Here is a 57,671-nt window from a genome sequence, read left to right as displayed (position 1 = left end):
AGCGTATAGCAGTAAATTTCGAAATGACCTCAGCTTATGGGGATTATTGGTACGAAGTAGTTGCTTACCCGTATGATGAGGGAATCTGCTGCTTATTAAAAAACATAACCGAAAAAAAGAAATATGAGAAGGAATTGAAAAGATTATCAAACCTAGACTTAATAGGTCAGATGGCAGCAGGTATTAGTCATGAGATTAGAAATCCCATGACAACAGTACGAGGATTTTTGCAGCTTTTAAAAAAAGAGAGCGAATTTGAAAAACATAATGGTTACTTTAATGTAATGATCGAAGAACTTGACCGTGCCAATTCTATTATTACTGAATTTCTTTCTATAGGTAATACAAAGACATCCGATTTACAGATGTTAGATTTAAATTCTATTATTCGAGATATTACTCCTTTAATAAAGATAGATACATTTAATCAAAACAAATTTATTCAATTTAATCTGAGAGACATTCCAGAATTACTATTAAATCGTAACGAAATACGACAATTGATAATAAATCTATACCGTAATGGCTTAGAAGCAATGAGCACAGGTAAGGTTCTATCCATCAGTACCTACAAGGGAGACGAAAATTGTGTAGTTCTTGCAGTACGAGATCAAGGAGAAGGTATCAATCCTGCGATACTAGAGAAATTGGGTACTCCATTTTACACGACCAAAGATAATGGCACTGGCTTAGGACTGGGTATATGCTATGCCATTGCTGCCCGTCATAACGCAAAAATTGAAATTCAAACAGGATCTGAAGGAACTACTTTTTTTATAAAATTTACTTGTATATGAAAAAGTGAAACTTTGCTTTAGTGTTGAATATATTAGCAAGATATGCAAACTTTTTTACTTGCATATCTTTTTTGATAGCGTAAAAAATCGGTATTCTCTAAGGATATCTGATAATGGTATCGGGGTGCTTAATTCTGATCTTCCTTTCGTTTTTGAAAAAGGATTTACAGGAGATAATCCTAACAGAAAACAGTCTACTGGGATAGGATTGTATCTTGTAAAGAAATTATGCGATGAATTGCAGATTGAATTGAAGTTGAGTCTAAATATGGGAAGGAATTTGTAATTCAATTTCTATTTTCGAAAATTGAGGATCAAAAGACATTTTGAAAAATGAATGATATTTAAAACTATTATCTGTGGATGCTATGACCCATTGTTTTTTGGGAGCAATGAATGAAGTAGCCCTTTGGATAGCAGAAAACTCAGATGGTGAAAACTCCTTAGAAGAAGCAAGTGAGACGATAACAAACCTATTGGAAGGGCTGAAAAAATAAGCAAAAAAGGACCAAATCTGGTTCTTTTTTGCTTATTATAAGGATTCAAATCACCTTTTTGTACATATATAGAAATCCTAAGTATAGGCTGGTAATAGATATGTTAATTTAATATTGTTACCTTTAATTGTTTTACTCCAAAATTGATTGCATCCTGTTGAGAAGGAATAAAGACATCAATTCGATTTCCTTTAATGGCTCCGCCAGTATCCCGTGCGATCGCTTCACCATAGCCTTCTACATAAACTTTACTACCAAGTGGAATAATAGTTGGGTCAACTGAGATGACCTTTGCATTTGGGTTTGTTTTAAGGTTAATTAAATTTTATATTTTCTTATCAACTCTTTAGCGATTACCTCTTTTCATACAAATACCCTGACCTGTTTTATGATTAGTGAGACATCGATGCATTAAACATAAGTGCCTGTCCTGTCACCACCAGCATTATGTCGAATCCTTCGAAATAAATATATCTTATATTTTGGAAGTCTATGCTGATAGACAGTTCATATATGGGACTAGGAACATAGAGGGACATATAAAAGGTATATCGTTTAATATATTATATTAATAACAAAAAATAAACAATTGTTTAAGATATAAACAATTGTTTATTTTTTTATTGACGATACTTTAAATTGTTGCTATGATAAATGTAAATTAATGTAGAATTCTGTCGTATAATATTGGGGATATGGCCCAAAAGTTTCTACCAAGCTGCCGTAAAGGGCTTGACTACGAGGTAAGTGTTAAATGAAAGAGGGAGTCTCTTTCTTATTTACTTACGCCCTAGTCAAACGCTCCGGTAGATATCGGAGCGTTTTTTTATCGTTTAAGCAATATTTAATTCTAGATTTTATTATGCAAAGTGACATACCAAGAAAGCTTTGTTCGCTCTTAATGTGTAATAAAGTGTGATCCATTCCAGCGCTGAGAAAACAGTTGGATCAATTCGTAAGCAATAAATAAATTCAATGTGAAGGATTGAGAAAGAATGAAAAAGAAAATTTACTTTAATCATGATGGCGGTGTGGATGATCTAGTTTCTCTATTTTTATTACTACAAATGGATACCGTTGAACTAACTGGTGTTTCCGTCATTCCAGCTGATTGTTATTTAGAACCTGCTATGTTTGCAAGCCGAAAAATCATTGATCGCTTTGGAAAAGGCAGTTTAGATGTAGCGGAGTCAAATTCTCGCGGAAAAAATCCTTTTCCTAAAGATTGGCGTTTGCACGCTTTCACTGTGGATGCCTTGCCAATATTAAATGAATCCGGAAAGATTGTGACACCAGTAGCGGAGAAACCAGCACATCTTCATATGATAGATGCAATTCACGCTTCAGATGAAAAAACTACTCTTTTATTCACCGGTCCACTTACGGATCTTGCTCGTGCACTTGATGAAGACCCTTCTATTGAAGAAAAAATCGATCGACTCGTATGGATGGGCGGCACATTTCGTGATGTAGGAAATGTAGAAGAGCCCGAACATGATGGGACAGCGGAATGGAATGTGTTTTGGGACCCTGAAGCAGCTGGTCGAGTATGGAAGAGTAGTATAGAAATTGATTTAGTAGCGCTTGAAAGCACTAGCCAGGTACCTCTTACAGTAGATATACGTAATCGTTGGGCATCTGAACGCAAACACCTCGGTGTTGATTTTATTGGCCAATGTTATGCGATGTGCCCGCCGTTGGTTCATTTTACAACAAACTCAACATATTTTTTATGGGATGTCTTAACAACAGCGTTTGTTGGTAATAGTGATCTTGTAAAAGTGAAGAGAATTAATAGTATCGTGCATACAGATGGGCCGAGTCAAGGGCGTACAGAAGAAAAAGACAATGGTCGCCCAGTAAACGTGGTTTATGATGTAAATTCTAGTGATTTCTTCGATTATATTACTGAATTATCTAAAAAAGCTTAAAGAACATTCGTGTTTGTGAACAATTGATCGTAGTACATTTAGAGAGAAGTTCTTAATGTATTACGATCAATATAATTGATAGTATTTTTTATAGAAAAAATTATAGTGTGAGTAAGTCAAATACTAATATTATAGATGTAATTAACAGAATTTTCAGATAATTGAAGCGGAGCACTAAATTAATATCAAGATTTTAAAAAAGAGTTTAGAAAATTTAGTTTCATCACAAAAAGCATTGTTGGAGGAAAAAATGACTATAAAATCACGACTTAAAATTATGATGTCTCTTCAGTTTTTTATTTGGGGATGTTGGCTTGTTACACTTGGCTCATATATGTTCAATACTTTGCATTTTTCCGGCACACAAGTTGGAGGTGTTTATAGCACAATAGGACTTGCTTCTCTTCTAATGCCAACTCTTGTAGGGATTATTGCAGATCGTTGGATAAAGGCAAATAGATTATATGGAATTTGCCATTTCCTTGGAGCGATTTTTTTATTTTCAGCTGCCGGGATTTCGGAACCTAATCTTATGTTTTGGGCTATGCTTTTAAACGCAATGGTTTACATGCCGACGATTTCTTTATCTTATACGATTTCATATTTTTGCTTAGAAAAAGAAGGGCTTGATACAACGAAAGACTTCCCTTCTGTTCGTGTTTTTGGAACAATTAGTTTTATTCTTGCAATGTGGGTAATTAGTCTTGGTGGACTTGAGTTAAGTAATATCCAGCTTTACATGGCTGCGGGGGCCTCCTTCTTACTTGCACTTTATTCATTTACACTGCCAGATAATCCAACATCAAATGTCAAAAAGGATAAGTCGTTAGTAAGTCTTTTAGGTCTAGATGCTTTCGTATTATTTAAGCAAAAGAGAATGGCTATCTTTTTCAGTTTTGCTATGCTGCTAGGTGCTGCGTTGCAAATTAACCTTGTATTTGCTGATCCATTTTTACATGATTTTGCGTCAATCGCTAACTATAAAGACAGTCTTGTTGTTAAATATCCAGCCATTTTATTATCAATGGGACAAATTGCTGAAGTGTTCTTTATTCTTGCCATTCCTTTTTTCTTACGTAAATTTGGAATTAAGACGGTAATGTTGTTGAGTATGGTGGCGTGGACATTACGCTTTATTCTTTTCGCCTATGGCAATCCATCTAATGTTGGTGTCATCTTATTGCTATTATCAATGATTGTATATGGCGCTGCATTTGATTTCTTTAATATTTCCGGATCTATGTTTGTTGAAAGGGAAGTGGATCGTCGAATTCGTGGAAGTGCACAAGGCTTATTCATGACAATGGTCAACGGAATCGGTGCCTATGTAGGCGCTGTTCTTAGTGGGAGACTGGTGGATTATTTTACAATTAACGGAGTGAGGGATTGGCAAAATATCTGGTTAGTTTTTGCGGTATATACATTCGTCCTTGCAATCGTTTTTGCTGTAAGTTTTAAATACAAGAATGACCGTGATGCAATTAAGAATGTAAATAATGTTGCTTAATAGATATTCTTTATCATGTTTGTTTCTGCTTTGAAACGATATTTGGTTAGGAATGTAATAAAAAATATTAGTGGAAATTGTATTAGTAACAAAACCATTAGTACGCACATAGTCAGTTTTTTTTATAGAGGTATCAAGAACTACTAAATGTTCTTGATACTTCTTTTTTTCAATTTTATATAAAGGGATAACTGTAATCTCATTAATTATGCTATAGGAAGATTTTTGTTCTTTTGGGGATACAATAGGAAGCATGCCAAGCTTATGTTCCTTCCCTTTTCTGCTGATTTCTTTTAAACGATTTTCTTAAATGGAAATCGTGTATTTCTGCTTTTTTATAAATCTTTGTCCCAGTAAATACTGTAAAACTTAATCCATAATATTGTCTGATTAATATCATATTATGTGAATAGAATGATATCAACTTAAAAGAGGGATAATATGACGATAGTACCTAAGTTAGCTTCGAAGTTACAACGTCGTGATGAAGAACCAAATATTGAACTAGCACAGGAGTTAGTTAACAATCATAATCTTGAAGGTATAAAAGAAGTTATACAAAACTTATCTAATAAGGATAAAAAGAAGCATTTTTAACTTTGTTAAAGCGAAGAGAAAATGAACTTACAGCACCTCAATTAAAAAGAATTAAAAAAAATTATAAAGTACTAGGGCAGAATGGATAAAATGTGGAGGAACTATGATGAAAGAATATAAAAAATGCCAAAGCTGTTCCATGCCAATTAAGAAATCAGAAGATAGAGGTACTGAAAGAAATTCTGAAAAAAGCTCATCGTATTGTAAGCATTGTTATCAGGAAGGAGAGTTTACTCAAAAAAATATATCCGTAGAAGAGATGAAGGAGTTTGTAAAAGGAAAGTGTATGGAAATGGGTTTCCCAAAATTTTTGCAGGCATGTTCGTTAGAAATTTAAATAAGCTGGAAAGATGGAAATAGAAATAGAAATAGAAATAGAAATAGAAATAGAAATAGATATTGAGTAAATTGTATTAGTTAAGAAAAAGAATTTCTGAAACCGTCATAAGATAACCTCATATTGTTTTATAACGGGGAACAGTACATAAGGAATGTTAAGACATGTACTCAAAATAACGGGGACGTTTCTGAAATAAGCGGAAACGCTTTTCACTACCAAGTAGAATGTATTTATAGGCATCATAGTTTGTCACCTTACTAATGGATATATATTGGTAGAAAATTGATATTTTTCTATTCTTATCTTTTTGAGCGTTTGAAAAAAGTCGCTAGTATCCATGTTGAGGTGAACCATATCATAAGTAAGTGCGGTTTTTAAAATCAAAGTGAACGGAATACATTAGACGTTCACTTTGACAATTAAGCATTGTGCTTCATGAAATTATGCTATGTTGGTAAGAAAACTGTAAAACCAAGTTTATAACTCATGAACAGCAGCTAATTTTGTTCTAAAGTATATTTATCCATAAAAAACTACACCTCCAATTGATAGATGTGTCTAAAAATGGGGTGCAGTTCATTTATTAGAGGAAAAATGTCTGTTTTTTTATGTTATCTTATGCCCTATTTTATTTAAAAATCAAAGTTGTCAGGGTCTGGTCCTACTCGATGATTTTGATTTAGCTCATCAATTCGCTGCATCTCTTCTTTTGTTAGTTCGAAGTCAAATACAGTTGGGTTCTCAACAATTCGATATTCCTTCGTGGATTTTGGAATGGTTACAACACCATTTTGTAAATCCCATCGTAAAATAATTTGGGCAATGGTCTTGTTATACTTATTTGCAATTTCTTGTAATACTAGATTATCTAATAATTGACCTTGCATTAATGGTGACCAAGCTTCTAACTGAATTCCATGTTCTTGACAAAAGGCTTGAATTTCTTTCTGAGTTAAACGTGGATGGTATTCTACCTGGTTGACCATCGGTTTAATTTCAGCATCGTTCATTAAGTCCTCCAGATGGTGGACTTGGAAGTTACTTACTCCAATAGCCTTTACTCTTCCTTCTTTATAAAGAGTCTCTAATGCACGCCAAGCTTCCTTAAATTTACCTTCTACTGGCCAGTGAATAAGGTATAAATCTAAATACTCAAGATCAAGTTTCTTTAGGCTTGTTTCATAAGCTAATAAAGTTGATTCGTAACCTAAGTCAGAATTCCAAACTTTCGATGTTATAAATAGTTCTTCTCTTGGGATACCAGCTTCATTTATCCCTTCTCGAATAGCTTGTCCAACTCCTTCTTCATTTTCATAAATAGCTGCTGTATCAACACTACGATACCCATGTTTAATTGCAAATTTAACGGCATTAACCAGTTCAGGGCCCTCTTCTACTTTAAAAACCCCAATTCCAAACCAAGGCATTTTTACACCATTATGCAAAGTAGTTGTATCTTGTATGTTTTTAATCATTATAAATAAACCTCCAAATTTTTATTATGAGAAATGAGATCGTTCTATATTTGGTAATTTCACACATTTACTACTTAGGAAACAACCTCCTTCAATTTATCCCCTTTTTGGTCTTTTCTTTCAAGGGATGCACTCCAACCTGCAAGGATGGCAGCTATCAGTACCATAAGTGCTCCTACCCAAGAGGTGTGAATCAGTCCAATAGAGTCTGTGACAATACCACCTAAGTAGGATCCAATTGCAATTCCAGCGTTAAATGCAGCAATATTGATGGCCGACGCCATATCTACTCCAGTAGGTACAAATCGTTCTGCTAACATGACTACATACACTTGTAATCCCGGCACATTCATAAAAGCTAGAACCCCCATTAAGAAAATGGTAATCAATCCTGCTATTTTAAATGGTGCCGTAAACATCAGGATAAATAGTATCACCGCTTGTACAATAAACATGTAAAATAATGCTCTAATCGGATTGTGATTAGAAAGCTTTCCACCTACCATGTTGCCAATAGCGATCGCAATACCATATACAAGAAGAATCACAGCAACTGTTCCTTCTTTATATCCTGTTATTTCCTGTAGCATCGGTGATAGATAAGTAAAGACAACGAATGTTCCTCCATAACCTAAGGCAGTAATCATAAATAAAAGTAATAAGCGACCATTTGTCACTAATTTGAACTGATCACGAAACGTTGTACGAGTACCTTTTCGTAAACTAGATGGAATCAGGATACTATTCGCGATTAAGGCTGTAACTCCGATGACAATGATGATGATAAAGGCCATTCTCCAACCAAATTGTTGTCCAATAAATGTTCCCAATGGTACACCTGTTACAGTGGCTACCGTGAGTCCTGAAAACATAATGGATATGGCACTAGCTCTTCGATTTTCCGGTACTAAATCTGCAGCGATGGTAGAGCCAATGGACATAAAGACTCCATGTGAAAAGGCAGAAATAACACGAGCAACAAGTAACACACCAGTGCTTGTCGCACTTGCAGCAATACTATTACCTATAATAAAAATAACCATAATCCAAAGTAGTAATGACTTTCGTGACATACTAGAGGTAATGGATGTTAGAATCGGTGCCCCAAATGTTACTCCTAATGCATATAAGGAAACTGTTAAGCCTGCTGTCGTAACAGAAATTTGTAAATCATTCGCTATTAATGGTAATAGGCCTACACTGATAAATTCTGTTGTTCCTATTGCAAATGCACTAATAGCTAAGGCAAACAGTGCTAATGTACTTTGTTTTTTATCTAAAGACATTTTTCTCCTCCTTAATAATTTGGTAATGTATGAACGATCTTGTTTTAAGTAAACTAAAAATAATTACATTAAAACTCAACCGATAAATGCTATTATGATACATATGAAATAAATAGAGAAGTACGCACTTAAAAGTACTATAGGTACTTTTAAGTTCCTATACATGAGGAGGAAATATATATGAAGAAAAAGAAATACAATATTTCAGTAGAAGCGACGCTAGAGGTGATAGGAGGAAAGTGGAAATGTGTGATTCTATGCCATTTAACACACGGGAAGAAACGAACAAGTGAATTGAAACGTCTTATGCCAGATATTACACAGAAGATGTTAACCCAACAATTACGCGAATTAGAGGAAGATGGAGTCATTAATAGAATTGTTTATAATCAAATTCCACCAAAAGTGGAGTATGAGCTAAGTGAATATGGATGGAGCTTACAAGGTATCTTAAATTCGCTATGTACATGGGGAGAAAAGCATATTATCAAAGTGTATGGCGATACATTTGATATCTTGGAAGAGAACGTTCTAAATGAACATCTAAAATAATGAACTAGGGAATTTGAAAAAATTTCTTTCCTATTCTGTATATAACAACCTATCAGAGGCTGCTGTATCAGAATTGTTACTTGCTTTGCTATCCTTCTATGGTTCAGAAGTGTTCCTGATAAAACTATGTTTCGAAAAAATTGTGCTACTAATAGGAAAAACGTTTAGGGTTTAAAAAAAAGGCTGTTTTCTAAATGATTGTTGTTTTTGGATGGGGTAGAAGCCTGAATCATGGAAAAAGAGCAAAAGCGGCAACTTTAAAGGGTTTAAGTGACCGATTTCTGAAATGGAGACGAACCGGTCACTGTTAATTTATACATAAAGTATATTAAAAATTATTATTTCATTAGGAAAATTTCTTAAATGAATAAGAAAAACCTCACTTAGATACACCACGGGGAACCTTATCATAAGTAAGTGTATTTTTATAAGAAGTAGTCAAAGAAAAGTGAAGTGTAGGAGTGAAATTAGATGGAAAGTCGAGATTTATTTGAGTTAGAAAATGATAAAACCTTTCAGCAACTCAATCAGCAAGTGAACTCGTTCAATGCATTAAAAATCTTAAAATTAGAAAACTATGAAATCCGTCATTCGAATATTTTGGCGTGGCTGCTAGACCCGAAAGAAAATCATGGCTTACGTGATTATTTCTTACGTAAAATGCTTGAACACCTGATCTTAATAGATGAAAATGGCGATAAATTACAATATGAAGCAGTAGGTGAAATTCTTAATCATTCATTAATAGAAAGTCATGTATATCGTGAAGTTAAAACCGATAATAATCGATTTATCGATTTACTTATAGTAAATCAACAATTGAAATCTGTATTTCTGATTGAAAATAAATTTTATTCTACAGAATCGAAAAATCAGTTAGATGATTATTTAATTTATATACAAAATATTTTTAAAGATTTTACAATCATTCCGATTTATTTAACACTTGATGGAGAAGAGCCTTCTAATCAACAATATTTTATTCTTACTTATGAACGTATTGAATCGATTTTACATATAGTTCTTATGTTATATAGGGATCAATTAAGCGATAATGTTTATACATTTATTGAAGATTATAATCAAATGTTAAGAGAAAAATTTTATCCAAATCAAGATCAAATAATGCAAGCAATAGAGATATATAGTAATCATAGACCAACAATTCAAACGCTATTTGAAAAAACATCTATTTTTAATAAACAATTGCAATTTGATTTAGGATATCAATTTGAGTTTATGGCGAAGTATAAAAATACTATTAACTATATTTTCAACCACGGTAAAAATATCCTATCCTATAGCTTTGAACATTTTATTCGTCAACAGTTTAAGGAAGATGTTCTTTATAATGCACATCCAACTATTCCAAATTTACTTCCACCTGAATGGGATTCTATTGGACAAATTCCATTAAGAGAACCAAATTATTGGTTAAGAAAAGGAATAATCGTTTGGTTTGATCGAACAAATGATAATCGCTTGTGTCTTATTGCAGAAATAGGACCAATGGAATTTGGTGGGCGTCTTTCACTACTTGAAAAACTAGAAAAAGTCGGGTTGTCGATTAAAGAAAGTTCAAAATTAGAAAAATCTCGTTATACACGATTTTTCACACAAAAGATGGATGTAAACAAATGGGATGATATGATTGAACTTACACAGGTAATGGTAGATTTATATAATAGTTCAGAATTTACATTGTTGCGTAAGCAAGTAGCTACAGTGTTAAATAGTCAAAGTCTGATAAAAGAAGAAATAGTTCCTCCTGTGATGGAAAACCCTTCATTAGATGAACAAAAGATACAAGTTAAAAATGCATTTAAAAAATGGATGGTATCTAAAAACATCCCTGAAAATCATTATCGAGTATCAGCACGAAATCTATCATTTAAAATTCCTTTGTTTGACGCGTTTAAAGAAAACTTAGGAGAAACAAGAGAAAAATGGTGGTGGGATAATGGACCATTTCTATTTTGGATGGATATTCATTTAGGTTCGCTGTACTTTACGTTAGAAATAGGTCCAATTGAAGCAGATAAACGTGTTCTATTGATGGAGAATATTAAAGAAAAGGGCATTAATTTTAACAAAAAAGGACTTAAACAAGAAGCCAAATATACTCGTATTCACACTGAAACTATATCAATTGAAGAATTAAATGAATCGGAAATATTAAATGCCCTCGGAGCTTTATATAGCAACAAGGATTTACAAATGATTTTAGACAAACTTCAAATTGTATATGATGAAATGATTAGTAAAGTAGATTGAAGTATATATTTTACAGAAAACCTCACTTAGATGCACCACGGAGAACCGTATCATAAGTAATCACATAGTTTGTTTTTTTTATAGAAGTATCAAAGAACAGAACAATGTCTTTGATACTTCTTTCTTTAGGGGAAGAGCCTTTGAGCTCCATAATGTTAGTAAATCGAGAGGGCTGATGCCTTAAGCACAGCAGAAATCTACATTTTATCCATCGTTAAAGGCAAGAAGGATAAAACCTCTCCGGAGTCAGAGACCTTGGCACGTCACACATTGATATGATACGGCAACTCGGGAGACCCTACCGGTCTTTTCTTCTTATAGAAGAGTATGGTGTACAAGCGATAATAAGCAAGGAAACCAAATGCCGTTGTAGGGAGTCGGATAGCAGCGTAGTATCAATGAAGTTGGGTAATGCCGATGGAGGAAAGGCTGCTACCAAGTTATCACCCTTAATAGGGACACATTTACTACACACAGAGATTGGTTGATTTTGAATAAACCATAATTTATTTCATAGGCAAATAAAAATTCACATAAAAATAAGCTAGGAAATGTATCTCCAAGCTTATTGTATTTTCCTATCCGTTTCCTTAACGAAGAATGGTATTGACAAATCCCTTACTATTAATTGTCCCACTAAAAAAACAACTGCAACAAAGATTACTGCAACATCTCTACCTACTGGCTTAAACCAACCACCGTCGTTAGGAATAAAATACATAGCCAAAAACATTGATAATAACCCCGTTATAACATTAACCAAAATAACGTAACGAATTCTCATTTGACCCGATAAAAGCCCAATTATAATAACAAATATTACAGAACCTAAAAATAGAAAAGATGCTTCTTCACGCTTAACGTGTTGACCATATTCATAAAAGTGAAACAAGAATGGAGCAGGTATTAAAGTAAGTATTAACCACAAGGTCTTCATGTCGTCCTCCTTTGGATATATATAATTAATTGAACCTTTACTTGTAATAATTTCATATTGTGATTTTCAGGAAAACTATTCAACTCTACTTCTGCGTTAGTTAAAATGGGTTCCTTCACAATCTTTTACTTAAATCAACCTTTTCCTTTAACATAGCCTTAAATTTTAAGTTGATGGAGATGGAGTCCCGCCCACATTTTAACGAAAATATTCGCTATGCAAATTTCGATATAAAATGAGTCGAATTTTCCTGCTCTAAGAAAGATTCGGCTCTAATTTTTTAGACTACTAAATCCATAATTATTTTTCCCACCCATTTTGATTGAATAGGAAATTTGCTGCTAAAAATACTGAAGGTAAGTTAATTACAATGGCAACAATATTTAAAAAGTGAGTTGTCGGCATAAATACAATAATCAATGATGTTGCTGCGACAAATAATGGAATTATCTTATTTGTGCTTGTGACTAGTTGTTGCTTGTGAAAATGTCTTAGTATGAAATAAATACCTATTAAGATTGGTGCAGTAAGGAATACTCCTAAATATCCCCATGCATCTTCAATAAACCAAGGGAAAAAGCGCATACGTGAAGTAAAGATAAAAAGATTTAGTATGATAGTTCCTACTAATAGTATGTTTAATATAACGACTTTCTTGTTTTTCTCCATTTTAATTACTCATTAGTTAATTCGTGAAAACGATTCATGATTTCTTCCTCTTCAAACGTGCTATACCACCTATAATCACTACCATCTAAAATACGATAATGTTGGCTGATCACATTTTGTTGTACTCGAAATTTTCCTTTTTTCGCAATCTCATTCCAAAACATTTTTCCTCCTAATGTTTTTACTTTTGGAGTATTCATACCATCGTGAGCTAGTGTTTCAATTACTTCAAAAGGTTCTTCTCCTAAAATGTGTTCTAGGATTTGACTATCCTTAAATAAGGCACAAACTACGACTGCATTCGTCCAACCAATTGATGTTCTTTCTTTTTCAACTTGAACCAGTGTCTTTTTGGAAATTCCTAGAACAGTAGCCATTTTTTCTTGAGAATATCCTTTTTCAACACGAATTAGTCGAACATTCTTAGAAATCAAATCAATTACAGCTTCTTTATTCAAATAACATCACTCCATATAATAGTGTTAAATTCTACTAATGGTGTAATATTACACTGTTGTTTACCTTTTGTAAATAGCGCATAATATATTAAAGGTTGTTTTCTTAAGCATGCAATTGTTGCTTTTGATAACAACCTTCTTTTAGTTGTACAATGTGTGGAGCAGATATAATCATTGGCTACAAAATTAATAGTATAGAAAAGGTCAGCTATTACCATAAAGTTTTAGGCTGTTATGGTAATAGCTGACCTTTTTATGTCATATTAAATTGGTTAAAAGAAAATATTTATATTGTTGTGCATTTTTCTAATATGAGTTAATTTCATAAATAGTACTTTGCCATTAAAATACCAACATTTATCACTTGTTCACCCCGTGGAGAGCGTCCACCTATAGCGGGAATCAATTATGAAATTGACTCAACTATTTAAAAACAGAAACTTTTTTCAACATAACACAAACTGGAATGGCTATAATGATCCCCACAACATTTTGAACTATGTTTCCAGGTATAGAAGCCACTGGTATAATCCAACTACCATATAGAACCCGTTCACAAATGTAATAAACAGCTAACATAAAGGGAATCGAAACGATGGTAGCTACTAAATTGAAAGCAATACTGTTTCCTTTGTGGCCCATCGACCAAGCAATTTTTCCAACTAAATATCCTTGCAAGCCACGTGCCACAATGGTGAAAGGTGCCCACAATGTCCAACCAGATACTAAGTCAAATAAACCCATACCAATAGCACCAGCGAGTGCTCCTTTTTTAGGACCAAAAAGAATAGATGCGATAAATAGCATGGCTGTTCCAAGATGAACCAATCCGCCATTTGCAGCGATAGGTAGTTTGATATTTAAAGTGAGAGTTGCAACGAATACGAGTGAAATTAACATTGCTGTTAGGATCAAATCAAAAGTATGTGATTTTGAGTAACCTGTTGTTGTTTTCATAGTCATAAACCATCCTTTATTTTTTTCTGTATAGGCATCAAGGAATATAGTTACGCAAGGTTGCCTTTTCCAATGAAATCCTTAGTTTGTAAATCAGTTTTTGAATTTACTGATTATCTTAGCAAAGGGTTGGTATTTTTAAAAGTGTCAATTTAGCAAAAAACTTAGGTGTCAGTTTGTAGAAGAATCGGAAATTAGCTTAACAATACTCGGAAGTGTAAAATTACAAGGAATAGGGCAGAAATGCGCAGAGATGTGTGTTTAGGACGTTAGAAATTGATAAAAGTGGGTAAGTACCTGAGGAAGGAAATAAAAATGAGCTTTGTGTTAAGTGAAACAAAGATTAAACAATTGTGTGGAGACATAGCTTTTAAAAAAGGGAAATCATATCATCAAGCTGGAAAAGTAAATATCCAGAATTATAGAGAGAACGAGTCTATTGTAGAAGCTAGTGTCAAGGGTGGGAGTATCTTTCATGTTCGTGTAAAACATGGTATGGATGGAGAAGTCCTAGCAGAATGTAATTGCCCACCTTTAGTCTCTATTCAAACTTATTGTCAACATGTCGCTGCAGTTCTTCTATATATCCAAGAATTAGAACGTCAAGAGAGTAAGAAGGAAAGTCAGTTAGCGAAACAAGTGCTTGGCTTATTTAACAGTGAAAAAAAACGTCCCAGTGAAAATCAAACCCTTTTTGATACAAGAAAAATTCTTACCGTTAAATTTATTTGCAAACCAATTTATACAAAAAGTGAGGGCTATTTAATTGGAGTTCAGTTAAAAGCAGGTCTTCAAGAACTATACAACATCTCATCATTAAAAGAATTCTTAGAAAAAATGGATAGTGGAGAAGTATATAATAGCTTTACTGGTTTTAGTTATAACCCTCTTATTCACAGCTTTCAGCAGACTACCAATATAGTACTAAAAGAATTAAGGGAAATTGTTGAAGATAATCATTCGGTAGAAAAAGATACTGTAATAATAACACCGTATAACTGGAAGTATCTTATGCCAACTCTTTTAGCTTGTCCATTCGTCTATGTTGAACAAGCTGGTGTTACTTATAAAGGTCTGCAAGTATCAAATGAAATATTACCTTTAGATTTTAAGTTAGAGGAAACAAAATCAGGACATTTCCAATTAGGAGTAAAAGGTCTCCAGCATATATTGATATTAAATGCATATGGATATGTTCTGTATAAAGGGGAAATGATTAAACTATCAGCAAAGGATTGTAAAAGGTTAGCAGATCTAAGTGATATGTTGAATCAATCAGGAACGCATCAGCTACTTATTCCAGTGGGGCAGCTAAATCAATTTATGGATACAGTTATACCTGGATTAATGAAGTTAGGACACGTTCAGATTGCAGAGGAAATATCAGAAAGGTTTGTGAAAACACCCCTTAGAGTTAAATTATTTTTGGACCGAGTAAAAAATCGTCTGCTTGCTGGATTAGAGTTTCAGTATGGCAACCTAGTGATAAATCCTTTTGAAGAAATGGATAAACAGTTTCTATACAACCCTACCGTAATAAGAGAAAGTGAAAAAGAGCAGCTCATTATGAAGATAATGAACGATAGCTTGTTTACTCAAACAGAGGGTGGCTTTTATATGCACGATGAAGAAGCCGAGTATCATTTCTTACGTAACGTTGTCCCAACATTTGAAAAATGGGTAGAAATCTATGCAACTTCCGCTGTAAAATTGAGAATCCATAAAGGTTACATGGGTCCTAAGATCAAGGTAAATATAGATGAGCGAACGGATTGGTTAGCATTTACCTTTGATATGCAAGGTATACCTGAATCAGAAATCAAAAAAATACTGGTAGCGTTAGAAGAAAAACGAAAATTTTATAAATGGAGGAATGGGACTTTATTATCTTTAGAAACGAAAGAGTTTCAAAACCTCCTTCGATTTATACAAGAATTAAACATTTCCATGGAAGATATTAATAGAGGAGAAACCCAACTACCTTTAATAAGTGGATTACAATGGATAGATACACTTCAAGAAGGGAATATAGTTACAAAGGGGAAGGCAATACAAAAACTAGTGGAGAATTTAAAAAGTCCTCATAATCTAGACTTTGTAATACCAGACAGTATAAGTCACGTACTTCGAGATTATCAGAAGGTTGGATTTCGATGGTTTAAAATGCTTGCTCAGTACAAATTCGGAGGTATACTTGCAGATGATATGGGACTAGGGAAAACTCTGCAAAGTATAGCTTATATTGTATCCGTTCTTCCAGAAATAAGAGACCGTACCAAACCAATATTAATTGTTTCTCCATCCTCTCTTGTCTACAACTGGATGAATGAATTTAAAAAATTTGCACCTGAAATACAAGCATGCATAATTGATGGTAGCAAAGAAAAAAGAAGTTCCATTCTAAAGGACTTGTCGGATTTCGATGTAATCATTACTTCATATCCATCGTTACGTGTCGATGCTACTTTATACATGAAGCATTCTTTTCATACACTATTCTTAGACGAGGCGCAGACATTTAAAAACCCTGCTACACTGACTGCAAAAGCAGTTAAAAAAATTAAAGCAAATCACCACTTTGCCCTAACTGGAACTCCAATAGAAAATTCCTTAGACGAACTATGGTCCATTTTTCATGTGGTCTTTCCAAAGTTATTGCCAGGTAGAAAAGACTTTAGCGAATTAACTAGAGCGCAAGTAGCTAAACGAGTACGACCTTTTATCTTACGACGTTTAAAAAAAGATGTACTTAAGGAACTGCCAGAGAAAATTGAAATAATTCAATCATCAGATTTAAATTTGGAACAGAAAAAATTATATACAGCTTATCTAGCAGAACTAAAACAGGATACTTTGAAGCATTTAAAAAAAGGTGATTTCCAAAAAAATCGTATAAAAATTTTAGCTGGTTTAACCAGGCTGCGACAATTATGTTGTCATCCAGTTCTATTTGTTGAGGGGTATAAGGGTCGCTCAGCAAAGTTTGATCAACTAATGAATATTATAGAGGAATGTCGAATTGCTGGAAGGCGCGTATTAATCTTTTCACAATTCACTATGATGTTAGATATTATCGGAAGAAACTTGGGCTTTCATGGAATACCTTATTTCTATTTAGACGGTCAAACGCCTATTTCTGAACGGGTAGATTTATGCAATAGGTTTAATGATGGAGAAGGAAACTTGTTTCTGATCTCTTTAAAGGCTGGTGGGACTGGACTAAATTTGACTGGAGCAGATACTGTCATTTTATATGATTTATGGTGGAATCCTGCCGTAGAGCAGCAAGCAGCAGATCGTGCATATCGAATGGGCCAGAAAAATGACGTACAAGTAATAAAACTTGTTGCACGTGGAACTATTGAAGAAAAAATGAATGACCTTCAAGAAAAAAAGAAAAACCTAATTGGAGAGATACTTCAAGATGGAGAAGAAAGCTTATCTTCTATAACGGAACAGGATATCAGAGAGATTTTACTAATTGATTAACTCTATTAAAAGATAATGTTGTTACCTTCTGAAAATCCGCTCGCTTTACACGGACGAACTACCAAGCCTCCTTGGATCAACAGGATGTTGGTCACGAATCCGTTGCCACATGGATGTGGAGAATTTAGGATTTGTTCCTATTCTCGTATTGTATTTTCTTGCGGTTGAAACTTATGAATGAATGTAAAAATGTTATATAGGAGAATTCCATGTTTTCTATAAATAAGGTTGTACGTCAAAATATATTCAAAAAAAATGGGTTGGCTCTAGTATTAACTGTTTTTCTAACAGTCATAGCAAGTGAGTTAAAAGTAGTTCCCTTTAATGGAGAAGCCTTTCGGTTTGGATTAGGAAGTATTGCTTTCTTTCTACTAATTTTAACTTTTCCTCCTGCTTCTCTCCTTTTAACTGGCTGCATAACGGGCATAGCGGTTGTTAGTGTACGAATTGCAGGAGATCTCCTCTTTCATCTAGATCCTTTTTGGACAAGTGTAACCAATCATGTTCCCGCATTTTTGTTTTATTTTTTGTTTGCACTTGGATTTAGTATTGTAAAAATAGAAAGGTATAAAACTCTTCCTTTTGTCCTTGGGGCTTGGGCTATTGGATTTGAATTTATCGCAAATAGCGTCGAACATTTTATACGATACTGGTTTCTAAATCATGAGATTATAGGGCTTCGAGATTGGGCATTATTAATAGGGGTGGCCATATTTCGAAGTTATTTTGTAGTTGGCTTGTATAGCTCCATTACCATAACAGAACAAAAGAAACGCGTGGAGGAAATGCTTGGCGTTGGTGCTGAACTATATTCAGAAACCCTTTATTTACAAAAGTCGATGAATCATATAGAGCAAATTACAGCTTCCAGTCATGATTTGTATCGCCAATTAAAAAAGAATGAATTGCATTTGTTAAGTGTTCAGGCATTACATATCGCACAGGAAATTCATGAAGTAAAAAAGGATTCTCAGCGAATTTTAGCTGGATTACAAAAAATTACTGAAATAAAAAAAGAAACACCTCTTTTGCTTTCAGATGTACTGCAGCTCGTTATACATGCGAATGAAAAATATAGTGAACTATTGAAGAAAGATATTTCCTTTCAACTTTCTATATCTGTAGATTTTGAAACAGATCAACAAATCCCACTTTTAGCTTTATTGAATAATATAACTGCCAATGCGGTAGAAGCTATTATACAAAAAGGGAAAATTGAAGTCGATGTTTATGAGGAATCGCTCAATACGTTGTTCATCATTAAAGATTCTGGAATAGGTATTAAGAAAGAAGATATATCGATTGTTTTTGAACCAGGCTATACGACAAAATTTAATGAAAAAGGAGTAGCTGCAACTGGCATTGGCCTCTCCCATGTAAAAGAGATCATTCATACGTTAGCAGGAAAAATAGAAATTGAACCTTGTAAGCAAGGAACAGTTTTTCGTATTCATATTCCAACCAACCATATAAGAAAGTGAGTGGAAAAATACTGCGTTATTTTATTGTAGATGATGATACAGCGAGTAGAACGATGCTGAAAAGGATAATAGAAGAAGGAGAGCTCGGTTTAGTAATAGGGGAAGCAGAAAGTGGAGTAAAGAGTATTACGCCTATCCTTACAATGAACCCAGATGTTGTCTTAATAGATTTGTTAATGCCGGAGCTAGATGGTATGGAAACGATAGAAGAGTTAATTAAACAAAGATATCAGGGTAAATTTATTATGATATCACAAATTGTAAATAAAGAAATGGTCGGGGAAGCTTATGAAAAAGGCATTGAATTTTTTATACATAAGCCAATTAATCGGGTTGAAGTTCAAAGTATTTTAAAAAAAACAACGGAACAAATAAGACTAAAGGATTCTTTACTAGCAATTAGAGAGTCCTTAGCAAAGATTGATCCTGCTAAAACACCTTCTAGAAAACAAAGCATAAAAGAGATTGTTCAACCCATATTAAGTGATATGGGAATTATAGGTGAAGTGGGAAGTAATGATATTATTGCTATTATCCAATATTTGATCAATCAAGATGAACATATTACTCAATTGCCACCATTAAAAGATTTATACAGAGCAATTGCAAAAAAATCTGCCTTCAGTGAAGCAGATATAAAAAAAGAAAGTAAAGCAATAGAGCAACGATTACGTCGAACGATCTCACTGGCAGTCAATAATATAGCTTCCTTAGGTGCCATTGATTACACAAACCCTGAGTTTGAACATTATGGTCCAAGATATTTTGATTTTCAAGAATTAAGAACTCAAATGTTTCATATTCAAGCAGGTCAAAAGAAGCTTTTAAAAGTAAAGATTAACATTAAGAAATTTCTGCAAGTACTGTATTTAGAGGTTTTAGAAAAATATAAACAAAACTAAATAATTCGAAATTGTAAAATGATTAATTTAATAAAATGTCGGATTTTGTCGGATTTTGTAATTCCCCTTTAAAGTGTTATAAAAGCTCTTTTGGATGTTAGAAAGCGTTTTCAATATAAAAAAAGGGGTGACTTATTGATGAAGAAAAAATTTAAATTTTCATTGGCCTATCAAATTCTAGTCGGGTTAGTACTAGGGGTTGCTGTGGGAGCAATCTTTTTCGGAAATCCTGCAGTGGAAACCTATTTACAACCGATAGGTACAATTTTTATAAATATGATCAAAATGATTGTAGTCCCAATTATAGTTTCTACTTTGATTTTAGGAGTTGCAGGGACTGGCGATATAAAGCAGCTAGGTAAACTGGGTGGAAAAACTCTTTTATACTTTGAAATTGTTACTACTATTGCTATTCTTGTCGGGTTACTAGCGGCGAATATCTTCCAACCTGGGGTAGGTGTAGACATGTCTACCCTTTCTAAAACGGATATTCATCAATATGTAGAAACGTCTGAAGAAGTTCAAAGCCATGGTTTTGCAGATGTAATTGTAAATGCTGTTCCAAGTAATGTTGTCCAGGCAATGGCAGAAGGAAATATGCTAGCTATTATCTTCTTTTCTGTACTATTTGGGCTAGGTATTGCTGCAATTGGTGAAAAAGGTAAACCAGTACTTGCCTTCTTCCAAGGTACAGCAGATGCGATGTTTTGGGTGACAAACCTTATCATGAAATTTGCTCCATTCGGTGTATTTGCTTTGATTGGCGTTACCGTGTCAAAATTTGGCCTAGAATCGTTAGTACCTCTAGGTAAGTTAATGGCATTAGTCTACCTTGCAATGATATTTTTCATTGTTGTTGTATTAGGTGGAATTGCTAAACTAGTCGGCATCAATATTTTCCATCTTATTAAAGTATTAAAAGATGAATTACTATTAGCATACTCGACTTCAAGTTCAGAAACTGTATTGCCAAAAGTAATGGAGAAGATGGAGAAATTTGGATCGCCAAAAGACATTGTTTCTTTTGTTATCCCGACTGGCTATTCTTTTAATCTGGATGGGTCAACACTCTACCAGGCTATTGCGGCAATTTTTATTGCACAGATGTATGGGATTGATTTAAGTATTATGGAGCAAGTTACTTTAGTTGTGGTATTAATGGTGACTTCTAAGGGAATTGCTGGGGTACCAGGAGTTTCGTTCGTTGTCCTATTAGCTACTTTAGGAACTGTAGGTATTCCAGTTGAAGGTCTTGCATTCATCGCTGGTATTGACAGACTTCTTGATATGGCACGTACCGTAGTAAATGTAGTAGGGAATGCATTGGCTACAGTTGTAATGTCTAAGTGGGAAGGTAGATTTGATAAAGAAAAACAAGAAGCTTACTACGCTTCTTTAGACGAAATAGTATAAAACCAAATAATACATGAAAAACCGGCTACTATCCATTGGGTGGCCGGTTTTATTGTATCATTTATACATTGGGTGGAAGAATGGATACAGAGGAAGTGGAGGTAGTTTTGACCTTCAGCATGCAGACTAATGCAAAAAGCATACTCCCGGCAGTAGCATTAAATAATATTCCAAAGCCAAATAAATCAATTAAAAACCCGAGAGCCGGTGGGGAAATGATGGCCGCTAATGAAGAAACTAAATAATATAGGCCAGTTCGTGTTCCAAAACTGTGTTCACTCCCAAGAGAAATAATATAAGGGTAGGAATTGATATTTATACAAGCCCAAAACATTCCACCAGCTAATAGAATTGCGCGTAACGAAAAGACAGATTCTACCCAATTTAATAGAAAGAAAACGAAGAATAAACCGATGATCCCAATTAATATTACTTTTTTCTTTCCAAACTTTGCACCTAATAGCCCGCTTGGTATGGCGGAAAGCACAAAACTTAATGAAAAAAAAGCTAATGAAAATGCAGAAGCACCTTTGGATAATCCAAGCTCGTTTACTCCATATAAAGTAAATAAAGCTTCCATTCCTTGTATAGCCATAAACCAAAAAAAGATTGCAGCTAACAAGAAAACAGTAGGAGTATTTAATTCTACTTTATAGTTGATTTTTGGTGTGGTCGAGATGGGAAAAGGAATAGCATCTTGGCTTTCCTTAATATTTTTAAAAACAACTACTAAAGCTACTAAGAAAATAATTGAAACCACTAAGAATGGTAACGATTCTTCCATACTGAATAAGAATGAACCAGCACTAAACGCTAATATGCCGCCGCACCCACCCATGAAATTAATAACTCCATTTGCTTTTGTACGTTCTGGTTCAGGGGTAATATCTGGCATTAAGGATATTGTTGGGGAACGGAAAATGGCCATAGATAAATTCATACAAACCATAAAAATGATTAACGTAAGTAAACTAGTATGAAAAGGAATAAGACCATAGAATAAAGCGGTAAAAGGGAGACCAATAAGCAAATAGGGCATGCGTCGACCGAAACGTGTACTCGTTCGATCACTGCGGCTTCCGATATATGGCTGTAAAAAAAGGGCAAAGTAATTATCAATTGTCATCAGAAAACCAATTAATGCAGTACTTGTAATATAATTATCTAGAAAGAATGGAACAAAGCCGTTATACAATGACCATCCTAAACTTATGCTAAAAAAACCAAAACCTAAAAACCAGATTTTTTTCAACGCAGTTCTCCTTCGAATAACAATTTTTAAGAATAAATCACCAGGATTTAATCAGTCGATAATACACTGGCATAACCGAATTCTTTGAAATAACTTAATCCATTAAAAAAAGAAGTGTACTTTTATATATATGGATTTGCTGAGGGATTGAGTCCTTTATCATACTCAGTCAGAGAAGTGTTTAATCTAGATAGATTGACAGAAAGAAATTGTTATTGTAAACTATGAACAATAATTGAATATGACCTCACTTAGTATAGGTGAGGTAGAGGCGCGATATTTAACAGTCTTTAGTGGAGTTTGAGAAGCTATGATGCTAAAGAGAAGGGAATGTCGCCGAAGTTTGTAATATTTCTCCGTATTACTTGCTGGGTCTGTAGTTAAGAACTGCAGGACTGCCGTTATAATCTTCCCGGTTTATAATGGTGTGCTATCTCATTTGGGAAAAGTAGAGGATTTAGGGCAACTATACATATTGCGACCTGAGTTCATCTCAGGTCTTTTTTTGTACAAGTTGTCCTTTTTTAGATTTCATACGCATAGACTGAAAATAAAAGGAGAGTAATAGAAATGAAAAACAAACTATTATTATTATCAATATTTCTTACCGCAATTTTGGTATTAGCAGCATGTGGATCAGACAAAAAAGAAAACAGTGGATCATCATCAGCTACAGATAAGGACAATACATTTACAGTAGGTTTAGAAGCAGGCTATGCACCTTTTAACTGGACACAATTAAACGACTCTAACGGGGGCGTGAAAATTGATGGCAACAAAGAATATGCAGGTGGATATGATGTAGAAATTGCAAAAAGAATTGCAGATGGATTAGGAAAAGAATTAGTAATTGTAAAAACAGAATGGGACGGATTAGTACCATCATTAACTTCCGGAAAGATTGATGCAATTATTGCCGGGATGTCACCGACAGAAGAACGTAAAAAGACAATCGACTTCTCTGAGAACTACTACACATCTAACTTTGTAATGGTAGTAAAAAAAGGTGGACCTTTTGAAGGAGCTACTTCTATCCAAGATTTTAGTGGTGCAAAGGTAACTGGACAATTAAATACTTCTCATTATGGTGTGATTGATCAAATTGAAGGCGTAAAGAAACAACCTGCATCGGATAATTTCCCTGCAATGCGAGTTGCTCTAGAATCAGGTGTGATTGATGGATACGTATCCGAACGCCCAGAAGGAATTAGTGCTTCTTCAGCCAATGATAAGTTTGCAATGGTTGAATTTACAGATGGATTTGTTGCGCCAGAGGAAGAAACAGCGGTTGCAGTAGGACTTAAGAAAAATAGCGATCTAACTGAAAAAATAAATGAAATTTTAGCAAAAATCTCTGAGGAAGATAGACAAGAGATTATGGATGCTGCTATTAAAAATCAACCAGCGGCAGAATAAAGATGAAGTGACACGACACCGGCTGCATCTATTTGCAGTCGGTTTTAATGTTTAAGGAGGAAAAGTATGAGCTTAGAGTGGATTTTATCAATAATAGTTAATAACTGGCCAATGTTCCTTCGTGGAGCAGGTATGACACTTTTAATCTCCATAATTGGTACGATAATAGGAGCTGTTATCGGTTTAATAGCAGGCGTAATACGTACAATACCAGTGCCTGAAAGAAAAGCAAAACGAATTTTTTTGAAAATAGTTAATTTTATTCTTTCCATATATATAGAGTTTTTCCGTGGAACGCCAATGATCGTGCAAGCGATGGTCATTTTTTATGGGTCTGCTTTAGCATTTGGTATAGATATGGATCGAACCGTTGCAGCAATCGTTATCGTATCTATTAATACAGGTGCTTACATGGCGGAAATTGTTCGTGGTGGTGTAATTTCCATTGAAAAAGGGCAATTTGAAGCAGCTCAAGCAATTGGTATGAATCATCTACAAACAATGCTACAAGTTGTATTACCACAAGTTATTCGAAATATTTTACCAGCGACCGGCAATCAATTTATTATTAATATTAAGGATACATCCGTACTGAATGTAATTGGTGTAACGGAGCTATATTTCCAAACAAAAACAATTGCAGGAATAAACTTTACGTATTTTGAACCATTTTTTGTTGCATGTATTTTGTACTTCGTCATGACTTTTTCGGTAACATTAATTTTACGATATTTTGAAAGAAAATTAGAAGGTCCGACTAACTACAGTATGATTGGTCAACCTACACAAATAACACTTCCCCAAAAAAATGAGGGAATTTAATAGCGAAGGAGGTAAACAAATGGAAAAAGTAATCGATATACAACATTTAAGCAAATCCTTTGGTAATCATGAAGTGTTAAAAGACATTGATTTCTCTGTGAATAAAGGAGAAGTTGTTTGCATCATTGGTTCCTCTGGATCTGGTAAATCCACTCTTCTTCGTTGCGTTAATCTTTTAGAAAAACCAAGTGGTGGTCAAATCATTTATAATGGAGAAAATATTCTAGATAACATGCACGATATTCATGCTTATCGAACTAAGCTAGGGATGGTTTTTCAGCAATTTAACCTGTTTAATAATCATAATGTCCTAAGTAATTGTGTCGTGGGACAAGTAAAAGTATTGAAACGTTCCAAAGAAGAAGCGGAAAAAATAGCATTAAAGTATTTAAAAGTAGTTGGAATGGATCAATACGTGAACGCGAGACCAACTCAATTATCTGGTGGTCAGAAACAGCGTGTAGCGATTGCTCGAGCACTCTCGATGGAACCAGATGTCATGTTGTTTGATGAACCAACTTCCGCACTTGATCCAGAAATGGTAGGAGAAGTTCTAAAAGTGATGAAAGAACTAGCAGCATCAGGACTTACAATGTTAATCGTCACACATGAAATGGAGTTTGCGAAAGAGGTTTCAGATCGTGTGGTATTTATGGATAAAGGCGTAATTGCAGAAGAAGGTCCCCCAAACCAAATCTTTAATAATCCGACGCAAGAACGAACGAGAGAATTTTTAAAACGCACGTTAAGATAACGTAAAATATTTTGATGGTCGTATTATCTCACGCATTGGATACAGGAAAAGAGGAGATACTTAGGTGAATCTTTTTAGTCTGATAAAAAAAGACCGAGAGTACTGGCTTGTTGATCAAGTAAAAGGTGTCAAGAAGAACAACGAAGATTACTTAATCGCTTTTACAACTCTTTTAGATGAATGGAATGCAGAAAAGGTAGGGTACTTGTCCTTATTAATGGACGAAGAAAACGAAGACTGGCTCTTAAAACGTGGGTTTAATAAAGTTTCTTCTATTGTAGAGTATACAAGAAATTTAGAGGAGACATTTAACCCTTCTATGGAAATTAAGGTAGATGCACTCTCAGAAAGTCATTTAAGTGATTCAGCCTTCGCAGAATTATATGAATCTTGTAGAAGTGGTTCCGCCAACAAAAATAAACTATTTTCTATTGACCAAATTATGGAGTCCTTCGTAAATGAACTTGGTCCTAAATGGCGTGAGCATTGTTATATATTTTCGAATGGTAAACAAGCTCTAGGTATTAGTATTCCGCATATAGAAGAGGGAACAAGAGATGAAGGAAGACTCTTTTATTTTGGTGTAGTTCCAGAACAGCGAGGAAAGGGTTATGGAACTGTGTTTCATTTACTTTCATTAGAAATAATGAAGCGTTTTGGAGCAAAATCTTATGTGGGAAGTACCGATGAAAATAACCAACATATGATTCGTATTTTTGAAACGAATGGATGTACGTTGCGAGATAAAAAAGGAATTTATCGTATCAATCGAAAACAATAAAAAAGTGGATGGCTCAGAAAACGAGTCATCCACTTTTGTGTATTTAAATTATTTAGCTGGGATCGCTTCAATGGAAGCAGCGACTTTCGAAATAATTAATTGGCTTCCTAAGATTGGAGACTCCTCTGCAGATTCAGCAGAACCTGGTTCTGGGCGTTTATGAGCTTGTTTAAAAATGTCACTGTCTTTCCACGCTTGGAAGTTTTCTTCATTATCCCAATACATATTCACATTCATTTCATCATATTCCGTAAGACCTACTGTAATTGCTACTTCTACCTTAATAAAACCTTCCATTTCTTGAAGAGGACTTGGCTTTGTAAAGGCTGGTGCCATTCTTTCCGCAAAACCTAATTTAGTTTTAATGCGATTCGTTACAATAATCATTGGTCATTCTCCTCTGTAAGATTTATTTGTTAATGTTAGTATACCATCTTCCATTCACCATGAGTCACTATAATGGTAGCTATGTTCCTGTTCTGCACTTCTTTAGAAATAGGTTGTACCCCATTTTTATCAATGCTTGTAGTTGATTCATCTGCTAAAATAATCGAAGTACGATTGCGGTACGTTGACGCTCCTCTCTGATAATTGATCACGAAGTCACAGAGTTCTACTGAAGGAAAAAATATACCTATTTCTAGTTTTCTAAGAAATTATTTAATTTCACTATTTTTGGTTGTTTTTTAATAGAACTTAATTGAATTTTATCGTCAAGTACTTCATTATTAACAATAGACAGTCTTTTAGTAATCAATGAATATAGGATTACGTAAAAGAAATACATTCTATGAAGGAAGTAGTTTATGTCGGAAGAAAATATTACTCGCATATATTTAGATGGCAAGGAAATTATTTTAATTGGAACGGCTCACGTTTCCAGACAAAGTGCAGACCAAGTAAAAGAAGTAATTGAAAGAGAAAATCCAGATTCGGTTTGTATAGAATTAGATGAACAAAGATATCAGTCTATAATGGATAACAATAAGTGGAAAGAGACGGACATCTTTAAAGTAATTAAAGAAAAGAAAGCCACCCTATTGTTGATGAATCTAGCTATATCTTCGTTCCAAAATCGAATGGCAAAACAGTTTGATATTAAGCCAGGACAGGAAATGATTCAAGGGATTGCAAGTGCGAAAGAGGTTGGAGCAGAAATAGTCCTAGCGGATCGAAATATCCAAGTAACGTTCTCTCGTATTTGGCATAATCTTGGTTGGATAGGTAAATCACAATTACTTACTTCTGTTTTCTTTAGTATTTTCAGCAAAGATACTATTTCGGAAGAAGAACTAGAGAAGATGAAGACACAAGATACATTGAATGCTGTACTTGCCGAATTTACGGCATCCTTTCCAAAGCTAAAAACACCTTTAATTGATGAGCGCGATCAATACTTGGCTCAAAAAATTAAAGACGCACCAGGAGAAAAGGTAGTGGCAGTATTAGGTGCAGCCCATGTTCCAGGCATTACAGTAGAAATTCATAAAGAGCAAGATTTAGAAAAACTTTCTGCTGTACCCCCAAAGTCGATTGTGCCGAAAATAATTGGTTGGTCTCTTCCTGTGTTAATTGTTGTATTAATGATATTTACATTTTTCGCTAATCCCTCGGCAGGATTGGACCAAGCAATTAGTTGGATTTTATGGACAGGTACGATGGCAGCGATTGGAGCAGCAGTTGCATTAGGTCATCCACTAGCTATCTTGTCAGCCTTCATCGCAGCACCAATTACGGCTTTACATCCTATTTTGGCGTCTGGTTGGGTATCAGGGCTAGTACAGGCCTTTATGAAACGACCGACGATAGCAGATTTTGAAACGTTGTCAGAAGACGTATTCACTATTAAAGGTTTTTGGAAAAACAAAGTGACTCGTGTATTACTAGTAGTAGTTTTAACCAACTTATTTGGATCCCTAGGTACTTTTATAGGTGGTGCAGATGTTATTCGAGTATTCTTTAAGAACTTTTAATTATGGTCCCCCCTTCCATTGGAAGGAGGGATTTTTTAGATAGAAGGCAATTGAAATTTTAGAGATGCAATGGATTGACAAAGTTAATTAATAAGGAGTTGCTAGTTTGTTATTATCAACCAATTCTGCAGAATGACCGTGGCAAGATACGCAGCCTCATAAAAAATAAATAAGCATTTATCAATTTCATCCCTACTACTATTTATTCACCAGAGTTTTGTAGCAAAGTCGTACATCCATTTTGCTACTGCATCTCCGTTACGACCTTGACAATAAGTACTCTCTAGTCAACAAACATGTTTTAGAAACAAAAAAACCAGCTATTGTTTAAAATAGCTGGTTTAAGACATTATATTTTCTTTTTAGAATCTGCTTCTTTATTATCTAATTTAAATTCATCTGCTACTTCATCTACAATATCTTTCGTAGAATTTCTGAATTCTTTTAGTGTTTGTCCAGCTGCTTTACCTAACTGTGGTAGTTTAGATGGTCCGAAAACGATTAAAGCAATGATTAAGATAATGATTAAACCTGGTACGCCGATGTTTGGCATAGGAAGTTCCTCCTCTAAGTTGTTTTCTATATAAGTCAAGTGGCGAGAGTTCATGAGTAGTTTACTATTTTATTATAACACGAATAAAAAGCAAAATTTATTCTTCAAAATTTTCTTGCTGAAGTGCTTGTTTTGCTTGCTGTTTTTTATAAGACCAACTAGAAACGAGTATGCTTATTTCAAACAACAGTAGTAATGGTACTACGATGATAAAGTCTGAGATAAAGTCTGGAGGTGTAATAGAAACTCCAACAATTACTAGTATAAAGTAGGAAATCTTTCTCATCTTACGTAATCTATCCGGTGTGACAATTCCTAGTTTTGTTAAAAAAAGAATGATAACAGGTAATTCGAAAACGATACCTACAGGAATAATTAAATTAAACATAAACGTAAAGTATTGTTGCATACCGTAAGTTTCTAAAGCACCAATAGAATCATTAATGTTGGACATAAAGTTCAACATTAAAGGAAATAAGATAAAGTAACTAAAACTGATACCAGCTAAAAATAATAGAAAAGAAATAGGGATAAAATAAATCGTACCTTTTGCTTCTTTATCTAATAAACCTGGTTTCACAAATAACCATAATTGGTACATTGCAATTGGTAAAGTAATTAATATAGCTAACACTAAAGCACATTTAACATAAATCATCAGTCCATCTGTGTAGCCAAAGACATTCCACTCGACATGGGCAGCTGTAGGTTGTTGTTTTAAGAAGGTTAATGTTTTTGGAGCCATCCAAAACCCTAAAGCAAGGGATAGGATAAAAGTTGATGCTACTATAATGAGCCTTTTTCGAAGCTCGGTTAAATGTTCGACGAGCGTCAATTCCGGTTCTTGTGCCATTTTGTTTACCACCCCATCTAATCAAACAAAGTGAAAGAAAATAAATATGTCTTTCTTGTATTGTTTTTGTAATCCCATACATCCTATCTTATGAGACATAGGATGTGAAACAGAAATGTTGTATTGTATTACCTACACATTATACTCTTTCCAATGAATTTGTAAATAAAAGTAGTTTATATTTACTTATTTAAACTATAGTATATTATCAATTTGAATCTAATAAATGTCTTTAAAATGCGGGAAGCTGAAAACGTATTTGTTGTCGGTGCAACTGCATTTCCACATAATAGTTGCTACAATCCTACTGGTACAGTCGGAGCGCTAACTTACCGTGCAGCAGAGGGTATTCAAGCTTATTTAAAACAAGGTGGATTACTTGTTAAATAATTTATAAAAAACTCCTTACAAGCTTGTAGAAAGCATGTAAGGAGTTTTTGGTTTTTTATAGATTTAGCTTTGAGCAACTTCATCTTGATAAACTGGTACCCAACCTTCAGTAGTTACAAAGATTCGAACTGCAACAACTTTACGATCTTCCGCAAGCGTGAAGTAATGCGTAATGTTTTCTGGTACTGATATTAAGTCTCCTGGTGATAAATGTACTTCAAAGAAGTTTTCGTCTTTTCCTTGGATAATAAAAACTCCATGGCCACTAACGATATACCGAACTTCATCATCTGTATGAAGATGTTTGCGCTCGAAGTTTTTCAATAATTCATCTAAGTTAGGGTTAGAATCAGATAAAGAAATTAAATCTGCTGCTTCATAGCCACGACGCTCTGAAATGTCATCAATCTCTGTTTTGAAAGCATTTAGAATTTCTTCTTTTTCTACATCGCTAAGGTCGAATTTTTCGCGAAGATGTCCTGGTAATTTTTCGATTTCCCAATGCTCATAAATAACTTCTTGTTTCTCTAAAAATGCTGCAACCTCGTTTTGTGCTTCAATTGTTTCGTTCGTTCCTTGAATTTTAATGATAGCCATTTTATTCTTCCTTTCTTATTTTGATTTTAGTTGATGTAATGTCAATTGATACTGAAATAAAAACTCACAAGCTTCTAGTAGTTTTTTGGCCTCGAATGCATCACTACCCCAAACAGTAATACCGTGGTTACGAATTAAAACCGCACCTTTCTCAGCGAGTATATGAGACTTAAATTCTTCGGCAAGACTAGGAATGTGCGCATGGTTTGGAATGATAGGAATGGAGAGTATATCATCTTCCTCCCACAGTCCAAAAGCTTTAATGAGTTCTTGGCCACGGCAGTCGATTTTCCCGTTATCACCGTATAATTCAGAGATGACGTTATTTGCAACTGTATGGACATGGAGGCTACATCTAGCGGATGTCTTAGAATAGATAGCGCAGTGCAATAATGTTTCTGCTGATGGCTTTAAATCCGTTTTTTCAACGGGATTTCCACTTGCGTTTACGAGTAAAAAGTCTTCTGGGGTTCTCTTCTTCTTATCTTTTCCGCTAGCTGTGACTAGAAATTCTATTGGATTGTCGTGCACTTTTATAGCCAAATTTCCGCTAGTTCCCATAAACCAGTCCCGAGAAGCTAGTTCATCTTTTATGTCTGCTAACTCTTCCCATTTACTTTGGAGTGTGGTCATATTTCTACACCTAACTTTGCGTCAATAATATTCATGACATCTCGGAAATTTTCGAAAGGTTCATAAGGGATATTCAATTCCTCACACTTAGTAATGAGATAGTCTCTTGCTATAACGAGATCTGCCATTTTGGCAGCTTCTAAATCTGTTATCGAGTCTCCAATTACAACACTTACCGCATCATTATCTTGGAGTTGGCGAATGATGGAGGGCTTACAGCACCCGCAGCCTTGGCTGGTACATTGTTCATCACATCCATGTGGAAACTCGATTTGTATTGTCTCTCCTGAAAAATTGGATGCATTACAATAAACATCCGAAAATGGACCGAACTCTTTAAGCATCGGTTCTACAAAGAAATCAATACCACCACTAACGATATATAGTGGTAGGTTGTGTTTTCTCGTATATGAAACAAATTCAGCAAATCCTTCGCGAATCTGTGCTTGCTCTAACAAATAGGAAACGATTTGATCCTTTAAAGAAGCGGGTAACAGAGCAAACATTTCTGCTACACCTTCACGGATAGATTGCTTTTGTCCTAAAATATTCTCTTTGATCGGCAAGTATTCGGGAGGAGCGAATTTTTTCATGATAGAGATAATATTGTCTTGATTTGTAATAGTGCCATCAAAATCACAAAAGATGACTAGCTTGCTCATAATGCTTACCCCCACAGTTCCATTGCTTTTTTTAATTCACTATATTGTTTTGCAGCTTCTGAAAGAGGAATTCCGTCAAGCACAGCCGATACAGCTTGCCTAAAAGCGAGTCCTCCACCAGTAGCACCTGCAGGATGGCCATGTACGCCTCCACCAGCATTAATAATGCTATCGATTCCATAGTCCTCGATTAATAGCGGAACTAAGCCAGGATGAATACCTGCAGAAGGTACTGGAAAGCTTCGTTTTATTGCACTTACTTTCGTCAATTCTTCACCAAGCGAGAGTGCTGCTGTTTTTTCTAGTGCAACGCTTCCATAAGGTGAAGGGAATAATGAAAAATCTGCTCCTGCATAACGTGTTAATTTTCCAAGTAGTAGTGGAGTAGCAACCCCGTAAAATGGGGAAGATGTGAACGCACCGCTATAAGCGGGATGAGCCATAAACGGTAATTGGATATTCGGGTCTTCCACTAGTTCTTGAAGTACATCAAGGCCATATGCATGGACGTTAAATAAAAGAGCATCTGCTCCAAGTTCTTTTGCTTTTTGTGCTTTTGCTTTTAATCCGGATGTTCGTCCAGATAAGTTAACGGCATAGAGCGTTCGGTGTCCGGTTTCTTCATACACTTGATGCAATACTTCTTGAGCAGTTGTGACACGTTTCTCAAAAGGAGTAAGCGGATTGTCAAAAAGAATTTCATCATCTTTTACGAGATCAACTCCTCCGAGCGCTTGGTGTCGAAGTTGTTCTGCTAAGTAATTAATATCTCGACCAATTACTCCTTTGAATATACTCATGATGAGGGGGCGACCATATACCCCTAGTAGCTCACGGATACTATCAATACCGAATCTTGGTCCTGGAAAGTTAGTCAAAAGCTCTGGAGAAAATTCTAAATCTAAAAGCTTCACTTCACCATCGAGCGATAGTTTGCCAAAAACAGTTGTTAAAATGGCTGGTAAATCTGCCGAGAAATTAGCACTAGGATATTCTATTTTTATTTCCGCTTTGATTTGGTCTGGTTTCAGCGGATGGTGAACATATTCAAATTCTGTAATCGAAACAACATTTCCTTTATGCTGTTTTAATTGTTCCTGTTCAAGTAATGGTAAGTCCGTCCAGGATCCAACTGTTAAACCAAGTGCGATACCCTCTGCTTTTTTTTCAAAAGATCCGGGCTTACCGTACACCTGATAAAGAGAGGTTACACTACTCATTATTCATCACAATCCTTTTAGATAAAATCAACTTCACCTTGGCGCAAGGGCTTTTGCTAAGCTCGTCGCAGTTGCGGATAAGCTGGCGCCTTTCGCTTTTCTCGAAATAAAAAACCTCTTCAAAAAAGAAGAGGTTAAAGGTTTAACGACTTCTTATTTCCCAGTCAATGGACTGCAAGAATTAGCACCGTGTCTAGTAACTAGACCGGTTGCCGGGTATCATAGGGCTCGTCCCTCCACCTGCTCTAAATAAGAAAAATTTATTCAATTGAGATTAGTTTTGTCAAATTAATAATGATTATTTCATGCAACAGAAAGATTGTCAATATAATTTTTAGAATGTTTTTTTTATTGAAATAAATTATTGACAACTCTTTTTCTAATATGCTAGGATTCATTTCAAATAGCATAAATTTGTAAGTAATAGCACTCTTATCAAGAGCAGGCAGAGGGTAATGGCCCGATGAAGCCCAGCAACCGACCGTAATACCGTTGTGAAACGGGGCGCTTTTCGCGCCGAGATGTATATTCTCGTAAGGCACGGTGCTAATTCCATCAGAAAGGTAACTTTCTGAAAGATAAGAGGCGAGAAGTCTCTTATTCTACGCCTCTTTCTTTTGAAAGAGGCTTTTTATTTTGTAAATGAAAGGTAGAGAAGAATGATGATAACTACAAAAAAACAATATGAATCATTAACAGAAGAGCGTGCAATTTTATATGCGAAAGAACTGAATTTCTTTCCAAAGGAAGCGGAATTAAATTGTCGCGAAATTGGTGATGGTAACCTAAATTATGTGTTTCACATAAAGGAATGTAATGGAGAGAAAAGTCTCATTATCAAACAGGCTTTACCATATGCAAAAGTGATTGGAGAAAGCTGGCCACTAACGTTAAAACGTGCCGTAATTGAAGCTAATGCATTAAAAAAACACGGTGAATTTGCGACTGGATTGGTTCCGACTGTATACGCGAGCGACGAGGAACTTGCAATTACGGTTATGGAGGATTTATCCCATTTAAAAATTGCACGCGAAGGATTAATTCATTATGAATCTTATCCGAAGCTATCAAAGGATATTGGGGAGTATCTTGCTCAAACCCTTTTCCATACATCTGATCTTGCATTACACCCGTTTGAAAAAAAACGACTAGTGTCTGAGTTTTCTAATCCAGAGCTATGTAAAATTACAGAAGATCTTATTTTCACGGATCCATTTTTTGATCACGATACAAATGACTATGAACTTTCGTTGAGAGAAGAAGTGGAAGCTATTTGGAATAATGGGCCATTAAAACTGGAAGTCGCGAAATTGAAAAAAAGTTTCTTGACGGAAGCGGAAGCATTACTTCATGGAGATTTGCATACAGGAAGTATCTTTGCTAGCGAAACAGAAACGAAAGTGATAGACCCAGAGTTTGCTTTTTATGGACCTATGGGATTCGATGTTGGATTATTTTTAGCAAATATGATGGTGCAATCCATTACAAGAGAAGCGGAAGAGCGAATTGTGATTCTCGATCATATCGAACAAACGTGGGAAGTGTTTTCATCCAACTTTTCTACACTATGGAAATCAAAAGGTATTGAATCCTATAAAGATACTGAGGGATTTGAAGAGTACGTATTGGATAAAATTTTCACCGATACACTAGGTTTTGCTGGTTGTGAATTAATTCGGCGTACAATCGGGTTAGCACATGTGAAGGATTTGGATGGGATTGCAGATGACGAAAAACGAATCCTTTTCAAAAAACAGGCTTTACTAATAGGGGAAGCACTCATATTAAAACGCAATGAAATTAAATCTATTCATGCAGTAATTGCATTACTGGAGGAGTTACACAAATGAGTATTCCGTTATCGATAGAGTGGACCAATAAGAAACTTAGAATTATAAATCAGCAGAAATTACCTCTTGAAGTGGACTATTTAACACTAGAAACAATAGAAGATGTGTACGATGCAATTGTTACTTTAAAAGTACGAGGGGCTCCTGCTATTGGTATTACAGCTGCATATGGCTTAGCTAGAGCTGCTCAGCATTACGAAACAAATACATTAGAAGAGTTCTATCAGCATTTGGAAAAGGATGCCTTGTATTTAGGGGAATCAAGACCAACAGCCGTCAATTTAGTTTGGGCGTTAGATCGTTTGCAAAGAGTAGCTAAAGATGCTGCAACTATTCAAGAAGCGAAGGAACTGTTGTTAGAGGAAGCTATCGTCATTCATAAGGAAGACGAAGCATCATGCAGAAATATTGGTGAATTTGCCCTCTCCTTACTTGAAAATCAGACGAAAGTTATGACTATATGCAATGCAGGATCTATTGCAACTGCAAAATATGGAACTGCGTTAGCCCCTTTCCATCTTGGAAGCGAACGAGGAAAACGGTTTGAAGTATTCGCTTGTGAAACTAGACCAGTGTTTCAAGGTTCACGACTGACTGTTTGGGAACTTCAGCAATCAGGTGTTGACGTTACGCTGATAACAGACAGTATGGCCGCACATACAATCGGTGCAAAAGGAATTGAAGCAATTATTGTTGGAGCAGACCGAATAGTTGCAAACGGTGATACTGCTAATAAAATTGGAACTCTTAACCTGGCATTATTAGCGGCTGCATATCAAATTCCGTTTTATGTGGCTGCACCGTCTTCCACTTTTGATTTAACTATTGAAAATGGAAAAGAAATACCGATTGAAGAACGTCCATCAGATGAAATAACACATGTTGCAGGAAAGCAAGTAGCCCCATTAAATACAAAAGTATTTAATCCTGCATTTGATGTCACACCTGGCAAATACATTACAGCAATCATTACCGAAAAAGGAATCATCTACCCGGAATACAATAAAAATATTCCCGCTTTATTGGGAACAGAAAAAGGAGAAAGATCATGAAAACAAAAATACATTGGATCTTATCGGTACTATTAATAATTGGTGTCTTATTAACAGGATGTCAACCAAAAGGAGAAACAAAGGAAGAAGCACCTGCTTCCACTAAATCGGAGGTTTCCGATAATCCATTAGCAGGTAAGAAAATTGCATTAGTTATGCAACAAAACCTCGGTACTTTCTCGGCTCAGTACATTGAAGGTGTAAAAGAACAAGTGGAGAAATTTGGTGGAACTGTCACGGTGTTTACTTCTGAAGGGGATCTAGCTAAAATGGCTTCCAACCTTGATGCAGCAGTAAACCAAGGTATGGATGGAATATTAATTGATCACGGAACAAAAGAAGCGCTTAACCAAGGAGTACAAAATGCTGTTGATAAAGGAATACCAGTAGTAGCTTTTGATGCAGGCGTGGAAGTGGAAGGGATAACAGTATTAGAGCAAGGCGATCAAAAGATGGCTGAAATGACTTTAGAAAAATTAGCAATTGATGCAAATGGAGAAGCTAACATAGTAAAAATATGGGTAGCAGGTTTTGCTCCAATGGAAAGAAGACAAATTGCGTATGAGCAATTTTTAAAAGAAAATCAAGGAATTAAGGAAATCGCAACTTTCGGTGCAGCTACACAAAATACAGCACTAGACACTCAAGCGCAAATGGAAGCAATTTTAAAACAATACCCAAATAAGGGGGAAATTACAGCTGTTTGGGCGGCTTGGGATGAATTTGCAAAAGGTGCAGTTCGTGCGATTGAACAAGCAGGTAGAACGGATATAAAAGTTTATAGTATTGATATGAGCGATGAAGATTTACAAATGATTCAAAAAGAAAATAGTCCATGGGCAGCTTCAGCTGCTGTAGATCCAATGGATATAGGGCGTATTCAAGTTCGCTATTTATATCAAAAAATAAATGGAGAGACTCCAGAGGAAAGAGTTGTCCTAGAACCAGTTTTTGTTGACGCAGAAAAACTTCCAGCAGAAACGGTGACAACAAATGACTTACATGAGTTTATCGAAGGCTGGGGTGCCAGCGAACAAGGTTACACAGATGCATTGAAAGAGTTAGAAAATCAATAACCTCAACTAATTGCAGCTGTCCTTAAAAGTGGACAGTTTCTTTTTTAGAAAGGAGTGTATTTATGGCAAATCCTTTTCTTTCAATGAATTCAATACGTAAATCATTTGGAAATGTGGTAGCACTAGAAAGCGCAGAATTTCATCTAGCAAAAGGCGAAGTGCATGCATTGCTCGGTGTAAATGGTGCGGGTAAAAGTACGCTTATAAAAATTTTATCAGGCGTGTACGAACAAGACGAAGGGGAGATTTGGATAGACGGTGAAAATGTTCGACTCCGATCACCAAAAGCGGCAAAAGACCAAGGGATTTATTGCGTTTATCAAGAAGTGGATACAGCAATTGTTCCTGAATTATCCGTTGCTGAAAATATTATGCTAGATACAATTGCTACTAGCAACCGTTTGTTCATCTCAACCTCGAAGTTGTACAAAGAGGCGAGCCATGCACTGAAGCAACTGCAAGTAGAAAACATTGCAGTACAACAACCAGCATTTAAACTTACTTTAGCTGAAAAACAATTAGTATTAATTGCAAGAGCCCTTGTTAGCTCAGCAAAAATAATCATTTTCGACGAACCAACTGCTCCTTTGTCACTTCATGAATCAGATAAGCTTTTTTCAGTAATTAACAAACTAAAAACGCAAGGTGTTAGTTGTATATTTATTTCACATCGACTTCCAGAAGTGTTTGAAATAAGTGACCGAATTACCGTAATGCGTGATGGAAGGCTAGTGGAAACTTTTCATACACTAGATGCAGAACCAGAAATTATTATAGAAGCAATGCTTGGTGCTTCTTTTGATCAGGAGCAGGTAACGCGAAATTATACATTAGGAGAAACAATACTCGAGGTAAAAGGATTATCAGATGGTCAAAAATTAAAGGATCTTTCGTTTACTGTTTCAGAAGGAGAAATTGTTGGTATTGTAGGACTCGTTGGTGCAGGGAAAACGGAGCTGGCCAAAGTGTTGTTTGGTTCAAGTCCACAAAAAAAGGGTAGTGTAATGCTTTCAGGTAAAAACCTAAACGTAAAACATCCCGAGGATGCAATACGTGCCGGCATGGCACTTATTCCAGAGGAACGCAGAAAAGAAGGCCTTTTTGTGCATGAGTCTTTACAAACGAATACTTCTTTTCCGAACTTAAAAAAATTTTCAGGCCTATTATTTATGAATAAAAGAGCTGAAAAAAGTTTTGCAAAGGATATCATTAATCGACTACAAATTAAAACAGATCACACAGAAACACCGCTTGTCCATTTAAGTGGGGGAAATCAACAAAAAGTAGTTATTGGAAAATGGATGTCACGTAATTCCAAAGTCTATTTATTTGATGAACCGACCAAAGGTGTTGATATCGGTGCAAAAAAGGACATTTTTAAGCTAATTCGTGACCTAGCAGAGGACGGGAAAGGTTGCCTATACTTTTCTAGCGAGATACAAGAAGTAATCGGTATTTCGGATCGTATTTTAGTTATGTATAATGGTCAATTCGTGAAGGAGTTTTCACGTGCAGATGCGACCCAAGAAAGGATTTTGCTGTATGCAAGCGGGGGAAAAGAAGAATAATTTACAAGAGCAAGGTATTCAATTTATTTTTAAATACGGGGCCATCGTTTTATTATTTATAATTATTTTATATTTTAGCTCCATCAGTAATGTTTTTTTTACATATGGAAATTTTACAGATATATTACGTTCCATTTCTATCGTTACTCTCTTAGCGTTAGGTGTGACTTTTACACTAGTAGTAGGGGGTTTTGATTTATCTGTAGGTTCAACCATGTCTCTATCTACGGTCATAACAGCTTCTCTAATGGTATGGTATGAAATGCCACTTTGGCTTGTGTTAATTTTACCAATATTAATTGGCGCGTTAGTCGGATTGCTCAACAGTTTTCTGATCGTCGTAATAGGAATTCCTGATCTACTCGCAACGTTAAGTATGATGTATATTGTTGCAGGTTTTCATCGCACGTACACAGAAGGCTATTCGATTTATAATAATATGCCTCTTACTGCCGGTGGAACTGCCCCAGGTCAATTGTCGGATGCATTCCTGTGGATTGGTCAAGGAAGAATGCTTGGATTACCAGTTCCGGTATGGATTATGCTTGTAATGGTGTTGCTCGCTTATGTTGTACTCCACCATACTCGTTGGGGACGTGTGCTATATATGACAGGAGGAAACGCGGAAGCCGCAACCTTGTCAGGAGTGAATATCCGAAAAGTGAAATGTGCGGCATACGTGATTTCGGGTATTTTTGCTTCTATGGCAGGTATATTATTTACTGCACGTGTTGGTTCTGGTCAAATTGACGCGGGTGCACCGCTTTTAATGGAAGCCGTAGCAGCTGTCTTTGTAGGATATTCCGTATTGGGAGCTGGAAAACCAAACGCTATTGGCACATTTTTTGGAGCAGCTGTTATTGGTATCTTACTAAATGGATTAACCATTTTAAACTTGCCGTATTATGCTTTTGATATTATTAAAGGAATGGTACTAGTTTCAGCACTTGCAGTTACGTATGTTTATGCTAAAAAACGATTCAACCAAATATAATAAATTTTGTGTCTCGAAGTACTTGTTTTCTGTGCGTGCAAGTATATAATTCTAGCATATACACTATTATTTATTGAATGGGCTGACAGAATGAGAACGTATAATGAAAAGGTTAGTATTTACCATGGCATGGCATCTACTATTGCACTTAACTTTTCGAATAATTTTTTTCCAATTTTCGCGATTACAATATTAGGCGCAACCAATTATCAAGTGGGGTTAATTAGTTCATTACCTCCTTTGATTGCTTTGTTAATGACAATACCAGCAGCTATACTACTAAATCGGGCGGAAGCGCAAAAGAAACTAGTTGCGATGTCTGTTTTACTTGCTCGACTCATGTTTTTGTTGATTGTGATCGTAGTTTATTTACCCTCACCTTCGCTACAAGCTTGGGCATTTTTAGGTATTATTGCATTCATTAGTGTTCCGAACACGGTAGCCACTATTGGATGGCAAACTTTAATTAGTGGAATGGTCAGTGAATCTAGAAGAGGGCAATTCTTCAGTGATCGAAATCGTCTACTAACGATGGTTGGGCTTGTATCGACATTACTTATTGGTATCTTAATGAAAGATGCCTCTGAAAACGTTACTGCGTATCAAATTCTTTTTGCAATAGCTTTTGGTTTTGGATTATTAGAGGTTTTATTCTTATTGAAGCATGAAGAGGATGTCGTGCCAGTAGAGAATAAACTAGTGAAAAAAAAATCCATGGACTGGAGCATTTTTAAAGATGCCAACTATGTTTGGTTTTTAGCTGCTGCGTTATTTTTTAATTTTGCGTGGCAAATGGCATGGGGGTTATTCAATATTTATAATGTACGGGTAGCAGGGGCAACAATCTTTTGGATTAGTATGTTTTCGGTTGGTAGTCTGCTTATGCAGTTTTTAACGTTTCCTTTATGGAAGAAGTGGGCGGATAAAAAGTCCAATATGCTTGTTTTTATATGGGCGGCAGTTGGAATGGCTACAACACCTTTTTTAACTGTGTTATCTACAAACTTATATTATTTAACATTTATCCAAACGATATCTGGATTTTTCTTGTCGGGTACTGTATTGATATTATTTAATTTATTATTGGAGCAATCACCGGAACAATCACGAACGTATTGTATTACGACCTATAATGTATTGCTTGCTTTTGTTGCATTCATCGCTCCACAAATAGGTATTTGGCTATTGGACCACTTAAGTATGGAAATAGCGATGGACATTAGCTCTGTATTACGACTTTTAAGTGCAGGTGGATTTCTTTTTGTATATCTACGATCAAAAAAGGGGCTGTCCCTAAAGTCATATAGTGACTGAGAGATGTTCCCTTTTCCAATGTATTGATTTCCGTTCCAAGACGGACGCTTTCCGCGGGCATGGCTTCAGTCTCCTCAGGCCAACACGATGTTGGTCACGAAGGCGTTGCCACACGAGGTGGCGCGTTCTTAGCCTTCGTTCCTTTGTTCGCTCCTGCGGGGCCTTCAGCGCATGCACCTGCCGCTTCGCTTTCGGTGCAGAAAACATCTGCTATTCCCGCTGGAGTCGCCGTCTTTCACTACAATCAATTGCCTACAAAAAATAGTAATTTTAATAAAAAGGATACAAAAAACAGGTGTAGAAAAAGACTCGTTTTTCTACACCTGCTTCAATTTATGGGCTTATTAGACAGCCCCTTTTTATCGTTATGTTGGTAACGTATCCTTGTATTTCTTCCTCAATTCATTTAAATCTTCCAATTTTGATATAGAATGTTCTTTTTACTCATGATGCGATGGTGTGCTCACAAGATAAGGATGTGCACCAATTTTTATCATGTGTTTTTATTATCTTTTCCCTATTCCATGTAGGATAAACTGGACGGTACGCTCTGTCTCCAATTCATCATCCCATTGACTATCTGGGAATAAGATGTAACGAGAAATTAAGTAACCAAGAATACTGGTGGTGGCTAGTCTAGCCATACTTGCAGAAGGCATTTCAATTAATTGACCTTTATCTTGATAATCTTTAATAACAATCAAAATTCGATCGAATGTTTTTTTCGCAATCTGTTCTAGGAATTGCTCTTTCAATTCAGGATGAAAAGGGATTTCCTGAATCATTATTTTGATAACGGGAAGAAGCTTTTTAATAACCTCTCTTCGGTTTTCAATCGTTGCTCTTAAAAAGTCTTCGGCATTTTCATAAGGTTGATCTAGTACTTTGTGAAAATCTTTTACAATGAATGGACCAATTAGTGTTGTCATGAGTGGAGCAACAATGGAAACGAGCAATTCTTTTTTCGTTTTATAGTGTCGGAAAATGGTGCCTTCAGCGACCCCAGCTTTTTTAGCGATTTCACTTGTAGAGGTAGCAGCATACCCTTTTTCTGAAAATGATTCTATAGCAGCAAGGATAATCTTTTTTTGCTTATCAGTTAATTTTTCTTCCTCAAATAGTTGTTGTAACAATATTTCTTCTTCGGACATCGCTGACTCCTTTCACTCGATACTTCTTATCTTTAGATTTTTCGATACTTCTTTAAAGCAACTATATTTAACACGATAAAAACGAGTGCGAATCCTAACAATACAAATAGGTCATTTTTAATACTATCTAACCCTAATCCTTTATACATAACGTCTACTAACGCATTTCCACCATAGTACATGGGCATACATTTAGCAATCATTTGCATCCATTCTGGCATTCCTTCTATTGGAAGAATACCAGCAAAAAAGACTTGAGGAATGATTGCGATCGGTATAAACTGCATCATCTGGAATTCTGAATTTGCAAAGGCGGATAATAAAATACCAAGTAACAAGGCAACAAGCGCTAGCGATAAATTAATCAAGACAACATTCCATAGAGAACCGACAAGCATAATATCTAAAACCTTCACTGCATAAAAAACAACGATAAGTGTTTGAATAATAGCAAATAGTCCGTAACCGATTAAATAACCAAAAACAATATCTCTCCTTAGAATAGGTGTTGCCATTAATCGATCTAACGTGCCCGTAGTACGTTCTCGTAATAATCCAATTCCAGAGATGAGAAAGACAAAGAAGAAGACAAAGAAACCGACTAAAATAGGACTTAACTGATCAAAAAACGTTGTTTCACTACTTCCATAAATATACGAAGTATGCATATCTGGTGTTTTCGTGTTGCCCAAATTTACTGGTATGTTTGAAAGGTTACTTTGAATATCTTGAAGAAATTTGGACAAGTTATTTGCTTGTTCCTTTGCACTTTCGAAGGAGATGGCCTGTAACACTTTTGTTTGTAAAACCTTGGATGTAGAAGGTTGATCATTTGTAAGTGTTAGATGGATTTCTTCTCCCTCTATTTGAAGAAACCCATCTAAGTGATCATGCTTCATGACTTGATTTGTATTTTTTAGTTGATCATACTGGATAACTTCAATTTCTTTGTCATTTAATTGTTCCACTAACTCCTCTTCAATCCCATTTACCCCTAGTCTAGGAGAGGAGGTATCAGCAGAAAGTAAGTAATGCAATAGAGTTAAAATGACTAGTGGTGCAACCATCATTAAAGCGAGTGTTCGTTTATCTCTTACCATTTGGATACAAATTCGTTTAACTAATGCGATTGTTCTCATCTTTCTCACCTCCAGCTTTTAAAAATACCTCTTCTAAACTATTAATTTGGTAATTGTTTTTCAATTCGAACGGAGATCCACTTGATATTATTTCTCCATCTCTAACCATAGCAAGTTGATCACATTTTTCTGCTTCGTCCATCACATGGGTTGTAATTAAAATGGTTTTACCTTCCTCTTTAAGGCGAGTAATCTCTGCCCAAATAGACTTTCTAAGCTCAGGATCGATCCCAACAGTCGGTTCATCTAATATTAATATTTGTGGATCGTGAATTAATGCAATTGCTAGAGATAACCTTCTCTTCATTCCACCTGAATAATTCTGAACTTTTTTTGTTAAATGAGGAGTCAAATTAACTAAATTAGCAGCATATGCAATTCGCTTTTTTTGCACATCTTTGTTTAATTTATAGAGGGAAGCAAAAAAAGTAAGATTTTCTAGTCCAGATAAGTCATTGTATAAAGCATCTGCCTGCGCCATGTACCCAATTTTTTGTAACAGATTCAAATTCGGAACTTGAGTATTTAGTACGTGAACTTGACCGCTGGAAGGTAGATCCATTCCTACGATAATTTTCACCAATGTTGTTTTACCAGAACCAGATGGTCCGATTAAGCCGAATATTTGACCAGAACCTACTGAAATACTAATGTCATTTAACACATTTTTATTTCCGAAACTTTTACTTACTTGATGCAATACAATGGTTGAGTTCATATTTAGAAACCTCCTCATTAGTTTGAGAGTGAGTAATCACTCATCTTGTTTTTATTATATGCATTACGAAACAAAGTTCAATGGTGTATGCTTCTTATAAAAGAATAATATAATTTATGTATGCGATTAGGATTGTATAATCACTATGATTAAAGTAAATGATTGCAAGGGGGGATTTTGAATAAAAACTCTAATTTCATTCTTAGTATTATTGATTTCGGTCTTATTTTATTTTAATTTGCAAATTACAGAACCTTTTAAGGAAGAGTTCCACGGGAAACAATTTTCGACATTTTATTTGGATTATGAAGAAAGTAAAATCGAGATTGGTATGATTGGAGATATTTTGTTGCATCTTCCATTATACAATTATGCAAGCTTTCTTCCTTCTTTTGAACCGGTAAGAGAAGAGTTGGAGTCAATCGATTTTTTATTAGCAAATCAAGAGTCTATTCCAGCAGGCGTTGAGTTTGGCTTATCTGGGTACCCAGACTTTGCTAGCCCAGCACATATTATAAGTGACTTGAAAACGATCGGTGTTGACATGGTATCGATGGCGAATAATCACACACTTGACCAAAAGGAAGCGGGTGTTTTGGCAGCCATAAACAATATGAAAACATACGATATGCCTTATATTGGCGCTTATGAATCGTTCGAGGATTTACAAACAGATCGTATCATTCAAGTAGAGAATATTAACTTTGGATTTCTCAGTTATACTTACGGTACGAATGGTCATGAAACGCCAAGTGAAAAGGATTATTTGGTGAACCGAATCGATGTAGAAAAAATTGCAAAGGATATTCGTTCCTTGAAGCCAAAAGTGGATTTTGTTGTAGTAAATATGCATTGGGGAAATGAGTATGAGCTTGAACCAACCGACAACCAGAAGCAACTAGCAAGTGCAATTGCGGATGCAGGCGCAGACATTATCTTTGGTCATCATCCTCATGTTATTCAGCCTTATGAGGTGATAACGACAGGTAGTGGTCACCGAACGCATGTGTTTTATTCGTTAGGGAATTTCTTTTCAGCACAAAAAATGGAGAACACGAACGTCGGTGGAATTGCAAAGTTAGAGATTTTGAAAAAAAGCATCAACGGCAAGCAAGTGTTAAGTATCGAGAATCCTACTTTCATATCAACAGCTGTTGTGAAGGGAGAACCTTATACGGTGAATTTGCTTGTAAACGTGGAAAATCAGATCGGCAAAACGGATAAATGGGTGCAGCAACATGTATTTGGTAGTTGTAATTGTCAATCTAAATAATTTTAAAAAGGTTATTGAAGCAAAACTCTGGCATGGTTATGAATGCTAGAGTTTTGTTTTTTGTCGTAATATATTTTTAAATGCCATTACATGTCGTTTGTTTTCCATCACAGGTGAGCATACACAGGAAAACAATCGCTTGAAGGCTGGATGACTAAGGGGTAGGATAGAAAGATTATGCTGCTGAACATCTCTTTTTATCGTATGGATGGACAGAAGTGACAACCCTTGCCCGCTATGAATAATCATTTCTTTAATCCCTTGGTTACTACTAATAGTAAGTATAGATTTCACCTTTAAACCATTGGAACGAATCATATGTTTTAAATATTCTCGCGTCCCAGAGCCTTCTTCCCTCATGAACCATGTTTGGTTTTGAAGATCTGCCATATTAACTGCCTCTTTTGAAACTAACTCATGCTGTATTGATCCAACGATGAATAATTCATCCTCCATGAAAGGCTCTACTAGCAATTCTCTATCATTTGTTTGACCCTCTATCAACCCAATATCGACATTAAGCAGTCGAACCGATTGAACAATTTCTTCCGTATTTCCTATAAATACTTCTATTTCAAGATTTGGATACTTCGCATGAAGTTCCACGAGTAATGGCGGAAGAACGTATTCACCTATAGTAAAGCTTGCACCAATGATGAGCTTTCCAATAATGTCATGGTGATGTTCGAGGATATCTTTTTGCGTTTGTTCATACATGGAAAGTATTTGTTTAGCTCGCTCATATAAAATTTCACCAGTAGGGGTGATTTTTAATACTTTTGGTGAGCGTATAAGCAGTTCCGTTTGAAATTCGGCTTCTAAGTTTTTTATATGCACACTTACACTCGGTTGTGAGATGTGAAGGAACTCAGCGGCTCTTGTAAAATTTTTTGTTTCTACTAGCGTTACAAATGTTTTAAGGGCATCATAGTACACTTGCTCACATCCAATCATTAAAAATCTTAATAATAGCGATTATATATATGTATTTTACTAATAATAGAAAGTTCCGTAAAGTGAACTTCACATAGGGGGGATTATGGAAGATGAAAGAGAAAGCTAATACATTTAAAATGAACCGGTCATTTTTTTACGGCATAGGTATTACACTGGTTATTGCTATATTAGCAAAATTATTATCCGGAGTTCCGTTTTTATCTATTATGGGACAATTAGTGATTGCTATTATATTAGGTATGGTTTGGAGCGCAACAATTGGTGTACCAACGCAGTTTCAAAGCGGTGTTTCTTTTTCAAGTAAAAAGTTGTTGCGATTAGGAATTATTTTATTGGGTATGCGGTTAAATTTAGCGGATATTTATCATGCTGGATTAAGTGTATTTTTAATTGCTCTTATTAATATTCTTTTTGCTTTATTTGTTGTATATGGATTTTCTCGTTTGTTTGGGGTAGATAAGAAGTTAGGTATTCTAACGGCTTGTGGGACAGCGATTTGCGGAGCGGCAGCAATTGTAGCGATAGCACCGCAAGTGAAAGCGAATGACGAAGAAACTGCCATAGGGGTTGCAACAATTGCTATACTTGGTACGTTATTTACGTTAGTATATACTTTTCTTTATCCTATCATGAATTTAACTTCTAGCGGATACGGTGTATTTGCTGGTGGGACATTACATGAAATAGCACACGTTATAGCTGCAGCGGAACCAGGAGGAAGCGATGCTGTGGATCTTGCTGTAATTGTGAAGCTCACGCGAGTAGCACTTTTAGTACCAATTGCTTTAGTTATAGGTTTTATTGTGCAAAAAGGAGAAAAAGGTGACTCGAAAAGTAAGTTTTCTATGTCCAGTATACCTTGGTTTATCATTGGATTTTTAGTAATGAGTGGTATTCACACGCTGGGGATTATTCCTGAAGAACTTGCTAGTTTTATTGTTTCAGTTGCATATCTACTTATTGGAATGGCAATGGCTGGGCTTGGGTTAAATATTGACATAAGAACATTTAAAAAGTTGGGCGTAAAGCCTTTTGCTGCTGGTCTGATCGGCTCTATTTTATTATCTATTCTAGGGTACGCACTTGTTTTCGCATTTCATTTAAATGTTTAGAAGGGGGTCTCCATGAGAGAACAAGATCATGATCGATTACTACGTATTAAAACAGCAGGAATTCGTGAGTGGCAACATCAGTCTGCACATTACAATCGTTACGAAGCAACCCCTTATATGGCACTCGAGGCACTTTTTGATGAGTATATGTGTACAAGTTCAGACAGATTTGTAGATTTCGGATGCGGTAAAGGTCGATTCTCATTTTACATCCATCACCATCTTCACGTTTCTGTAACTGGAGTTGAAATGAGTGGGCAGTTGTATCAAGAAGCACTGGAAAACCAAGGTAGATATATGGAGAAGGTAAAACACTCTAGAGCATCGATTAGGTTTGAACAAATCCTTGCAGAGGAGTATGAGGTTGAATCGAAAGAAAATCGGTTTTATTTTTTCAATCCATTTTCCATTCAAATTTTTCAAAAGGTCATCAGTAATATTCTTCTGTCGGTTGAAAATCATCCACGTTCAGTCGATGTAATCTTGTATTATCCTACTCCAGAGTACATCCAGTTTCTCGAAGTGAATACTGCATTCGAAATACTGAGAGAAGTAAGGGTGCCTGAGTTATATGACCAAAATAGCAATGAGCGATTTTTAATATATAGATATGAATAGTTGAAAGCCCCCTACAATATAGAAACTGTTGTAGGGGGTTTTCACGCAAAACGTTATTTTTTTTAAAAGATAAGAAAAACTTGGTATGTCATGAACGTCCGCCGTAGCGGAAATCTACGGTTATTCTTCTTAAAAGGATCGGGCGTCTTTTTGCCCGGCTTTTCTTAACCCTTCCAGAAGCTCCTCGTATTTCACATACCAAGCTTTCCACTGATCTTTTCTAGACGCTATTGTGCGACCATCTAAAATGGCTTCAATGACATCTAGACATACATGCCAGCCAGCTAAATCTTTTACTTTTTGCTCGGAGAAAGATGAGATAGTTTCGATGAAGGTTAATTGACAACCGTCGTTAACAGACGATAATTCAAACCTGGCAATATCTTCTCCCCATTCAAAAGCCAAAATCTTGAAAGCTTCATAATCTAGAATTTTCATATCAATGAAATTCCCGTCTTGCATATCAAATTTGATTAAGCCACCATTGCGTAAATCGACCACTTGAAGTTCTGTAAACCATTGTTGCAACTTCTCATTATCTGTCAACATCGACCAGACTTCTTCAACTGAATGATGGAAATGACGTTCGTAACGAGCGGTATAGATTTCACTTTCTTTTTGAATCGTTGCAATCATTAGCAATTCCTCCTTAAAATTTCATTACAAGCAATGCATCGCATCTTCTGCTTCGTCCCAAGGAACTTTATAACCTTTTCCTTTTGCACAGAATATAGAAGTGGATGTGTATTCAGGGTCTGCTTCTTTATAATAACCAATTTTTTCTATGACTTCTTCTGCGTTATGGCAACGGTCGTATCCACCAAATAGTAAACTGAGCGTTCCTTTGCCATGTGTGAAAGAAGCAAAAGTCGTACTATAATTCATGAATGTTGCGACGGGTACCCGTCCTTTTACAATTACTTTGTCTCCAACAGTTTCTGGAGATTCAAAGGTTCCATGCGCTTGTTGAATATCAGATAAGACTCGCCCAATGAGATCCATATCTACTTTTATCTTATAGTCGTAAAATGGTTCGAGTAGCACATTCTCTGCTTTTTCTAAACCTTGCCGTAAAGCACGGTAAGTTGCTTCTCTAAAGTCGCCACCAGATGTATGTTCGTTGTGGCCTCTTCCAGTAAGTAAAGTAATCTTCACATCTGTTAATGCAGAACCCGTTAGTAATCCATGGTGATCTCGTTCCAATAAATGATGACGGACTAAGTTTTGATTGCCAATCGATAAATCATTTGCATGACATACATTTTCAAATGAAATACCACTATCTCTCTCATTTGGTTCGATTAATAAATGTACTTCTGCATAATGCTTTAAGGGTTCAAAATGACCATATCCTCGAATTGCACTGTCTATTGTTTCCTTATAAAGAATTCTAGGTTCACCAAAAGATACATTGAAGTAGAAGCGCTCTTGCACTATTTGTTCAAGCACTTCGAGCTGAATAACACCCATCACATGTACATGTATTTCTTGGAAATGCTCATCCCAATAAACGCTTAAGGAAGGGTCTTCTGCGTCTAATAGCTTAAAGCAACGCAATACTTCTTTGACATGGATAGAGGTGTCAAAAATGACTTTAGATTTTAGCGTTGGAATCATATCAAATGTTGTCTTGTCAGCGATAGCACCAAGGCAGTCACCGATAGAAGGTATTGTGAGTCCGGTTACAGCTACTAGTTCACCAGCAATTGCTTGGTCCACTGTTTTAAATTTATTTCCACTATATATTCGAATTTGTGTTATTTTTTCTGATTGTTCTTCGTACTTCACTTCATCTCGAACTTTCAAAGTTCCACTCAAAACTTTTAGGAAGGTAACTCGATTTCCGCTTTCATCATGGCGAATTTTATATACTTGAGCAGCAAAATCACCTGATTTACTATAGGAAGTCTCTGTTAACATATCAAGTTTATCTAAAAACTCAATGATCCCTATGTCTTTCAGTGCAGAACCGCTAGAACAAGCAAAGATTTTATTTTCCTGAATCATGCATTTGAATGTCTGTATCCATAAATCTTGATCATAGCCAGTGTCCATATATTTTTCTAAAAGGTCTTCATCGCGCTCTGCAATAAATTCGATGAATTCATCGTTAAACGAATTCGTCAAATCGTATACATCTTCGGATAAATTTGTACGAATCTCTTCTAAAACACTTGCTGCATTGGTTCCTTCATAATCGGTTTTGTTAATAAAGAAAAAGGTTGGGACTTGGTGTTTTCTAAGTAGCTGCCAAACGGTTTCCGTATGACCTTCTACGCCATCAACGGCACTAATAAGAATAATAGCGTAATCCATTACTTGAATCGCGCGTTCCATCTCTGGAGAGAAATCGACATGTCCAGGTGTATCGATTATATAATAGGTGGAATTGTTATAAGAGAATATCCCTTGATCTGCAAAAATTGTAATGCCTCTAGTTTTTTCTATTGAATGACTATCGAGGAAAGAGTCTTTATGATCGACACGACCTCTTTGTCTAATCGTTTTTGTATGATAAAGCAGTTGCTCAGAAAAAGTTGTTTTCCCGGCATCCACATGTGCAAGAATTCCAATCGTTTTGTGCATATTGTCACCTCTTGGCTCCATTATAGCAAATGAAAAGCTATCGGCATGCTATACTAAAAGGACAACTTTAGAATCAAGGAAGGAAATAAGCCATGCAATATTCAAAAACAAAGATGCAAGAACTAGTAAAGTACAGTCCTGAACTTTCTAAACGATTGAAAGAAGTAATGAAGGAACATGATTTGGAAAAAAGCTTTGCCTTAAAAGCTCTATACCACTCAGAAGTAAAAGACGGTGGAAAGTACCAAAGAGATTACCAAGATTTATAAAGAAAACTGCGATCAATATGATCGCAGTTTTTTTACGTATTGGAGATGGTTCTATAGTTATTATTGCAGGTTAAAGTAACAGAACTCTATGTATAGGAGCTTTTGGAGTGCTTGGAACTGAACGAGTTCTTCAACAATACCTGGATTTCTTGATGCGGAGGGTAATCGTGTGGTAGTCATTCGTCCGTCGCTCTCCATAAGCGATAGTAATAGAAGTGCCCAAGCTTTTGAAAATGAAAGAATAGCCACTTTCCTATTTATACAGTAAGCAGCCAAAGATGCAATTTTGGCTGCTCAGCCCTTCTCTATCGCATTTCCGCCTTTACACTAAGAATAGAAAGGTAGCTACACTTAGCTCTCCGTAACCATTTAAAGATCATTTCGTCCAAAGCGAACCAAAAACGTACAAGTGAAAAAATGGGATTCTTGCGCATTTCTTGTGTAATGTGATGGGTAAAATTGGATAATAAGCAGCCGTGATTTAATAATAAATTACTTTAAATACCAAAAAACTAAATATAAAGATAACAAATAATTTACAAAACTATCATACTATTTTAACAATTCAAAATTAAACTACCTATTGGAGATGTTTATTTTATGCAGAGAGAGGAGAGTTCCTGGGCGAGGAAGGTTTGATGATAAAAGTAAGCTACTAAATGGAGGAATAGAAATGAAACGTAAAATTTCAAGTTTAGTTATGGCTACTGCTTTATTATCAGGAAGTGTCTTTATTCCTGTGGCAGTAACTAATGTAAGTGCAGCAACTACACAACTGCAACAAAGTGCTCAAAAAGAAACAATTATTGTAAATGGCCAGGAAAAAGTAATCTCTTTTACACAAGTAAACAAGAAAAAGCTATATTCCATTGATCAATTATCTCAAATTATGGTTGCTACTGTGAAATACAATAGCAAAACGAAGGCATATGAAGTTTCCAAAAAAAGCGGTAAGCAAGTCAAAAAAATAGACTATAAAGCAAATGTTGCAGATGTAGTTATTAATGGTAAAAAAACCAAGTTAAGTACACCAACTAAAATGGTAGGGAAAACATTATTTGTAGAAGCGGATTCTTTTGTTAAAACATTTGGTGGTGATCTACTAATAGATAAAAGTCTTTTAATTACAGTCGCAGGAACTTTTAATCTAGCGGAAAAATCATTAACTGTTGATGGAAGTGAGAAAAAGGTAAAAGGTCTAAGTATGAATGGTAAACAATTATACTCAGTACAAGATATTGCAAAATTATTTTCTGCTACTACAACAGTTAATAAAAATAACGAAGTATTAGTTACGAATAAAGATAAAACGATCAAATTGAAATTATCAAACAAAGCTATGACAGTAAATAATAAAGTAATCAATTTAAAAGAAAATCCTATTTTAGTTAAAAATGTGGTGTATGCAGATCTTTCCGATTTAGTTCATGCATTCAATGGAGACATTCTTCCAACTCAAACCAGCTACTTTGTTTCAACAACAGGACTAGTAAGTGGAGATACATTTAAACCACAATGGGTTGACAATGGTTCTATTCTTGTAACAAATGAAACGGAAACAGAAAGTCGTTCTATGGTTGTCGACACTTCTTCTAAAAAAGGATTATTTACAGTAAATGCAACTGAATTAGCAGTATCTCCTAATGGAAAACAAGCTATTTATTCAGACGAAAACGGTTATGTATATTTAGTAGATTTAGTAACTAAAAAAATAAATGGAATTAACTTGTCTGACGATTCCGTTAAATTGGAATTTGTTTGGTCACCAGATGGTCAAAAAGTTTATTTCTTACAAGGCGATAAAAGCGAGAAAGTTTCCTATATTAATGTGGTAGATGGTTCTATTAAGAAGATCTTTGAAGACAAACTAAGTTACAAAACGGATCTACGTTTGTCAATGGACGGTAAAAAAGTTCTTTATATTGTAGGTAAAGAAGGAATAACAAAAAATACTGAAGGTGAAAATCCAGAAGTAGATAGCATCGATTTAACAGACACAGAACAACAAATATATGTAGTGAACTTAGAAGATGCTGAACCAAAGGCAATTCCAGTTACTATTACAAAGGAAAACAAAGTTTTTCATAGCTTTTTAGCAGATGGAAGTATTGTGTATGTAAGTGCAGACCCTGAAAGTGACAAACTTCCAGATGTAAAAATGATAAGTGTAGATCAATCTGTTTCAACGCTTATTTCAAATAAAGACATTAATAATCTCGTTGTAACTTCTAAAGGAGAAGTAATGATTTTGGTAAGAGAAAGTAATGGGAATTCGGTTATTTATGAATGGAGCAATGCAACGAAAAAATTAAAGAACATTGCTCAAACAAAATTAGAATTAACATCTTTCTCGGTTTCAAATGATGGAAAATCCATCGTGGCAACAACACCTGGAACAAATGGTGAAACATTGGTTTTATTCAAAAATGGTGTAATGGAATTATTAACAAAATAGGATAAGGGGTAGATTATAAATGAATATTATTAAACGTGTAGCGATTTTAACACTGTCATTAATTGTGGCTGTCAGTTTTGCATTCAGTGGTGTTGCTTCTGCAGCAACAAAGGGAAAAATTGTTGTAGCTGGATCAACAGCGTTACTACCATTGACACAACAAGCTGCTAAGGAATTTAAAAAGCTTAATCCTAAAGTGTCTGTATCAGTTTCAGGTTCTTCCTCTATTGCTGGCCCACAATCAGTAACAAAAGGCGCTGCAACAATAGGGGCTGTTGATTGGGATGCTACGACAGACGTTCCAGGATTTAAAGCATTTTCAGGACTGAAAGCACACAAAATAGCAGTTATTCCTTTTGCAACAATTATTCATAAAGAAAATCCTGTTAAAAATTTAACAACAAAGCAATTACAAGATATTTATGCTGGAAAAATTAAAAACTGGAAAGAAGTTGGCGGAAAAGATGCAGCAATTGTTGTTGTAAACCGCAAACACGGTTCTGGTACACGCGTAAACTATCAGATGAAAGCATTAAATGGAGCAGCTTTTATGACGAAAGGCGATAACTATAAAGAAGTAGGGAAAAGTGGGGAAATGGTTACTGGTGTTGATTCCAATCCAAATGCTATTGGTTACGTAGACCTTGCTTATGTAAAAGGGAATATTAAAGCAGTTGATATCAATGGGGTAGCAGCTACAACGAATAACGTTATTAATGGAACGTACAAAGTTTGGAGTTATGGTTATCTAGTAACAAAAGGCGAGCCAAAAGGTGCTGATGCGGAGTTCATTAAGTATATCCAAAGCAGTAAATTCCAAAATGGTTCTTTAACTAAATTGAAGTTTATCCCAATAGCTAAAATGAAATAAGTTCTTATTCATTTAAATAAGTTAAAATGCCAGCCGATTAATAGGCTGGCATTATGTTAGTATTTGGAGGATATTATGGCGAAAATGGAGCAGGAGCTACTGGAATTACATACGTTAACAAACAAGAAGGAAAAAAGAATAAAGAAGAGTACTTACTTTTATAATCGAATGTTTCAGCTTTTTTGTTTATTAAGTGTCGTAATTTTAGGACTAGCCCTATTATCTATTATTTTTTTTGTAGGTCGTACTGGATTATTAGTATTTATAGATGTTTCTTTTCAAGAATTCTTTTTTTCAACCTTATGGGAACCGTATGATGAAAAATTCGGTGCAGCTACCTTTATATTAGGAACACTTGCTTTAACGGGTTTAACTTTACTATTTGCAGCACCTATTTCCATAGGAGTTGCAATATTTACTGCTGAAATAGCTCCCGATTGGCTAAAGCGAATAGTGCGTCCAGTACTTGATTTATTAGTAGGTATTCCATCTATTGTTTACGGATATTTAGGTTTAACAATACTTATTCCTTTTTTAAGAAATATTACTGGAGCTACTATGGGAGATGGGCTTCTTGCAGCATCTATTGTATTAAACATTATGGTATTACCTACTATTTCAAGAATTAGTGATGATGCCATTTCTTCTGTCCCTATGGAGTTAAGAGAAGCAAGTTATGCACTTGGGAGTACGAGGATGCAAACGATTATAAAAGTGATTCTTCCTGCCGCATCACCTGGACTCTTCACTGCTGTTATTTTGGGAATGGCACGTTCAATAGGCGAAACTATGGCAGTTGTTATGGTCATAGGTAACACTCCCCAACTGCCATCCAATTTATTGACTCCAACTGCAGTATTAACAAGCAATATTGTAAATCAAATTATTGATGTAGAGTTCGATTCAACTTGGAATTACGCCCTTTACATGATGGCGTTCTTATTACTACTTATTTCAAACTTACTAATAATTATTATTAGAAAGCTTCGAGTAAAAGGAGCATGAGAATGAATGGAATTTCGTCTAACGGATTATATAAAAAAATAAAAAAATCGAGTGATCAAGTATTCACATTAGGTTTATGGATCATTACGACATTTATATTAGTGCTCATTTTTGGATTACTAATATATATTTTATCTAAGGGATTACCTAAAATTTCTTTTGGTTTTTTAGTAGGGCTACCTAGTGAGATTGATGTAGGTGGAGGAGTTGGTCCATTTTTAATTAACTCTATTTATGTGTTAATCATTTCGCTATTAATCTCCATTCCAATTGGAATTGGATCAGGAGTGTATTTAGCAGAATATGCACCAAACAATAAAATGACAGATTTTATTCGAACTTGTGTGGAAAGCTTAGCATCAGTTCCTTCTATTGTCATTGGTTTATTTGGTTACATGTTATTTGTTGATATATTTAATGTTGGTCTGACTATAATTGGTGCAGGTATTACACTTTCTCTTTTAAACTTACCTGTTATAACTCGAGTTACCGAGGAAGCAATCCAGGCTGTACAAAATGATTTAAGGGAAGCTTCCTATGCTCTAGGAGCAACCAAATCATTAACCATTTCAAAAATAGTGATATCTGCAGCTTTAAATGGAATTGTCAGTGGAGTAAGTCTTGCCGCATGTAGAGCATTTGGAGAGTCTGCCTTAATACTACTAGTAGGAGGTACAGGAACCTCCGGTGAAATGTGGGATTGGAATTTCTTGTCACAGGGAGGAACTTTACCAGTACACTTGTGGTATGTACAATCGGAAGCACTGGTAGAAGATGCATCCGAAATTGCTGAAAAAACTTCTGCTTTGTTAGTATTAATTACCCTTATATTGAGTTTATCCATGAGACTTCCATTATGGATAAGAGATTTTCGCTTTCATTCTAAATCTAAAAAAGGATAAGTCCTTCATATAATGGATTTTCTTCTAAATAACCTTATAGTGTAGACTGTTTTCAAGTGTCTACACTATAGGGGGTTTTTTAAAGAATAAAAAAGTATATAATTTTCCGTTCGATAAATCCAGTGTTTCAGATATTTGGGAGAAAAAGATCGATTCAATAATACTGCTGATTTCCGTTACAGGCGGACGCTTTCTGCGGGGTGAGCGATGAGTCATCACCGCCGCTCACGCGTCCGTTGTGATGTCTCATCTGTCTCACTCATACCGCTGGAGTCGCCGCCTTCCACTACAATCAAGAAATGTTTTCAAAACAATCATAAATGAAGGACAACTAAAAAATAAGGAAGTATATAGTTTTTAAGTGCATAAAGTCACTGGTACTTTGAACGGTGGGAAAATGTAGTGGATTGTATACAAGGTAAGGTAGAGGGTGGACCTGTTAGCTAGCAAGAATCTTTAAGAAGAGCATTCTGCTAATTTTCTTCTACTGCTAAAAGAGTATATGACCAAAAAATAGTTAGCGTCTATTGTTTAGAGGAGCACTAGAGCACCCGAAATTGTATCTTCGGGTGCTTCCTTTATGAGTTGGAAAGCATCTTTTCCCTCATTATCCAAAAAGATCTTACCCTTATTCGTACCGTTGAAGGAGGGCGACGACCAGCCTCTCAAAAAATCAATCGGTAATGATATAGCAATAAGTCTGTCCAAATACCTCCGGAAACGATACAAAACAGGTTTTGTACTTAGAGAGCGCTTGCGCTTTTCTTATTAATAGTAATTTTTATAATTTTCACTATTGTTAGAATATTTTATTTTATAATAAACAATAAGATACCGAAGATAAGGGGGATATATAGTGAAAACACTTGTAAGTAGAATCGAGGGTTTGATTGAACAATCAAAAGGTACATGGGGAATCGTTTTGGAAGATTTGGATTTAGGGCAGAAGTGGGAGTTAAATGGAGATGAACTCTTTTACGCAGCAAGTGTTATTAAAGTACCTATAATGGTTGCAGTTTTCTCCGCTGTTGAACACGGGGAATTAGCGTTAACTGATCCAATTATTCTAAAGCAAGACGGCTTCGTAGGTGGTTCTGGTGTTCTTCAACACTTGACCCCGGGAACGTCTCTATCCATTCAAGACATTATTATGCTGATGATTATCCAAAGTGATAACACTGCAACGAATATACTGATTGATCTTGTTGGAGTGGATAACATTGTACAGTCGATGAAAAAAGAGGGGATGGAGAAGAGTACAATTTATCATAAGCTAATGATGAATAATCCAAA

54 protein-coding genes, 1 pseudogene and 4 riboswitches (2 of these 59 cut by a window edge) are annotated in these 57,671 nt (G+C 35.4%); of the genes and pseudogenes, 34 read left to right on the top strand and 21 right to left on the bottom strand.

Features of this window, described 5'->3' with window-relative positions; translation table 11 throughout:
- From MHB48_RS20185 to MHB48_RS20175, 3 genes are all read left to right on the top strand, one after another.
- On the top strand, window positions 1-797 hold the final stretch of the coding sequence (locus MHB48_RS20185; protein WP_342599582.1) for a GAF domain-containing protein. Its footprint begins 1,255 nt before the window's first position; the window shows 797 of its 2,052 coding nt (coding positions 1,256-2,052); its start codon lies off the left edge, out of view; its stop codon occupies window positions 795-797.
- A gap of 4 nt (window positions 798-801) precedes the next feature.
- Window positions 802-1,083, top strand: a complete 282-nt coding sequence (locus tag MHB48_RS20180; protein ID WP_342599581.1) for an ATP-binding protein — start codon at window positions 802-804, stop codon at window positions 1,081-1,083.
- 73 nt (window positions 1,084-1,156) lie between these two features.
- Window positions 1,157-1,294, top strand: coding sequence for a hypothetical protein (locus tag MHB48_RS20175; RefSeq protein ID WP_342599580.1), 138 nt, complete (start codon window positions 1,157-1,159; stop codon window positions 1,292-1,294).
- Window positions 1,295-1,397: 103 nt separating this feature from the next.
- Here MHB48_RS20175 and MHB48_RS20170 read toward each other — a convergent pair.
- Window positions 1,398-1,613: pseudogene (locus MHB48_RS20170) on the bottom strand (3D domain-containing protein); the annotation flags it as partial.
- Window positions 1,614-1,951: 338 nt separating this feature from the next.
- Window positions 1,952-2,053: riboswitch (purine riboswitch) on the top strand.
- Between the two features lie 236 nt (window positions 2,054-2,289).
- On the opposite strand from MHB48_RS20170, the gene MHB48_RS20165 reads away from it, so the two are divergent.
- The 4 genes from MHB48_RS20165 to MHB48_RS20150 all read left to right on the top strand — a co-directional run bounded on the left by MHB48_RS20165 (window position 2,290) and on the right by MHB48_RS20150 (window position 5,666).
- Window positions 2,290-3,225: a nucleoside hydrolase gene (locus MHB48_RS20165; protein ID WP_211896116.1), complete on the top strand. Its 936-nt coding sequence runs from the start codon at window positions 2,290-2,292 to the stop codon at window positions 3,223-3,225.
- Between the two features lie 250 nt (window positions 3,226-3,475).
- Entirely contained in the window at window positions 3,476-4,732 is a 1,257-nt protein-coding gene (locus MHB48_RS20160; RefSeq protein WP_342599579.1) for a nucleoside permease, read from the top strand.
- 441 nt (window positions 4,733-5,173) lie between these two features.
- Window positions 5,174-5,329, top strand: coding sequence for a hypothetical protein (locus tag MHB48_RS20155; RefSeq protein WP_342599578.1), 156 nt, complete (start codon window positions 5,174-5,176; stop codon window positions 5,327-5,329).
- Between the two features lie 103 nt (window positions 5,330-5,432).
- The gene (locus MHB48_RS20150) at window positions 5,433-5,666 is read left to right on the top strand and encodes a zinc ribbon domain-containing protein (RefSeq protein WP_342599577.1); all 234 of its coding nucleotides are present in this window, start codon (window positions 5,433-5,435) and stop codon (window positions 5,664-5,666) included.
- Window positions 5,667-6,301: 635 nt separating this feature from the next.
- Here MHB48_RS20150 and MHB48_RS20145 read toward each other — a convergent pair.
- Together MHB48_RS20145 and MHB48_RS20140 are read right to left on the bottom strand one after the other, a co-directional pair.
- Entirely contained in the window at window positions 6,302-7,144 is an 843-nt protein-coding gene (locus MHB48_RS20145; protein WP_342599576.1) for an aldo/keto reductase, read from the bottom strand.
- Between the two features lie 74 nt (window positions 7,145-7,218).
- Window positions 7,219-8,430 (bottom strand): MFS transporter, encoded by a 1,212-nt coding sequence (locus MHB48_RS20140; protein WP_342599575.1) that lies wholly within the window; start codon window positions 8,428-8,430, stop codon window positions 7,219-7,221.
- Between the two features lie 180 nt (window positions 8,431-8,610).
- Between MHB48_RS20140 and MHB48_RS20135 the strand changes: the two genes are divergently transcribed.
- Together MHB48_RS20135 and MHB48_RS20130 are read left to right on the top strand one after the other, a co-directional pair.
- A complete protein-coding gene (locus MHB48_RS20135; RefSeq protein ID WP_342599574.1) occupies window positions 8,611-8,982 on the top strand; it encodes a helix-turn-helix domain-containing protein in 372 nt (123 codons plus the stop codon).
- A gap of 471 nt (window positions 8,983-9,453) precedes the next feature.
- Window positions 9,454-11,256 (top strand): PD-(D/E)XK nuclease family protein, encoded by a 1,803-nt coding sequence (locus MHB48_RS20130; RefSeq protein ID WP_342599573.1) that lies wholly within the window; start codon window positions 9,454-9,456, stop codon window positions 11,254-11,256.
- 565 nt (window positions 11,257-11,821) lie between these two features.
- Here MHB48_RS20130 and MHB48_RS20125 read toward each other — a convergent pair.
- The 4 genes from MHB48_RS20125 to MHB48_RS20110 form a co-directional block, all read right to left on the bottom strand.
- Window positions 11,822-12,193: a hypothetical protein gene (locus tag MHB48_RS20125; protein ID WP_342599572.1), complete on the bottom strand. Its 372-nt coding sequence runs from the start codon at window positions 12,191-12,193 to the stop codon at window positions 11,822-11,824.
- Between the two features lie 300 nt (window positions 12,194-12,493).
- Entirely contained in the window at window positions 12,494-12,862 is a 369-nt protein-coding gene (locus tag MHB48_RS20120) for a hypothetical protein (RefSeq protein ID WP_342599571.1), read from the bottom strand.
- Window positions 12,863-12,867: 5 nt separating this feature from the next.
- Window positions 12,868-13,320, bottom strand: coding sequence for a helix-turn-helix transcriptional regulator (locus tag MHB48_RS20115; RefSeq protein ID WP_342599570.1), 453 nt, complete (start codon window positions 13,318-13,320; stop codon window positions 12,868-12,870).
- A gap of 423 nt (window positions 13,321-13,743) precedes the next feature.
- Entirely contained in the window at window positions 13,744-14,277 is a 534-nt protein-coding gene (locus tag MHB48_RS20110; protein WP_342599569.1) for an ECF transporter S component, read from the bottom strand.
- A 315-nt stretch (window positions 14,278-14,592) separates the two neighbouring features.
- Between MHB48_RS20110 and MHB48_RS20105 the strand changes: the two genes are divergently transcribed.
- From MHB48_RS20105 to MHB48_RS20090, 4 genes are all read left to right on the top strand, one after another.
- A complete protein-coding gene (locus MHB48_RS20105) occupies window positions 14,593-17,766 on the top strand; it encodes a DEAD/DEAH box helicase (RefSeq protein ID WP_342599568.1) in 3,174 nt (1,057 codons plus the stop codon).
- Window positions 17,767-17,975: 209 nt separating this feature from the next.
- Complete coding sequence (locus MHB48_RS20100) at window positions 17,976-19,247, top strand: sensor histidine kinase (protein WP_342599567.1); 1,272 nt, start codon at window positions 17,976-17,978, stop codon at window positions 19,245-19,247.
- Window positions 19,248-19,258: 11 nt separating this feature from the next.
- The gene (locus MHB48_RS20095) at window positions 19,259-20,149 is read left to right on the top strand and encodes a response regulator (protein WP_342601437.1); all 891 of its coding nucleotides are present in this window, start codon (window positions 19,259-19,261) and stop codon (window positions 20,147-20,149) included.
- Between the two features lie 138 nt (window positions 20,150-20,287).
- Window positions 20,288-21,562 carry a cation:dicarboxylase symporter family transporter gene (locus MHB48_RS20090; protein ID WP_342599566.1) on the top strand — a complete coding sequence of 425 codons (1,275 nt, stop codon included), beginning with the start codon at window positions 20,288-20,290 and terminating at the stop codon, window positions 21,560-21,562.
- Window positions 21,563-21,623: 61 nt separating this feature from the next.
- Here MHB48_RS20090 and MHB48_RS20085 read toward each other — a convergent pair whose 3' ends face one another.
- Window positions 21,624-22,814 (bottom strand): SLC45 family MFS transporter, encoded by a 1,191-nt coding sequence (locus tag MHB48_RS20085; RefSeq protein WP_342599565.1) that lies wholly within the window; start codon window positions 22,812-22,814, stop codon window positions 21,624-21,626.
- A gap of 258 nt (window positions 22,815-23,072) precedes the next feature.
- A riboswitch (Lysine riboswitch) is annotated at window positions 23,073-23,255 on the top strand.
- Window positions 23,256-23,384: 129 nt separating this feature from the next.
- Here MHB48_RS20085 and MHB48_RS20080 point away from each other — a divergent pair.
- The 4 genes from MHB48_RS20080 (at window position 23,385) to MHB48_RS20065 (ending at window position 26,587) form a co-directional block, all read left to right on the top strand.
- Window positions 23,385-24,230: a transporter substrate-binding domain-containing protein gene (locus tag MHB48_RS20080; protein WP_342599564.1), complete on the top strand. Its 846-nt coding sequence runs from the start codon at window positions 23,385-23,387 to the stop codon at window positions 24,228-24,230.
- Window positions 24,231-24,296: 66 nt separating this feature from the next.
- On the top strand, window positions 24,297-25,052 hold the full coding sequence (locus MHB48_RS20075) for an amino acid ABC transporter permease (protein ID WP_342599563.1): 756 nt from the start codon (window positions 24,297-24,299) through the stop codon (window positions 25,050-25,052).
- 19 nt (window positions 25,053-25,071) lie between these two features.
- A complete protein-coding gene (locus tag MHB48_RS20070) occupies window positions 25,072-25,806 on the top strand; it encodes an amino acid ABC transporter ATP-binding protein (RefSeq protein ID WP_342599562.1) in 735 nt (244 codons plus the stop codon).
- A 64-nt stretch (window positions 25,807-25,870) separates the two neighbouring features.
- Window positions 25,871-26,587, top strand: coding sequence for a GNAT family N-acetyltransferase (locus MHB48_RS20065; RefSeq protein WP_342599561.1), 717 nt, complete (start codon window positions 25,871-25,873; stop codon window positions 26,585-26,587).
- 48 nt (window positions 26,588-26,635) lie between these two features.
- Here the strand turns inward: MHB48_RS20065 and MHB48_RS20060 are convergent, their stop codons facing one another.
- Entirely contained in the window at window positions 26,636-26,974 is a 339-nt protein-coding gene (locus MHB48_RS20060; protein WP_342599560.1) for a heme oxygenase, read from the bottom strand.
- Between the two features lie 419 nt (window positions 26,975-27,393).
- Here MHB48_RS20060 and MHB48_RS20055 point away from each other — a divergent pair, with 419 nt between their 5' ends.
- Window positions 27,394-28,560 (top strand): TraB/GumN family protein, encoded by a 1,167-nt coding sequence (locus MHB48_RS20055; protein ID WP_342599559.1) that lies wholly within the window; start codon window positions 27,394-27,396, stop codon window positions 28,558-28,560.
- A gap of 349 nt (window positions 28,561-28,909) precedes the next feature.
- On the opposite strand, the gene tatA is transcribed toward MHB48_RS20055, so the two are convergent.
- Window positions 28,910-29,113 carry a twin-arginine translocase TatA/TatE family subunit gene (gene tatA / locus MHB48_RS20050; RefSeq protein ID WP_342599558.1) on the bottom strand — a complete coding sequence of 68 codons (204 nt, stop codon included), beginning with the start codon at window positions 29,111-29,113 and terminating at the stop codon, window positions 28,910-28,912.
- Between the two features lie 97 nt (window positions 29,114-29,210).
- Window positions 29,211-29,966, bottom strand: coding sequence for a twin-arginine translocase subunit TatC (gene tatC, locus MHB48_RS20045; RefSeq protein ID WP_342599557.1), 756 nt, complete (start codon window positions 29,964-29,966; stop codon window positions 29,211-29,213).
- Window positions 29,967-30,179: 213 nt separating this feature from the next.
- On the opposite strand from tatC, the gene MHB48_RS20040 reads away from it, so the two are divergent.
- Window positions 30,180-30,356, top strand: coding sequence for a hypothetical protein (locus MHB48_RS20040; protein ID WP_342601441.1), 177 nt, complete (start codon window positions 30,180-30,182; stop codon window positions 30,354-30,356).
- Between the two features lie 63 nt (window positions 30,357-30,419).
- Here the strand turns inward: MHB48_RS20040 and MHB48_RS20035 are convergent, their stop codons facing one another.
- Genes MHB48_RS20035 through mtnW form a run of 4 tightly spaced genes read right to left on the bottom strand, consistent with a single transcriptional unit; the run spans window position 30,420 to window position 33,468 of the window.
- Complete coding sequence (locus MHB48_RS20035; RefSeq protein ID WP_342599556.1) at window positions 30,420-30,953, bottom strand: cupin domain-containing protein; 534 nt, start codon at window positions 30,951-30,953, stop codon at window positions 30,420-30,422.
- A 15-nt stretch (window positions 30,954-30,968) separates the two neighbouring features.
- Window positions 30,969-31,586, bottom strand: coding sequence for a methylthioribulose 1-phosphate dehydratase (locus MHB48_RS20030; RefSeq protein ID WP_342599555.1), 618 nt, complete (start codon window positions 31,584-31,586; stop codon window positions 30,969-30,971).
- A complete protein-coding gene (locus MHB48_RS20025; protein ID WP_342599554.1) occupies window positions 31,583-32,248 on the bottom strand; it encodes a 2-hydroxy-3-keto-5-methylthiopentenyl-1-phosphate phosphatase in 666 nt (221 codons plus the stop codon). The genes MHB48_RS20030 and MHB48_RS20025 overlap by 4 nt, the downstream gene beginning before the upstream one ends.
- Window positions 32,249-32,253: 5 nt before the next feature.
- A complete protein-coding gene (mtnW, locus tag MHB48_RS20020; protein ID WP_342599553.1) occupies window positions 32,254-33,468 on the bottom strand; it encodes a 2,3-diketo-5-methylthiopentyl-1-phosphate enolase in 1,215 nt (404 codons plus the stop codon).
- Window positions 33,469-33,618: 150 nt separating this feature from the next.
- Window positions 33,619-33,724: riboswitch (SAM riboswitch) on the bottom strand.
- A 173-nt stretch (window positions 33,725-33,897) separates the two neighbouring features.
- Window positions 33,898-34,053, top strand: a riboswitch (SAM riboswitch).
- Between the two features lie 74 nt (window positions 34,054-34,127).
- Here mtnW and mtnK point away from each other — a divergent pair.
- The 6 genes from mtnK to MHB48_RS19990 all read left to right on the top strand — a co-directional run bounded on the left by mtnK (window position 34,128) and on the right by MHB48_RS19990 (window position 41,322).
- A complete protein-coding gene (mtnK, locus tag MHB48_RS20015; RefSeq protein ID WP_342599552.1) occupies window positions 34,128-35,318 on the top strand; it encodes an S-methyl-5-thioribose kinase in 1,191 nt (396 codons plus the stop codon).
- Window positions 35,315-36,370 carry an S-methyl-5-thioribose-1-phosphate isomerase gene (mtnA, locus tag MHB48_RS20010; RefSeq protein ID WP_342599551.1) on the top strand — a complete coding sequence of 352 codons (1,056 nt, stop codon included), beginning with the start codon at window positions 35,315-35,317 and terminating at the stop codon, window positions 36,368-36,370. The genes mtnK and mtnA overlap by 4 nt, the downstream gene beginning before the upstream one ends.
- Window positions 36,367-37,446, top strand: coding sequence for a sugar ABC transporter substrate-binding protein (locus tag MHB48_RS20005; protein WP_342599550.1), 1,080 nt, complete (start codon window positions 36,367-36,369; stop codon window positions 37,444-37,446). Before mtnA ends, MHB48_RS20005 begins: the two co-directional genes overlap by 4 nt.
- Before the next feature lie 62 nt (window positions 37,447-37,508).
- Window positions 37,509-39,014 carry a sugar ABC transporter ATP-binding protein gene (locus MHB48_RS20000; protein WP_342599549.1) on the top strand — a complete coding sequence of 502 codons (1,506 nt, stop codon included), beginning with the start codon at window positions 37,509-37,511 and terminating at the stop codon, window positions 39,012-39,014.
- Window positions 38,989-40,008, top strand: coding sequence for an ABC transporter permease (locus MHB48_RS19995; RefSeq protein ID WP_342599548.1), 1,020 nt, complete (start codon window positions 38,989-38,991; stop codon window positions 40,006-40,008). The genes MHB48_RS20000 and MHB48_RS19995 overlap by 26 nt, the downstream gene beginning before the upstream one ends.
- Window positions 40,009-40,098: 90 nt before the next feature.
- A complete protein-coding gene (locus tag MHB48_RS19990; protein ID WP_342599547.1) occupies window positions 40,099-41,322 on the top strand; it encodes an MFS transporter in 1,224 nt (407 codons plus the stop codon).
- A gap of 506 nt (window positions 41,323-41,828) precedes the next feature.
- On the opposite strand, the gene MHB48_RS19985 is transcribed toward MHB48_RS19990, so the two are convergent.
- From MHB48_RS19985 to MHB48_RS19975, 3 genes are read right to left on the bottom strand one after another with little or no spacing between them, the layout of a single operon-like run.
- Window positions 41,829-42,473, bottom strand: a complete 645-nt coding sequence (locus MHB48_RS19985) for a TetR/AcrR family transcriptional regulator (protein WP_342599546.1) — start codon at window positions 42,471-42,473, stop codon at window positions 41,829-41,831.
- A 32-nt stretch (window positions 42,474-42,505) separates the two neighbouring features.
- A complete protein-coding gene (locus MHB48_RS19980) occupies window positions 42,506-43,612 on the bottom strand; it encodes an ABC transporter permease (protein WP_342599545.1) in 1,107 nt (368 codons plus the stop codon).
- A complete protein-coding gene (locus tag MHB48_RS19975; RefSeq protein ID WP_342599544.1) occupies window positions 43,590-44,330 on the bottom strand; it encodes an ABC transporter ATP-binding protein in 741 nt (246 codons plus the stop codon). Before MHB48_RS19975 ends, MHB48_RS19980 begins: the two co-directional genes overlap by 23 nt.
- 331 nt (window positions 44,331-44,661) lie before the next feature.
- Between MHB48_RS19975 and MHB48_RS19970 the strand changes: the two genes are divergently transcribed.
- Window positions 44,662-45,603, top strand: a complete 942-nt coding sequence (locus MHB48_RS19970) for a CapA family protein (RefSeq protein ID WP_342601436.1) — start codon at window positions 44,662-44,664, stop codon at window positions 45,601-45,603.
- A gap of 45 nt (window positions 45,604-45,648) precedes the next feature.
- On the opposite strand, the gene MHB48_RS19965 is transcribed toward MHB48_RS19970, so the two are convergent.
- Window positions 45,649-46,539 (bottom strand): LysR family transcriptional regulator, encoded by an 891-nt coding sequence (locus tag MHB48_RS19965; RefSeq protein ID WP_342599543.1) that lies wholly within the window; start codon window positions 46,537-46,539, stop codon window positions 45,649-45,651.
- A gap of 110 nt (window positions 46,540-46,649) precedes the next feature.
- On the opposite strand from MHB48_RS19965, the gene MHB48_RS19960 reads away from it, so the two are divergent.
- Both MHB48_RS19960 and MHB48_RS19955 read left to right on the top strand, forming a co-directional pair.
- Window positions 46,650-47,672: a YeiH family protein gene (locus MHB48_RS19960; protein WP_342599542.1), complete on the top strand. Its 1,023-nt coding sequence runs from the start codon at window positions 46,650-46,652 to the stop codon at window positions 47,670-47,672.
- Window positions 47,673-47,684: 12 nt separating this feature from the next.
- Window positions 47,685-48,290 carry an SAM-dependent methyltransferase gene (locus tag MHB48_RS19955; protein ID WP_342599541.1) on the top strand — a complete coding sequence of 202 codons (606 nt, stop codon included), beginning with the start codon at window positions 47,685-47,687 and terminating at the stop codon, window positions 48,288-48,290.
- A gap of 129 nt (window positions 48,291-48,419) precedes the next feature.
- Here MHB48_RS19955 and MHB48_RS19950 read toward each other — a convergent pair whose 3' ends face one another.
- The gene (locus tag MHB48_RS19950; protein WP_342599540.1) at window positions 48,420-48,926 is read right to left on the bottom strand and encodes an SRPBCC family protein; all 507 of its coding nucleotides are present in this window, start codon (window positions 48,924-48,926) and stop codon (window positions 48,420-48,422) included.
- 24 nt (window positions 48,927-48,950) lie between these two features.
- The gene (locus MHB48_RS19945; RefSeq protein WP_342599539.1) at window positions 48,951-50,876 is read right to left on the bottom strand and encodes a translation factor GTPase family protein; all 1,926 of its coding nucleotides are present in this window, start codon (window positions 50,874-50,876) and stop codon (window positions 48,951-48,953) included.
- 92 nt (window positions 50,877-50,968) lie between these two features.
- Here MHB48_RS19945 and MHB48_RS19940 point away from each other — a divergent pair, with 92 nt between their 5' ends.
- The 6 genes from MHB48_RS19940 to MHB48_RS19915 form a co-directional block, all read left to right on the top strand.
- Entirely contained in the window at window positions 50,969-51,145 is a 177-nt protein-coding gene (locus MHB48_RS19940) for a hypothetical protein (protein WP_342599538.1), read from the top strand.
- Window positions 51,146-51,818: 673 nt separating this feature from the next.
- The gene (locus MHB48_RS19935; protein WP_342599537.1) at window positions 51,819-53,600 is read left to right on the top strand and encodes a stalk domain-containing protein; all 1,782 of its coding nucleotides are present in this window, start codon (window positions 51,819-51,821) and stop codon (window positions 53,598-53,600) included.
- A gap of 19 nt (window positions 53,601-53,619) precedes the next feature.
- Window positions 53,620-54,471, top strand: a complete 852-nt coding sequence (locus MHB48_RS19930; RefSeq protein WP_342599536.1) for a phosphate ABC transporter substrate-binding protein — start codon at window positions 53,620-53,622, stop codon at window positions 54,469-54,471.
- Between the two features lie 75 nt (window positions 54,472-54,546).
- The gene (pstC, locus tag MHB48_RS19925; protein ID WP_342599535.1) at window positions 54,547-55,476 is read left to right on the top strand and encodes a phosphate ABC transporter permease subunit PstC; all 930 of its coding nucleotides are present in this window, start codon (window positions 54,547-54,549) and stop codon (window positions 55,474-55,476) included.
- 2 nt (window positions 55,477-55,478) lie between these two features.
- A complete protein-coding gene (gene pstA / locus MHB48_RS19920; RefSeq protein WP_342599534.1) occupies window positions 55,479-56,378 on the top strand; it encodes a phosphate ABC transporter permease PstA in 900 nt (299 codons plus the stop codon).
- 856 nt (window positions 56,379-57,234) lie between these two features.
- Window positions 57,235-57,671 carry the 5' portion of a serine hydrolase gene (locus tag MHB48_RS19915; protein WP_342599533.1) on the top strand. Its footprint extends 364 nt past the window's final position, so the window shows 437 of its 801 coding nt (coding positions 1-437); it begins with the start codon at window positions 57,235-57,237; the stop codon falls past the right edge of the window.

The organism is Psychrobacillus sp. FSL H8-0483, assembly GCF_038637725.1.
Classification (GTDB): Bacteria; Bacillota; Bacilli; order Bacillales_A; family Planococcaceae; genus Psychrobacillus.
The sequence above is the reverse complement of the archived record's forward strand: the minus strand, read 5'-3'. Positions and strand labels throughout refer to the sequence as shown.

Coding starts and splice junctions, on each gene's coding strand:
- MHB48_RS20025 (WP_342599554.1), bottom strand. CDS start 32,248: ATGAGCAAGCTAGTCATCTTTTGTGATTTTGATGGCACTATTACAAAT.
- pstA (WP_342599534.1), top strand. CDS start 55,479: ATGAATGGAATTTCGTCTAACGGATTATATAAAAAAATAAAAAAATCG.
- MHB48_RS20030 (WP_342599555.1), bottom strand. CDS start 31,586: ATGACCACACTCCAAAGTAAATGGGAAGAGTTAGCAGACATAAAAGAT.
- MHB48_RS20105 (WP_342599568.1), top strand. CDS start 14,593: ATGAGCTTTGTGTTAAGTGAAACAAAGATTAAACAATTGTGTGGAGAC.
- MHB48_RS20135 (WP_342599574.1), top strand. CDS start 8,611: ATGAAGAAAAAGAAATACAATATTTCAGTAGAAGCGACGCTAGAGGTG.
- MHB48_RS20120 (WP_342599571.1), bottom strand. CDS start 12,862: ATGGAGAAAAACAAGAAAGTCGTTATATTAAACATACTATTAGTAGGA.
- tatC (WP_342599557.1), bottom strand. CDS start 29,966: ATGGCACAAGAACCGGAATTGACGCTCGTCGAACATTTAACCGAGCTT.
- MHB48_RS19995 (WP_342599548.1), top strand. CDS start 38,989: ATGCAAGCGGGGGAAAAGAAGAATAATTTACAAGAGCAAGGTATTCAA.
- mtnA (WP_342599551.1), top strand. CDS start 35,315: ATGAGTATTCCGTTATCGATAGAGTGGACCAATAAGAAACTTAGAATT.
- MHB48_RS20090 (WP_342599566.1), top strand. CDS start 20,288: ATGAAGAAAAAATTTAAATTTTCATTGGCCTATCAAATTCTAGTCGGG.
- MHB48_RS20110 (WP_342599569.1), bottom strand. CDS start 14,277: ATGAAAACAACAACAGGTTACTCAAAATCACATACTTTTGATTTGATC.
- MHB48_RS19975 (WP_342599544.1), bottom strand. CDS start 44,330: ATGAACTCAACCATTGTATTGCATCAAGTAAGTAAAAGTTTCGGAAAT.
- MHB48_RS20140 (WP_342599575.1), bottom strand. CDS start 8,430: ATGTCTTTAGATAAAAAACAAAGTACATTAGCACTGTTTGCCTTAGCT.
- MHB48_RS19970 (WP_342601436.1), top strand. CDS start 44,662: ATGATTGGAGATATTTTGTTGCATCTTCCATTATACAATTATGCAAGC.
- MHB48_RS19955 (WP_342599541.1), top strand. CDS start 47,685: ATGAGAGAACAAGATCATGATCGATTACTACGTATTAAAACAGCAGGA.
- pstC (WP_342599535.1), top strand. CDS start 54,547: ATGGCGAAAATGGAGCAGGAGCTACTGGAATTACATACGTTAACAAAC.
- MHB48_RS19990 (WP_342599547.1), top strand. CDS start 40,099: ATGAGAACGTATAATGAAAAGGTTAGTATTTACCATGGCATGGCATCT.
- MHB48_RS19945 (WP_342599539.1), bottom strand. CDS start 50,876: ATGCACAAAACGATTGGAATTCTTGCACATGTGGATGCCGGGAAAACA.
- MHB48_RS19980 (WP_342599545.1), bottom strand. CDS start 43,612: ATGAGAACAATCGCATTAGTTAAACGAATTTGTATCCAAATGGTAAGA.
- MHB48_RS19960 (WP_342599542.1), top strand. CDS start 46,650: ATGAAAGAGAAAGCTAATACATTTAAAATGAACCGGTCATTTTTTTAC.
- MHB48_RS20165 (WP_211896116.1), top strand. CDS start 2,290: ATGAAAAAGAAAATTTACTTTAATCATGATGGCGGTGTGGATGATCTA.
- MHB48_RS19985 (WP_342599546.1), bottom strand. CDS start 42,473: ATGTCCGAAGAAGAAATATTGTTACAACAACTATTTGAGGAAGAAAAA.
- mtnW (WP_342599553.1), bottom strand. CDS start 33,468: ATGAGTAGTGTAACCTCTCTTTATCAGGTGTACGGTAAGCCCGGATCT.
- MHB48_RS19950 (WP_342599540.1), bottom strand. CDS start 48,926: ATGATTGCAACGATTCAAAAAGAAAGTGAAATCTATACCGCTCGTTAC.
- MHB48_RS19935 (WP_342599537.1), top strand. CDS start 51,819: ATGAAACGTAAAATTTCAAGTTTAGTTATGGCTACTGCTTTATTATCA.
- MHB48_RS20060 (WP_342599560.1), bottom strand. CDS start 26,974: ATGATTATTGTAACGAATCGCATTAAAACTAAATTAGGTTTTGCGGAA.
- MHB48_RS20070 (WP_342599562.1), top strand. CDS start 25,072: ATGGAAAAAGTAATCGATATACAACATTTAAGCAAATCCTTTGGTAAT.
- mtnK (WP_342599552.1), top strand. CDS start 34,128: ATGATGATAACTACAAAAAAACAATATGAATCATTAACAGAAGAGCGT.
- MHB48_RS20000 (WP_342599549.1), top strand. CDS start 37,509: ATGGCAAATCCTTTTCTTTCAATGAATTCAATACGTAAATCATTTGGA.
- MHB48_RS19930 (WP_342599536.1), top strand. CDS start 53,620: ATGAATATTATTAAACGTGTAGCGATTTTAACACTGTCATTAATTGTG.
- MHB48_RS20145 (WP_342599576.1), bottom strand. CDS start 7,144: ATGATTAAAAACATACAAGATACAACTACTTTGCATAATGGTGTAAAA.
- MHB48_RS20080 (WP_342599564.1), top strand. CDS start 23,385: ATGAAAAACAAACTATTATTATTATCAATATTTCTTACCGCAATTTTG.
- MHB48_RS20100 (WP_342599567.1), top strand. CDS start 17,976: ATGTTTTCTATAAATAAGGTTGTACGTCAAAATATATTCAAAAAAAAT.
- MHB48_RS20035 (WP_342599556.1), bottom strand. CDS start 30,953: ATGGCTATCATTAAAATTCAAGGAACGAACGAAACAATTGAAGCACAA.
- tatA (WP_342599558.1), bottom strand. CDS start 29,113: ATGCCAAACATCGGCGTACCAGGTTTAATCATTATCTTAATCATTGCT.
- MHB48_RS20160 (WP_342599579.1), top strand. CDS start 3,476: ATGACTATAAAATCACGACTTAAAATTATGATGTCTCTTCAGTTTTTT.
- MHB48_RS20150 (WP_342599577.1), top strand. CDS start 5,433: ATGATGAAAGAATATAAAAAATGCCAAAGCTGTTCCATGCCAATTAAG.
- MHB48_RS20005 (WP_342599550.1), top strand. CDS start 36,367: ATGAAAACAAAAATACATTGGATCTTATCGGTACTATTAATAATTGGT.
- MHB48_RS20055 (WP_342599559.1), top strand. CDS start 27,394: ATGTCGGAAGAAAATATTACTCGCATATATTTAGATGGCAAGGAAATT.
- MHB48_RS20155 (WP_342599578.1), top strand. CDS start 5,174: ATGACGATAGTACCTAAGTTAGCTTCGAAGTTACAACGTCGTGATGAA.
- MHB48_RS20075 (WP_342599563.1), top strand. CDS start 24,297: ATGAGCTTAGAGTGGATTTTATCAATAATAGTTAATAACTGGCCAATG.
- MHB48_RS20125 (WP_342599572.1), bottom strand. CDS start 12,193: ATGAAGACCTTGTGGTTAATACTTACTTTAATACCTGCTCCATTCTTG.
- MHB48_RS20130 (WP_342599573.1), top strand. CDS start 9,454: ATGGAAAGTCGAGATTTATTTGAGTTAGAAAATGATAAAACCTTTCAG.
- MHB48_RS19940 (WP_342599538.1), top strand. CDS start 50,969: ATGCAATATTCAAAAACAAAGATGCAAGAACTAGTAAAGTACAGTCCT.